Origin of the sequence: Kordiimonas lacus (assembly GCF_001550055.1) — a bacterium.
GTDB lineage: Bacteria > Pseudomonadota > Alphaproteobacteria > Sphingomonadales > Kordiimonadaceae > Kordiimonas > Kordiimonas lacus.
In genome coordinates, this window is record NZ_LRUA01000002.1 from 164,536 (window position 1) to 221,404 (window position 56,869).

Consider the following 56,869-nt stretch of genomic DNA (forward strand, 5'->3'; position numbering starts at 1 on the left):
GAGCGCATTTGCCGCAAGGTCATGCGTGCGCGCAAAACTAACCAGCCAATTCATGCCCTTGGCGATCTCGCTGCGGTTTTCCGCGCGGGACGCCGCCAGACGGTCGCGCCGGTCGGTCGCGGAAAAGGCATAGTCCGTGGCTTTCGAATAGCGCCCCAGCACGGGGTTTACGAGGGCTGTCGCGATAGTCTGTTCACCGGCTGGGTGGCCAAAATGTTGACTCAGTGCGATCAGTGTTTCGGCGGGGTCTTTCAGGTAGCGGTCAAAATCCACACGCAGCATGCGGTCGCCTGCCACGTCGGCTGCCTGCTGCATGTTGGTCATTTCTGCCAGATATGTCATGGCGCCCAGCTCGCCCGGCGAAAGGGATGAAAGCGGCGCAAGATCGGCTCCTGTGGCCTCCATGAGGGAGACCATCCGCGGCTTGGCACCACCCGCGAGATCGGTGATATAAGCCGGCGCGCCCAGTACCGTGGCCAGATACACCTCAGGTGCCATCGACAGGCACACCGCTCGGTCTTTTGGAAAATGCGCCAGCCAAGGCGCAGCCATTAAGCTGCAGAAGCTGGTAGTTTTTACGATGCTGGTGCCTGCGGCCCCGGGTGTGCGGGCCCAAAGCGCGCGCAGGGCCGCCATGTCTTCCAGAAGTGCCGCTTCGGTTTTCTGGGTCCAGGGGGCGGTTCGGTCAGTCCAGGATATGGCCAGATCCCTGAAGGGCAGCGGTTCGCGCAGGCAAAACAGGCCGTTCAGAAGCCCCAGAGCCCGGGAAATGAGCGTTGAGCCGCAGTGACCGATGTGGAAAATCAGACCAAGAGGCGATGCGTGGCTGGACAAGGCTTCTGCCCTTACCTGATCCCAATCCTGCCAGCTGCCCTGCATGCCGGGGCGGATGGCGCGTTGGTCCAGGAAAGCGGCATCCTGGTAAAAGGCCGGGTCAGCGCCAAGCAAATACACCTGATTAGCTCCCCAGTTCACCTGAAATGGGTATTGATTGGTGCTGTCCATCAGGTTTGAAAAATCCTGCATCGCCGTCCTTGGGGTCATCGCTTGTGGCGGGGGTGTGTTCAGGCGGCAGGATAGGTGGGGAGTGGCGAGACCACAATATGCGGATGGTTTATGGAGCTGGGGGAGTGGGAGGCGATGCTGTCGCCTCCCACAATGGTTGTCGTCAGTCCATCAGTTTCTTCAGCACATAAACCGTCTGCAGGGCGTCAGTGAAGGCCTTCTGCTTCAGGTTTGCGGCGGCTGAGTGGCCACCTTCCGTGTTCTCATAGTAGATCACCGGCTTGCCCATGGACAGCATCTTCGCGGCCATCTTGCGGGCGTGTCCTGGGTGCACGCGGTCATCCTTGGTGGAGGTGTAGAAGAACACTTCCGGATAGTCCTTGTTGGCATCCAGGTTCTGGTAAGGCGAATACTTCAGGATATAGTCACGCTCTTCCGGGATGTCGGGGTTGCCATATTCACCCATCCAACTCGCGCCCGCCAGAAGCGTGTGGAAACGCATCATGTCCAGAAGCGGCACCGCACAGATTACCGCGTTCCAGAGGTCAGGGCGCTGGGTGGTCATGACACCCATCAGCAGGCCACCATTCGAGCCGCCGCGAATGCCCAGATGCTCAGGACTGGTGAGGCCCGAGCTGATCAGGTCTTCGCCCACGGCGATAAAGTCATCATAGGCCAACTGGCGGTTTTCCTTTAGCGCTGCCTGGTGCCATCCGGGGCCATACTCTCCACCACCGCGAATATTGGCAACGGCGTAAGCGCCGCCTTCTTCAACCCACAGTTTGCTGAAGCCGGACAAATAGCCAGGCGTCAGTGAAATCTCAAACCCGCCATAACCATAGAGGACCGTCGGCGTCTTGCCGTCCATCTTGGTGTCTTTGTGGCGGATCAGGAAGTAAGGCACGCTGGTGCCGTCTGCGCTTGTTGCGAACTTCTGTTCAGTCACCAGGTTGGAGGTGTCGAAGCGTGTCGGCAGGCTGGTGATTTCTTCAGGGGCCATGCCACGTTCAACAACGTAAAGCGTATCGGGTTGCAGGAAACTCTCGAAGTTGACAAAGGCTGCGTCTGTCCAGTCATCCGCGCTTACCACGCTCAGGCTGCCGTTTTCAGGCATGCCTATGTCAGCTACCTGCCAGCCAGAAGCATCCGGGCGTGCAGCTTTCAGGTTGCCAGTCACGTCGTCAAGGACGGGGATGAAAATCCGGTCACGGCCGATGGTTACATCATCAATCGAACTGCCTTCACCGGTTTCAAGAATCACCTGCAGGCTCAACTCAGGCCTGCCGGCGATGGCATCAACCACTTTGATGGACACGAGTGAGCCGGGTTTGATCTCTTTGGCGCCAAGAGTCCATGCCTTGCGCATCTTCAGGATAATCATATCCGCAAAGAAGCCTTTGAAGGAGATTGATTTCGGCAATGCCAGCTTGCGCATTTCAGCTTCTTCGCCCTCACCATCCATGATGTGGATCACTTCGGTGAAAAAGTCCGGAGCCTGCACAACACCAACATAGGTGCCGTCGGGGCGGTGGCTGGCGAACGGGAAGCTGCCCACGTCCTTGCGGTCGCCTTCGTGCATCAGCTTGGCCATGGAAAGCGGTTCGTTGCGCTTCCAAAGCTTGATCTGGTTGGCATAACCGGAATCGGTCATGGTGCCGTCACCGAAATCAGTGCCGATCAGCACCGTGTTGGCGTCCACCCACACCACTTCCTGCTTGGCTTCGTCGGTTTCAAAGCCGCCATTGACGAAGCGTTTGGTGAAGGCATCAAATTCGCGCACCACAACGGCATCACCGCCGCCGCGGCTCAGTTCAATCAGGCAGCGACCAAAATCGGGTGCCAGGCATTTCCGCCCCTTATAGACCCAGTTTTCGCCTTCTTCTTCGGCCAGCTTGTCGAAATCCAGGACATCGACCCACTTGGGATCACCCGATTTGTAGGATTTCAGGCTGGTGCGGCGCCACAGGCCGCGGACGTTTGTCTCGTCCTGCCAGAAGTTATGCACCGCACCACCCGTGAGGCGTCCATAAGCGATCTTGTCCTTGGCGTTATAGTCCTTGAGGGCGCGATAACGCAGGGCGTCAAAACGCGGGTCTTTTTTCAGCAGCCCGAGCGAATGGTCATTCCGCTCATGCACCCACTCAAGTGCCTTGTCACCTTCAACTTCCTCTAGCCACAGGAACGGATCATCCTCCGCGCCTACGGTGGCCGTGATGGCTGCAGCCATAACCACTCCTACTGTCACTGATTTCATTGTGTCCCCCTTGGACGTTTCTTGTTGTATCTAGAAATTATCTTTCCGCGCCCGCACTTCTGCGAATACTTTCGGCAGCGGTGCGCCAATCATGTCCACCGTTTCCTGGATGTTTTCGCTCATGGGGCGCAGGAACGGGTTCGTGGCTTTCTCCAAGCCAATGGTGGTCGGGATGGTGGGCGTGCCTGCGGCGCGCAGCTTTTCAACCTCAGCCATGCGGGCCTTGAGGTCGGTGTTTTCAGGCTCGACCGTCAGGGCAAACTTGCCGTTGGCCATGGTATATTCGTGCGCGCAGTAAACACGCGTGTCATCAGGCAACTTCAGGAATTTCGACAGCGATTGCCACATCTGGTCGGGCGTGCCTTCGAACAGGCGTCCGCAGCCCATGGCGAACAGTGTGTCACCACAAAAAAGGGCATCATCGTCCTTGAAATGATAGGCAATGTGACCGCTGGTGTGGCCCGGCACGTCATAGACGTCCGCCGCCACGTCGCCCAGGTGGGCTTCGTCGCCTTCCGCCACGGCCACATCAAGGCCGGGTATGCGCTCGCGCTCAGCGGCGGGGCCAATGATTTTCAGCCCATAATAGCGTTCCTTCAGCGCCAGGTTCGCGCCTGTATGATCCCAGTGATGGTGGGTGTTCAGGATATGTGTCAGCGTCCAGCCGCGTTTCTCAAGCTCCGTGACCACCTCGTCTTCGACGGCCGGGTCAACAACCGCCGTATCGCCCGACTTGGGCTCATGGATCAGATAGACATAATTGTCATTCAGGACTGGTATTTGAACGATCTCAAGCATGTGTCACTCCCACTTCGGGCGACACTATAACTGTGTGGCGCGCACCTTGCCACTGAGAAACTGCAGTGTTGCCTTGCGCCCGTCTGCATCCCGGCCATAGAGTGCTATTTGGTCATATCACATCTGGGGGGCACCATGGCTATCACGCGCATCACATTCCTGAAGCTTCTTGCGGCATCGGCTTTTCTTCTGCTTGCCGGGTGTGGCGACACAGAAAAACAGCCTGACCAGTATGATGTCCTGATTAAGGGTGGCACGGTCTATGACGGCACAGGCGCCCGGGGGCGCCTTGCAGATGTTGGCGTGCGGGCGGACCGGATTGTCGCGATCGGTGACCTGTCTGGCGCGGAAGCCGCCACCGTGATTGATGCGTCGGGCAAAGCGGTGGCGCCCGGATTTATCAACATGCTGTCCTGGGCAACAGACAGCCTGATCCTTGACGGGCGCGGGCTGTCGGACACGGTGCAGGGTGTAACGCTTGAAGTGTTTGGCGAAGGTTGGTCCATGGGGCCGCTGGCGGAGCACACGAAAGCAGACTACCAGAAGAAAATCAGTGCCACGCCTCAGCCGTATGAAGTGACCTGGACAGGTTTTGGCGAATATCTGGAGATGCTGGAAAGCAAAGGCATTTCCCCCAACGTGGCGTCCTACGTGGGGGCCACCACCGTGCGCATCAACCATGTGGGCTACGCCAACCGGGCGCCGACGGAGGCAGAGCTTGAAGCCATGAAGGCCGAGGTGGCAACCGCCATGGAGGAAGGCGCCATGGGATTGGGCACGTCGCTGATCTACGCGCCGGCCTTTTACGCTAAAACCGATGAACTGATCGCGCTTGCAAGCGTCGCGGGCCAGTATGGCGGGCGCTACATCTCCCATATGCGCAGTGAGGGCAGCCAGATCATGGCCTCGCTGGAGGAACTGATTACCATTGCCCGCGAAGCGGACCTGCCCGCAGAGATTTATCATCTGAAAGCGGCGGGCAAGGATAACTGGGCCAAGTTGGATGATGTGATTGCGCGCGTCGAAGCCGCGCGGGCTGAGGGCCTGGACATCAGTGCCGATATGTATAGCTACACGGCTGGGGCCACGGGCCTTGACGCTGCCATGCCGCCCTGGGTGCAGGAAGGCACCCATGAAGAGTGGGCCGAGCGGTTGAAGGACCCGGACATCCGCAAGCGGCTACAGGTGGAAATGACAACCCCGTCTGACGACTGGGAGAACCTGATGCTGGCGGCGGGGCCGGAAGGCGTGCTGCTGCCCTATTTCCAGAATCCGGAGCTGAAGAAATATACCGGTATGCGTCTTTCAGAAGTGGCCGAGGCCATGGGGAAAACGCCCGAAGAGGCCGCGATGGACCTGGTGATTGCAGACGGCACGCGCGTAAGCGCCATCTACTTCCTGATGAGTGAAGACAATGTGAAAAAGAAAATCCGTCAGCCCTGGGTGGCTTTCGGGTCTGACGCCGAAGCGGTTGACCCTGCTGTTGCCAAGGAATTTGGCGGCAAGCACCCGCGCACCTACGGCAACGTGGCACGCCTCCTGGGCCATTATGTGCGCGACGAGAAGGTGATCCCGCTCCATGAAGCCATCTTCCGCCTGACCGGACTACCTGCGGCACGGCTGAAGTTGCGCGACAGGGGGCATGTCCTCGAAGGCGCCTATGCGGATATCGTGGTGTTTGATCCGGCGACCATTGCGGATCACTCAACTTTCAATGATCCTCACCAGCTTTCAACGGGCGTCAGCGATGTGTTTGTCAATGGGGTGCAGGTGATCAAGGCCGGCGAGCACACCGGCGCAACCCCAGGACGGGTTGTGCGCGGGCCCGGGTGGACCGGGTGGGATGAGGGCCAGTAGGCAGGCCGTCAGACGTTCAGAAGCCACGCGCCAACCTTCAGGCGCACGTCTAGATCGGCGGCTACCTCGCCAGGCGGGGCAATGGGCCAGTCCCACATCTCAATCGGATCCCCGGGTAGCAGGTGGGGGTCGACTGTCTGGATAACATGCGGCGCGGTGCCCGTGATTTCCACACGCTCATAGTCGGTAATCATGAGGACCGGGCAATCCATGGCCAGAAGCGCTCGTACATGCGCTTTCTGGATTGCAGTTGTAATTTTTTCTTCCTGCTCGCCAACTGGGGGGCTCGCGGCAAAGGCCAGCGGCAGCTGGCTGAGCACGTTACAGCTGACGGCCATGCCGTGGCCCACCAGCGGCAGGGGAGCCATATCGGGCGGGCTGATGGCGGTGTTTTTGTCGCCCAGCCAGAATTCCTGCAGCATGCCGGTGAGGTCGGCGCGCTCAAATTCCACATTGCCAAAGGGCTTGATGGCGCGGCGCGCCTGACGGGTTTCAACCGCATCCATCAGAAGCGCCCCGGCCGGGTGATCATTCAGCGCTGCCAGAGGCACATCAAGACACAGTCCCGCGCCCATCAGCAGGATCGGTTCTTTCGGGTCTGCCTGATAAAGGTGGGCGGTGATGCATTCCTTGGTGTGCTGCAGATGGTCTGCCCAGAAGGCCTTCTGCCGACGGTGACGGCCCAGGATGCCTGCTATTTCGCGCACGAGGCCGCCTTCGCGGGCCCCAGGCACCGCACGGACGGTCAGTACTGTGAAAAATTCCTCGATCATGATCCGTTTTCCATGCCCGGCAGCAATTTGCCCGGGTTCATGATGCCGACCGGGTCCAGCGCGGCCTTGATCTGGCGCATCAGATGGACAGCCGGGCCCTTTTCCTTTTCCAGATATTTCATTTTACCAAGGCCGATGCCGTGCTCGCCGGTGCAGGTGCCGCCCATTTCAATGGCGCGGGTCACCATGCGGTCGTGCAGGTCATCCAGCGCCCGCATTTCACCCAGATTGTTCGGGTCCGCCAGTAGAATGGTGTGGAAATTGCCGTCGCCCACATGCCCCAGCATGGTGCCCACGATGGGACTTTCATCCATGTCGCGGCGGGTCTCGCGCATACAGTCCCCAAGGCGCGAAATGGGCACACACACATCTGTTGTCACCACATGCTTGCCAGGCTCCATGGCGCGGGTGGCATAATATAGCTGATGCCGGGCGTGCCACAGCTTGTTGATGTCTTCCTGTTTTTCCGCGAACTCAATGTCTGACCCGCCCATATCCGCGGCAAGATCGCTGAAAGCTGCGATGTCTGCATCGACGGCGGCGGCGCTACCGTGGAACTCGAGGAACAGGGTGGGAGCTTCCTGGTGTTTCAAGCCCGAATAGGCGTTCACGGCTTTGATCGATAGCTCGTCCAGAAGCTCAATGCGCGCCACCGGCAGGCCCATCTGAATCGTGGTGATAACGGTGTCGATCGCAGCGCCAAGGTCAGGGAAGCGGCACACGCCCGCCATCAGCTTTTCCGGCCTGCCATAAACCTTGAGGCTCATTTCCGTGACCACCCCAAGGGTGCCTTCTGACCCGGTGAACAGGTGCGTCAGGTCATAGCCCGCGGCCGACTTGCGTGCGCGGTTCCCGGTTTCAATGATTTCGCCGGTTGCTGTGACCACCTCGAGCGACAGAAGCTGTTCGCGCATGGTGCCGTACCTGACAGCATTGGTGCCCGACGCGCGCGTGCCCACCATGCCGCCAAGCGTACAGTCCGCGCCCGGATCAACCGGGAAGAACAGGCCCCTGTCACGCAGGTATGCATTCAGTGACTGCCGCGTGACACCGGCCTGCACGCGTACGTCAAGGTCGGCCTCATTGACCGCCAGCACCCGGTTCATCAGGCTCAGGTCAATGGTCAGGCCGCCATGGGGCGCCGTGACATGGCCTTCAAGCGAGGTGCCGGCGCCAAACGGGATCACCGGCATGCGGTGGCGTGCGCAGATGCGCACGGCGTCGGCCACGTCTTCCGTGGTCGCGGCATAGAGGACCGCGTCAGGCATCATCACGGCGTGCGAGCTTTCGTCCGCGCCATGCTGTTCGCGGTCGGCAGTCGAAAGATTGATCTTTGTGCCAAACCGCGCCGTAAGATCCGAAATGGCCAAGTCTTTGTTCATAGGGCTATTTTACAGAAGATTGCAGGATTGGCGAGTGCAGATTGCGGGGAAGCAAAAAACGCTGAAACGCCCCATAGTTAACGCATTTGCAAGGATAGCTGGGCTATGCTGACGGCAAATGAGAGCCCCTTAAATGATCTTTGAAATCTATCAATGTATTGTGATTGAGCATGACTATCGGCTGGTAATTCTGGCTGCGATGATAAGCCTGTTTGCCAGTTATACAACCATGAGCCTCCTGCAGCGCGCGAAAGAGGCAGAAGAATCGGCTCGAAAGCACTGGGGTCTTTTGACAGCGATCAGTGCCGGTAGTGGCGTGTGGGCAACCCATTTTGTTGCGATGATTGCCTATGATCCTGGCATGCCTGTGGCATTTGATGTCATTTTGACGGTGCTGTCGGTACTTGTCGCGATTGTCGTGTGTGGTGCTGGGTTTGCGATATGGGTGCTGTTTCGCGGCATTCTTCCGCTGATCATCGCCGGCACCGTCGTCGGAAGTGGGATTGCATCCATGCACTGGGTGGGGATGGATGCGGTCCGCCTGCAAGGCACGATCCATTATGACCAGCCCTACTTGCTTTTAGCGGTTTTCCTGGGTGTCGGCTTCAGCAGCCTGACGCTCTACGCCATGAAATCCTTCAACCGCCAGCGCTATTTGCTGCGCGGCTCCTTCCTGTTCATGGCAGCAATTTGCACCCTGCATTTTACTGCGATGACAGCGGTAAATGTGACCTATGATCCCACGGTTTCGGTGCCCACCTATGCGGTTCCCAAAGTCTATATTGTGCTGGGCGTTACTCTTGCAGCTGGATTACTGCTGGCCCTGACGTTGGCCAGTGCCTTGATTGACAGGCATATGGCCAAGCGATTTCAGGAAGAAGCCCGCTATTTGCGGGATATCGTGGATGCTGGGACAGAAGGCATTGTTCTGTTGGATGACAAAGGTCGTATTCTTGCCGCCAATGGCCCATTCCTGCGCCTTGTGGGGCGTCGGCACCAGGTCATTCAGGGGCTTATGTTCAAGCATTGTTTCCGAAATCTGGAACTAGATGAGGATTTGCTGGAAGCGGCCGAAGATTCCATTGAAAGGCAAGCCGTGGCGATCCATGCAGATGGAAGCGAGCGGTCGGTGCAGGTGGCCCTGAATCTGCAGCATGGCCTTGCCGCTACCTCTATTGTGGCGCTTGTGACAGCTGCGACTTAGGTGAAATAGCGCACGGGCGTTAATAGAACATCAAGTCTTGGAGCTTACCATTGACGGCTCAACGATGGGCCCGGGATGTTTCCTATGCTGACGCAGGTCATAACAATTATCTTCAACGAGCATGACGTCCGTGTCCTTGGCCTTGCAAGCCTGATTTCCCTGATATGTGCCTTTGCCGCAGTTATGATGGCGCAGCGTGCCCGTGAGTCCGCAGAGAGCGACAGGTGGCGGTGGCTGCTGAAGTCGGCGGTCGTGGTGGGCGGCGGTTTTTGGGCCACCCATTTCATGGCGATGCTGGGGTGGGACCAGGGTTTGGCCATCGGTCATGGCTTCTGGCTGAACCTGATGTCGGGTGCCGTGATGATCGCGTCTGTGGGAATCGGGCTGTATCTTGCGACATATAACCGGACCAAACGGGCCCGACTGCTCGCCGGCCTACTGGTTGGTGCTGGCATGGCGATGATGCATTATATTGAACTGCAGTCTTTGTCGCTTCAGGGGCAGGTGGCAACAAATAGCTGGTACAACTTGGTGGCTGGCCTTGCTGCTCTCTTGTTGGCCGGGGTCGCTCTGGTGGTGATGAACAAAACCTATGACCGGGTGCGGCAGCTGCTGGCTACGGCCCTTCTTGCCAGTGCGCCGCTCGCTTTGCACATGGTTGCTATGGCCGGCACGACAGTGTCGCCCGATGCCTCGTTGCCTCTGCCGGACCGGCTGTTCACGGATGTGGTTCTGGGGTTTGGTGTATCTATTGGGGCGCTGGCTGTGTTGGGCTTCAGTCTGGCGATGGTGGTGATGGATATACACATTACTGAACATCAATCGGTTGAGGTTTCGCGCCTTCAGAGCTTGGCGGATGCCGCGATTGAGGGCATCGTGGTGGTGGACTATGGCGGCCATATTGTGGATGCAAACCCCAGCTTCCTGTCGCTGGTGTGTCACAGTATACGTCAGCTTCGGGGGCAGGATTTCGCCCGATATTTTCACGATTTTCCGCAAGGAGAGACAGTCACCAACTTGGCTGAACGCGCCGAGCATATTGAAGAAACAACCTTGTTGAGTTCCGTGGGCGAGGAAATACCCACAGAACTGTTCTTCAAATGCGCGATTGTCAGCGGCGAACCCCACAATGTGGTGATTGTGCGAGACCTGCGTGAGCGCCGCGCTGCCGAGCAGCGGATCAACTATCTGGCCAATTATGACGTGTTGACGGGGCTGGCCAATCGCCAGCTGATGATGGACCGGTTGGGGCAAAGCATCCCGACTGCGCAGGCTCACGACCAGAAAGTGATTCTGCATTTTATCGATCTGGATTTCTTCAAGGAGATGAACACCACCGTTGGCCAACAGAATGCGGATCAGCTGCTGAAATTCTTTGCCGGGCGCATTTCAAGCGTGATGCGCGGCATGGTAATTGTGTCCCGTATCGGGGCCGATCAGTTTTGCGTGGTACAGGAGGGCGTGGCCAGCGCTGAAAGTGCTGAATTGCTTCTGGAGCGTTTGAGGCGGAAATTAAACCAGCCTTTTTCTGTGGCCGGACTCGAAGTGAAAATCACGGTGTGCGTGGGAACCGCAGTTGCCCCAGATGACGCAGATGACCCCAACATTCTTCTTGCCCGCGCCGAGATCGCCATGAAAAAGGCCAAGGCAATTGGGCGCGGCAACTATTGCTTTTATGAGGAAAGTGTCGACAAGGCACAGGAAGAACGCCGCAGGCTGAAGCTGGATTTGGCGAGTGCACTGGAAAAGGGGGAGCTGTTCCTGCTGTATCAGCCGCAATTTGACTGCGATACAGGCATTGTCACCGGGTTTGAGGCGCTGGTGCGCTGGCGCCATCCGGCGTTGGGGCTTATTTCCCCGGCGGAATTTATTCCGCTCGCCGAAGAATCCGGCGCGATTGTCGACATAGGAGACTGGATTCTGGACGAAGCCTGCAGAGAAGCCGCCCAGTGGGATAATCCTCTCCGGATCGCTGTGAACTTGTCGCCAGTGCAGTTCCTGGAGGATAATCTGGGTAGTCGGATTGCCGAAACGATCCAGCGGCACGGCCTTGCGCCGGAGCGGCTTGAGCTTGAGATCACCGAAGGGGTTTTGATTGAAGACGAGGCGCGCGCGCTTGACATGCTCCGCGCCCTTAGGGCTAAAGGTGTGCTGCTGGCAATGGATGATTTCGGCACGGGATACAGTTCGCTCAGCTATCTCCGGCAGTTTCCGTTCGACAAACTGAAGATCGACCGTAGCTTTATCTTGAACCTGCAAACCGATCCGCAGGCGCTTGGCATTGTCAAAGGCATGATAGGACTTGCCCACGGCCTGGATATTCCCGTGCTGGCAGAGGGGGTGGAAACCGAAAGCCAGCTGGCAATGTTGCGGCTTGAACATGGTGATGAAGTGCAAGGTTATTATACAGGTAAGCCCAAGCCGATCGACGAGTATGCCGCGCTGGTGCAAGCCACCGCTGGTCAGAAGGCCAACAAGTACGTCCCTCACGGGCGTCTGGCCTGATTTCATTCTGATATGTTACCGGACAGGTGGCCTTCCCCTAAGGCACGCTCGTGTGCGTATCCAACGGTAACAGCCTTCAGCGGCTTTCGGACAGGGCTAGATTGAGGCGGTCCCGGAAAGCCAGGGCTGACACACCCATGCTGGCCTGTGTGCGGCCCACCTTGGTAGAAGCGGTCTGGACACCGATAATCACATAGGTATCGCTGCCCTCAATCTTCTGCAATATCGGCCCGCCGCTGTCGCCCTTCAGCGACAGGCAGTCAGTCAACAAAACGCGGTTGCCATAGAGCGCATTGCGGATGCTGCAGCCTTCTTCCAAAGACAGGATATGTGCCCGGTCGCCGGGGTATCCAGCCGCAATAACCTCGGGGGTGGCCAGAAGCGGGCCTTTGTGGGCGGCGCTGCCCCTGAAGTTTTCGTGCAGCTCAAGAAAGCCTTCCTGTTGCCCAATCGGGTCTGCCAGCTTCAGGATCGCCCAGTCATGCGGCAGGTTCCGTTTATCCGCCCCCAGCGTGCCGTCGAAGCCTGAGGGTACAAAATAGCTCAGGACGCGGGAGTGCGCCCGATATTCACCTTTGCTGTAGCCCGATACGAAATGAACGATGCCGGGCACCACCATTGTCTGGCCGGCCTTTGAGTAGAGGCAATGGGCAGCGGTGAGCACCAAACGGTCGCCGACAAGGGCGCCGCTGCAGTGCGCCCGCCCGCCGATGTTTACCCGTCCGATGGCCCGCCAGGGTGGTTCGTTGCTGTCGACAGTGCGGCGGCGGAAGCTGGTGACCACATCTTCGGGTACGCGGCCTTCAACGGCCCGCATCCGATTCAGGCGCTCCTCGGGCGTCATGGTCGAGTCCTGTTGCTGCGCAAAGGCCGGCAGGGCAATAAGCGTCAAGGCAAGGATGAGGAATATTCTAATCATCAGTCTTCAGGCGTGGCGGGGCGCTGGCGCTCACAGGCGTGCCCACGCTGATGCTGCGGTAAAAACAGCTGGGGTGTCCCACGTGGCAGCATTTCCCGCCTTTCTGCTCCACCACCAGCCACAGCGCGTCCTGGTCGCAGTCGGTGCGGAAATCCTTCACCACCTGGAATTCACCAGAGGTCGCGCCCTTGTGCCAAAGCTCGGACCGCGAGCGGCTGTAATAGTGCGCTTCGCCAGTTTCGATTGTGCGCTCGATGGCTTCGGCGTTCATCCAGGCCTGCATCAGGACTGCCCCCGTGCTCGCGCAGGTGGTGACGACGGGAATGAGGCCCCGGTCATCAAACTTGGGGGCGAATGCGTCACCCGTTTCAACGGCCTTGCGGTCGGCCCGCTCTGCAAACTGGATTTTGGTCATGCGTAAGCTCTCAAACAACAAAGCGGCATGATCGCCCGATCACACCGCTTCATCAAGTGATAGATTGTTGATCCAGCTTTTACCCGCGCACCAGGTCCCAGAAGCGGCGCTCTTGGTCGGCTTCGCGGAACACCCCGCGGAACTGGCGGGTGATGGTGTAAACATCACTGTGTTTCACGCCGCGGCAGGACATGCAGCTGTGGGTGGCGTCGATTACCACGGCAACGCCCTTGGGCTTGAGATATGTCTCGATGGCGTCAGCGATCTGGGCTGTCATGGTTTCCTGCGTCTGCAGGCGTTTGCCATACGCTTCAACGATCCGCGCGAGCTTGGAGATGCCAACCACAGACCCGTTCGGCATATAGGCCACGTGGGCTGTTCCCAGCACTGGCACCATATGGTGTTCACAGTGGCTTTCCACCTTGATGCCGCGCAGCACGACCATGTCGTCATAGCCTGCGACTTCCTCGAACGTACGCGACAGGATTTCTGCCGGGTCGTCTTCATAGCCTTTGAAGAATTCCTTGTAGGCCTTGGTGACGCGCTTAGGCGTGTCCAGCAGGCCTTCACGGGTCGGGTCGTCGCCCGCCCAGCGGATCAGCGTGCGCACGGCCTCTTCAGCCTCGGCGCGGCTTGGCTTGATAACACGTGGGGTAGTTCCTGCGCCTGCGTCCCCACGGGCGTCATCAGGGATTACCTTCAGTTCAGAGCCAGTGTCGGCCCTTTCAAGTACGGCATCCATCTAAAATTCCTTTCTGTGGATGATGGCCAACCTCTCGTCTTTCGGGTCGGCTATGGAATCGGTTTCCGGCTTTTTGGCCACGGGAAACACCGATTGATATGGTCAGGATTAACCAGAATTCAAGGCAAACGCAAGATTTCTGCGGCTCAAGCCAAATCCTTCTTGGCAATCCGTGTTTCCCGTCTTACGTAGGGACGGAACTTCTGGATCAGGAAAATGACCGAACTTTACAACACCGATATCCTGCGCTGGACCACGCGTATCCCGCACACCGAGCGGCTTCAGGTGGCGGACGCCACGGTCACCAAGACCAGCCGTATCTGCGGCAGCCGGATCAGCGCGGATGCACGTGTTCAAAATGGCGTGATCACCGAGTTCGGGCAGGAGGTGAAGGCCTGTGCACTTGGCCAGGCCACGGCCGCCATTGTCGGCCAGCATGTGATTGGGCTGAGTGAAGACGAGCTTACGGATATCGCCGCGCGCTTCCGCCATATGGTCAAGACTGGCGAGGCGGATTTCCCGGCCAAATGGGCAGACCTCGCGCTCCTGGCCCCCGTGTGGGAGCACCCAGGCCGCCACGGCAGCGTGATGCTGCCCTTTGAGGTATTAGAGGGCCTGTTCGCGGAAATTGACACGCATCGCTGATGCAATGATGGGGGAATACAGCATGAAATCACCATACCAGGGTTTGCCACGACGTAATTTTTGGCGCACGGGCGTTGCTGATGAAGCGCCAGAGACTATTCAGAATCTATATCGTCACAAGTTTAAAATTGGTCGCAAGGATAAAGTTGCAACTGCAGGAAGTTGTTTTGCTCAGCATATAGCTCGCAACCTGAGGGGGCGTGGCTTTAATGTGTTGGATATGGAACCTGGTCCACCGGGATTGTCGGATGAACAGCTGAAGAAATATGGCTTTTCGCTCTATTCTGCGCGTTTTGGCAACATCTATGCGGTACGTCAGTTGTTGCGGCTGGCCCAAGAGGCCTTTGGTGAATTTAAGCCGCGAAAATGGATATGGGAAAGGAATGGCAGGTTCTTTGATGCCTTGCGGCCCTCTGTGGAACCCGAGGGGCTGAGCACGCCTGAGCAGGTTCGCCTCAGCCGCATGATGCACCTGAGCCATGTCCGTCGCATGTTTGAAGAAATGGATGTATTTGTCTTCACCTTGGGGCTTACCGAAGCATGGGAGAATGAAGAGAGCGGTACAGTGTATCCAACTGCCCTGGGAACCATCGCTGGGTCTTACGATCCGCAATTTATGTCGTTCAAGAACTACACCCATTCACAAATACTGGAAGACTTTCTCGCATTCAGAGCGCTTATTCATAAGCACAATGCTGATGTGCGTTTCTTGCTTACTGTTTCGCCCGTTCCACTTACTGCGACGGCAACAACAGACCATGTATTGACGGCAACCACCTATTCCAAGTCAGCGTTGCGAGGGGTGGCAGGCGAGCTGTATCAGACCTACGATGACATCGACTATTTTCCATCCTATGAGATTATTGCATCTCCTTTCTCCAAAGGAAAATTTTTCGCGCCCAACCTGCGCAGTGTGACAGAGGAAGGCGTGCAGACCGTGATGCGTGTCTTTTTCGACGACCATGACCCCGATGGGCAGCAGAAGACGAAGCAATCTGGCGGCAAGCCGACAGGAACGGCGTCTGAAACGCGGGTGAAGAAGGAAGATCAAGAGGGTAAGGAGATTTGTGAGGACGCGCTGCTGGAGGCATTTTCGTCATGAAGAAATTGTGCGTGATTGGTACCTCTCATGTCGGGGCTTTGAAGACGGGCTGGGATGCGATTAAGGCCGAACAAAGTGATTGGGATATTGTATTCTTTGGCGCTCCCGATTTTGGGGTGACAGAGCGTCTGCGGCATGTGAAGCGCCGTGGGTCTAAATTGGTATCGGTCGAGAAGTATACAAGGGAATATTTCAAAGTTACGTCTGGTGGGCAGGCCGAGATAGACCTTGAAGCTTATGATTGTTTCCTGGTTCAGGGTGCGGGCATCGGCATCAACCTGATTATGCGAACCATCTATTCATTTTTCAGGTCAGAACGCCACGCAATGAGCGGGGGGAACGTGTTGGTGTCTGAAGCCTGTTTTTCCGACGCGGTAAAGGGTTTATTCTTGTCGAGCGTAGCAGCGCGCCTGGCGGATGAAATCGCCGCTGCCGTGGATACGCCAGCATATCTGGTGCCCAGTCCCTGTCCAAGCGAGGGCTTGTTGTCGGCGACAAAGACGAGCAAGAAAGTCTGGATGGAGATAATGCGGAATTGGCAGAAAATTCATGCTGCTGGTGACCATATCGTGCTGGAGGACCAATATAGGGCAGGGCTGGATGCTGTTCGGGCGCAGGGCTACAGATTGATCGACATTCCTGCCGAATTCTATAGCGCGCCATGTTTCACGAAGCATGAATATTGCAAGGGCAGTGAATGGCTTCAGGACGCCAAGTATGAGGCCTCCCCCGATGATGATTATCTACACATGAATGGCCGATATGGGGCCACACTGCTCAAATCTTTTTTTGAGACGGTGTCCCGCGAAACCGGATAAGACGGAAGCAATCTAACTATCGACAAAATCTCGATGTCTACTATGGTTGGCGCCAATCATGGGAGAGCGGATGATGATGCGACAGTTCCTTTCAGGGCTGATAGCGGTGCTGGGGCTTGCAAGTGCGGCCTTGGCAAACAACGGCACGATGGACGAAATGACGGCCACCATCAGCCGAGGCGACTATAAGGACATCACCAGCGTCCTGGTGCTGAAGGACGGCAAGATTGTCTATGAGCGCTATTTCGGGCGGAGCGGCCCGCAGTATCTCAATAACACCCGGTCTGCGACCAAAAGCATCACCAGCATGGCGGTGGGTGCGGCGATCGAGCAGGGCGGTTTCTCCAGCGCAGACGACAAGGTCATGCCGTTCTTCCGGGTTTATGACCCCATCAAACATCTGAACGACACAAAGAAGGATATCAGCCTCAAGGATCTGCTGACCATGTCGTCGGCGCTGGACTGCAACGACAATGACCAGACGACCCCGGGATACGAGGACAAGATGCACCAGGAGCAGGACTGGACCCGCTTCGTGCTGGACCTGCCCACCATGCCAGGCTGGTCGCGCGATGCCTCTGGCCTTGGGCCGTTCCGTTACTGCACCGCGGGGTCCTTCCTGGCCGGACAGGCGATTGAGATGGCCGTGGGCCAGAGCCTGGATGATTTCATAGATGCTGCACTGTTCACCCCGCTCGGGATAACCAGGTACGAATGGCACAGTTCGCCTATCGGTGAGGAACAGGCCGGGGGCGGGCTTGAACTGACAAGCCGGGACCTGATGAAGTTTGGACAGCTTGCGCTGCAGAACGGGGTCTGGAACGGACGCCGCCTGCTGCCCGAAGGCTGGATCACGGAAAGCACAACAGCGCACCGAGTGGTCAGTGAAGTACAAAGCTATGGCTATCACTGGTGGATTGGCGATTTCTTTTCCGCCACCACAGGCCTTGTACACAAAGGCTATTACATGGCGGGCAACGGCGGCAGCAAAGTGGCGGTGTTCGAGGACATGGACATGGTGGTGGTGATCACGGCTGAGCGCTACAATACGCCGGACATGCACCAACAATCGAATGACCTGCTGCAGGGCTATATCCTGCCTGCCTTTGAGTTGGGGGCGGTGCACTAACAGGCCTATTGCGGCTTTACTGGAACACACGCCTGTGCGAGCCTTAAGGACAAGGATCATCTGGTAAAGGGGGCAGGGGATGGACACGATTTTGGCGTATCTTCCCATTATCTTGCAATATCTGGCGCTGATGTTCGTGCTGGCGGTGGGCCTGGGCGTTCTGTGGGTTATTGCCGCCTATTTTCGCGACAAGAGCCAACATGAAAGCGCCCTCAGACGCAACTATCCGGTCATTGCCCGCTTCCGATATCTGTTTGAACATCTGGGTGAATTCTTTCGTCAGTATTGCTTTGCCATGGACCGGGAGGAAATGCCCTTCAACCGGGCCGAGCGGTCCTGGGTTTACCGCGCCGCAAAAGATGTAGATTCAACAGTGGCCTTCGGCAGCACGCGGGACCTCAAGCCCGCAGGCACTGTTTTCTTCGCCAACTGTGCGTTCCCGGCGATGGATGAAGAGGACGCCGAACCCACACCTGTTACCATCGGGCCGGGCGCGAGGGAGCCCTATACCACCAGTTCGATCTTCAATATTTCCGGCATGAGCTTCGGTGCGCTTTCAGTCCCTGCCGTGCGTGCCCTGTCGATGGGCGCCAAGAAGGCGGGCATCTGGCTGAACACCGGTGAAGGGGGCCTGAGCCCCTATCACCTTGAAGGCGGGTGCGACATCATCTTCCAGATCGGTACAGCCAAGTTCGGTGTCAGGAAACCCGAAGGCGGTTTTGATGAGGGCAGGCTGAAGGCCGTTGCTAGGCATGATCAGGTCAAGATGTTCGAGATCAAGCTGAGCCAGGGCGCCAAGCCCGGCAAGGGCGGCATCCTGCCCGGGGTGAAGGTGACCGAAGAAATCGCGGCCATTCGCAGCATTCCGGTGGGCAAAAGCGCCATCAGCCCCAACCGGCACGAAGAGATGCGCGGCGTGGCCGATGTCCTTGATATGGTCGCCTACGTGCGCGAGACAACGGGTAAGCCGACAGGGCTCAAGCTGGTGGTCGGGGACGAGGAATTCTTTGGCGAGCTGTTCGCCGAGGTGAACAAGCGCGGCGCTGAAAGCGCGCCTGATTTCATCACCCTTGATGGCGGTGACGGCGGCACGGGTGCCGCCCCCATGAGCCTGATTGACAATATGGGCATGCCTTTGCGTGAAAGCCTGCCGCTTCTGGTGGACAGCCTGATGCGCACGGGCCTTCGGGACCGCATTCGCGTGATCGCATCCGGCAAGCTCATCAATCCGTCTGAGGTGGCGTGGGCTTTCTGTGCCGGGGCCGATTTTGTGAATTCCGCACGCGGCTTCATGTTTTCGCTCGGGTGTATTCAGGCGCTTCAGTGCAACAAGAACACCTGCCCCACGGGGGTCACCACCCACGACAAGCGGCTGCAGCGCGGTCTGGTGCCGGAAACCAAGGCCGACCGGGTGGCCAATTATGCCGAAAATATGAAGAAGGAAATCCGCATCATCGCCCACAGCTGCGGTGTGGCGGAACCGCGGGCGCTCCGGCGCAAGCACGCGCGCATCATCATGCGGCCCGGCCAGAGCAAATCCATGGCCGACCTGTGGCCGGATGTGACAGAAGGATAGAGGGCAGCTATGGACTATGAACTGATATACAAGATCATCAACATTGGGGTGTTGCCTGCCTGGCTGCTGCTGGCGCTTGCACCCCATGCCCGTGTGACAACCGCCCTTGTGCACAGCGGCATCTACCCGCTGGCCTACGGCATGCTCTACACCGTTCTTCTGGTGTGGGCCATGGTCTTTGGTGCAGGGGCCGAGGGCGGCAACATGAGCACAGCGGCCGGGGTCTCCGTAATATTCAGCCATCCACATGGCGTCTTGCTTGGGTGGACACACTATCTGGTGTTTGACCTATTTATTGGTGTCTGGATTGTGCGCGACGGGGCGCGGCAAGGCATGGCCCACTGGAAGCTGGTGCCAATCCTGTTCTTGTCGCTGATGTTCGGCCCCGTGGGGTTGATGCTCTATTTCCTTTTGCGGAAAATCTCGTCCTCAGCCGGACTGTCTTCTAGCGAGGGTTAAGCGCCTCGCCCATCGCACGGATGGTGTCGATTTTCTGGTTGAGCGGTGCCCAGTCGTCGCGGTCGGCGATGTGGGACCAGATGTCTTCCACTTCATCAATGAGCATGGTGCAGGGGGCATCGCCCTGGAAGTAGGGGTGCTTGAGCGCGTCCGGACGCGCGGGGTCATAGCCCTTGAGGGCGTCCACCAGCTCGCCGAAGCCTTTGTAGCGCTCGGCCTCCGGGCTCGCCATGGCGCGGCTTTCACTGGCGCCGCCGCCGTACCAGTCGAAGAAGAAGCGCTCGTAAGGGAACTGCTCCTTCAGCATGAAATTGTTGATGAGCGTGAGGAGCGCATCGTCCACCTTGTCGCCCTTGGGCTTGATCCCGAGCCGCGCCAGCAGCTTTTCCCTGAGGGCCGCCAGATAGATGCTGGGGAAGGGGGCGAGCGTGTCCTTGAGCGCCTGTTCCTCACAGATGTCCGCCAGCGCGCCGCCCAACTGGTAGATGTTCCAGTGCAGCGCATCGGGCTGGCGCCCAAAGGCATAGAGGCCGGTTTCATCAAAATAGGCGGCGGTGAACTGCAGGTCCATCTTGGGCAGGAAGCGCCAGGGGCCAAAATCGAATATCTCGCCAGTGATGTTGATATTGTCTGTGTTCAGCACCCCATGCACGAAGCCCGCGGCCATCAGGTCGGCGGCCTGCACGGCCACTCGTTCCATCACAAGGCCCAGGAATTTGAGCGCCCGGTCAGCAACACTGCCTTTCATTTCGGTATCGAAATAATATTTCAGGCAATAATCAACCAGCTTTTCCAGCTTTTCCGTATCGGTGAAATAGGCATGGCGCTGGAAGGTGCCAATGCGGATGTTGCCGTGGGTCAGGCGCACCATGACGGCAGACCGGGTGGGGGAAGGCTCGTCCCCGCGCATCAGGCTTTCGCCGGTCTCGATGATGGAGAAGGTCTTGGATGTGTATGCCCCCAGGGCCTCAAGCATCTCGGAGGCCATGATCTCGCGCACGCCGCCCTTCAGCGTCAGCCGCCCGTCGCCGGACCGGCTGTAGGGCGTGGTGCCACTGCCTTTGGTGCCAAAGTCCATCAGGCGGTCTGCATCGTCCCGCATCTGGGCGAACAGAAAGCCGCGACCGTCACCGATATCGGGATTATAGACCTGGAACTGGTGGCCGTGATAGCGCTGGGCCAAAGGCTCCGGCAGGTTATCCGCGAGCGGTTCGAATCGGCCGAAATGCTTTACCCAGTCTTCATCCGACAGATGATCCAGCCCCACGGTTTTTGCGGCCCTGTCGTTCCTGTAACGAAGGATCGTTTTTGGGAAATCGGCGGCCTGGACCGGGTCGGCAAAGCCGTCGCCAAGGGTTTGAAATGCGGGTTCTGGATGGTAGGTCATCAGGCCTCTTTGCTTTCGGGGAAACTCCAGGTGATGTGGTCGTTGATATCTGGGCGCGGCCGTTCGCTTGGGTCGCGATCCTGGTTGCCGAAAAACAGGAAGCCGGCAATTTTCTCATTTTCACCCAGGCCCAGGCCGTTTGAGACCGTCTTGCTATAGGCGGCCCAGCCAGTCAGCCACTGGCTGGCATACCCAAGGGCGGTGGCCGCCACCAGCATATTCTGGCACGCCGCCCCGATCGACAGTTCCTGCTCCATCACCGGGATTTTATGGTCTGGATTGATGCACATGATGGCCACCACCAGCACGGGCCCCTGGCTGGCATAGCCCTTCATTTTTTCGGCAACCTTGGGGTCGCGCTCATCTTCAATCACCAGGCCTTCGGCGATCAGGTCGCCGAGTTTTTCGCGGTCGGCCCCGGTCAGCACCAGAAAGCGCCAGGGGTTGAGCTTGCCGTGGTCGGGCACGCGCATGCCTGCGGCCAGAATTTTCTCCATCGCCGCCCGGTCCGGGCCGGGGCCCACCATATCCTTCGCCTTCACGCTGCGGCGGTTCATCAGAAGGTCATAGGTGGCATCATTGGGCGTGTTGAAGGGCATAAGCTCGCTTTCGGTCTTTCGTTTCTTTGCATCCGGATATCGGGGTTAAGATAGCGTGTGTCAATGGCCGCTAGCCATCTTCCGGGTCAAGGTGCTTATAGAAAATGGTGGTGTCGCCGAAGGTGCCATCTGCTTCCACAGTGTAGTGGGGCACTGTGCCCACCCGGCTATAGCCCATGCGGGCATAGAGGCCTTCTGCGATGTCGCCGGTGGCTGTATCCAGCATCAGCAGGGTGCGGCCTTTCTCAAGCGCCAGCGCTTCAAGGGCAATCATCAGGTTGCGTCCCACGCCAATGCCGCGGGCATCCGGGTGAACCATCAGCTTCTGCACCTCTGCCCTATGCAGGCCGTTCGCTTTCATGCAAGGTTCCAGTTGAACAGCACCGATCACCTTGTTGCCGGCAAGGGCCACCAGCATCCAGAGCTGGCCAGTCTTCAGCGCTGCGTTCACGTCATGCCAGTAGGCTTCAGCCTCAGCCTCGTCAAGCGGTGCATGGAAGCCGATGGACGCCCCATTTGCCACTGTACGTACCAGCATGTCGACAAAGGCGGGCAAATGGTCCGTCAGGTTGGCGATTTGTTCGATCTTCATCTGAAACCCCAGGATTGTCGTAACAAGGTGCGATCACCTTCTTGTTTGTTTTCAACATCATACGCTTGCGCTATAGCTACTTGCAATCAAGGCCGGAGGAAAAAATGAAAAAGATACTTGCCACAGCAACTCTGATCGCAGCGCTCGCGGCACCTGCTTATGCCCAGGTGACTGGCGTGGATGCAGCAGCGCCGTTTGATGCAGAAACCGGTATTCGCGTGCCCGCGGGCTTCAAAAGCACGGTGTTTGCCGACGAAGTAGGCCGCGCCCGCCATATGGCGGTGTCCAAGAGCGGCTGGGTATATGTGGCCCTGCGTCGTGCGGTTGATGGTTTCGGCGCGGTGGCGCTGAAGGACACCGATGGCGACGGCAAGGCTGATGTGCGCGAGCTGTTCGCCGAGGGTGTGACAGGCACCGGCATGGGTATCGACGGCGGCAAGCTCTATTATGGCACCAATACCTCAATCCTGCGCTGGGACCTGCCAGCAGAAGGCGCGCCGGCAGGTGAAGCCGAGGTCGTGGTTTCCGGTATGGAAGACCGCAGCCAGCATTCCGACAAGCCGTTCACTTTCGACGGCAGTGGCCACATCTATGTGAATGTCGGGGCGCCTTCGAATGCCTGCATGGAAAAGATGCGTACCAAAGGCTCGCCGGGCATGGACCCGTGCCCGATCCTTGAGGATTTCGGTGGTGTCTGGCGCTTTGATCTGTCGAAAACCGGCCAAAACCAGGCGGACGGTGTGCGCTATGCCACTGGCATTCGGAACGCCATGGCGCTGGATTGGAACATGGCTGCAGGCAGCCTTTATCTGGCGCAGCACGGCCGCGACCAGCTGCAAAGCTTCTTTCCGGACCTTTATGACGCAGAGGCCAGCGCAGAACTACCTGCCGAGGAATTTCACCGAGTGACGGAAGGCGCCAATATGGGCTGGCCATACGGCTATGTTGACCCGAGCGTCGAGGGCCGTGTGCTGATGCCCGAATATGGCGGTGACGGCAAGCAGACGACTGACCGCGGCCAGATGCCGCTAATTGCCTTCCCCGGCCACTGGGCGCCAAACGACTTGATTTTTGTTAAGGGCGATGGCTTGCCAATGGGCTATAAGAATGGGGCGCTGATTGCCTTCCACGGCAGCTGGAACCGCGCGCCCATGCCGCAGGCGGGCTACCGCGTGGTGTTCGTGCCGATGGACGAGGCAGGCAATGTGGCGGGTGACTGGGTCACCTTCGCGGACGGCTTCCCCGGCATTGAAGTTGTCAAAAGCCCACGCGACGCCAAGCACCGGCCAACGGGTCTGGCCGAAGGGCCGGACGGCGCTATCTATATCTCCAGCCTGATGTCAGGCGGACGCATTTATCGGGTGACATATGAAGGCAAGTAACATTGGACTGATCGCGGCGGTACTGGTATCCGGTGCCGCCTTCGGGGCAGATGCTCGTGAAGCCAAAGGCAAGGCGCTTTATGAAGAACACTGTGCCGCATGCCACCAGTTTGACGGCGGCGGCGTGCCCATGATGCAGCCGGAACTGATTGACAAGCCGCGCGCCAATGGCCCTATTGGCGGCGTGATTGACATGATCCTGTTCGGCAGCGCCGCGATGAAGCCGACAGACGAAGACTATTCCAACGAGATGCCGGCTTTCGGGCATCTCTCAGACAAAGAAATTGCCCTGATTGCCACTTATGTACGCACGCACTTTAACAATAATGGCGGCTACGTCACTTCTGACGATGTCCGCGACCGCCGCCCGAGCAACTGAAGCGCAAACCGTCGAGGGCTATGATAAGTGCTATATCCCCGAGGATTGCACAAATATTACCGATGTGACCCTGATCCCCGTGGTGCAGGCGCGACTGCAGCGATTGGGGCAGCAAGGCTCTGAGCAGGTGTTGCAGACAGGCGCAGGTGCGCCTGTGCGGTTGGATCAGCAGCTGGCGATGGTTCCAGGTGTTGGGCTTTTTCGTAGGGCCGATAGCCGCACGGCACACCCCACAACGCAAGGCCTTTCCATGCGTGGTATTGGCGCGAATGGTGCCGGTCGCGTGCTGGTGACGCTTGATGGGGTCCCGCTCAATGACCCCTTTGGAGGCTGGGTCAACTGGAGCACTTTTAGCTCCCTTGATGTCGCGGAGATGGAAGTTCTGCGCGGAGGACGGTCGGGCTCCTTTGGCTCGCAGGCGCTTTCCGGTCGAGTGAATTTGCGCAGCGCGGCTTTTCACAAAAGCCACAACGGGATTCATGCCTGGGCCGGCAGCAATGAAAGCATCAGTGCCGCAGGGCGCTACGCGACAGATTTTCGCGGCGGGGAATTGGCGGTCTCGGCTGGTTTCTTTGATGGTGACGGCGACTATTTGCTGGCCGAAGAAGATCGTGGGCCGGTCGACCGGCGCGCCGCTAATGACGCCGCGTATTTGGCCATCACATCCCAGTTAAGCATTGATGAGGTTGAACTAATCGCATCGTTGCGCTTTTTCGAAGAGAACCGCCTGAACGGGTTGTCACTTGCAGCAAACGGCACAAGCGGCATGGATGCTTCTGTTACCCTCCAGGGAGGGCATTATCGTACCGCACAGTGGGAAATCATCGCCCACTACAGGGAACGTGACTTTACCAACATATTTGCCTCCGCCCGCGATGACCGCACCACAGAACGCGCTGTATTGGACCAGTTCGATGTGCCTGCCTGGGGCGCCGGCGTTTTGGCGCGCGTCCAGTTTGACGGGGTTGAATTGGGCATGGACGGCCGGCGCATGAGCGGCGAGACCAACGAACGCTTCCGCAACCTGGGCGCAGGCTTCACCCGCCAGCGCCGCGCCGGCGGCGACCAATGGACGCTGGGTTTCTACGGCGAATACAGCCATGACGCTGACTGGGGCGCGCTCTCCGCCACGCTCCGGTATGATCGCTGGCGGACCTATAATGGAGTGCGCGATGAGTTTAACATCGAAGACGGCTTCCCGGGCTTCGCCTCGCCTGACCGGTCTGACCTTGTGCCCAACCGAAAGGGCGGCGAATGGACCGGGCGCGTGGGCTTTGAGCGCTCACTCACTGGGGCCATAGACCTGCGCGCGGCAGCCTACAAAACCTGGCGCCTGCCGACGCTGAATGAATATTACCGCCCGTTCCGGGTGGTCAATGACATCACCGAGGCCAACCCGAACCTGACCCCGGAAACGCTCTATGGCCTTGAGGTCGGCTTTGACTATGAACCGCTGAACACCGTGAAGCTCAGCGCCACCTATTACCGCAACTGGCTGCGTGACGGCGTCGGTAACGTGACCATCGGTTTTGGCCCGGGCTTTTTCCCACTGGGTGGCTTTGTGCCCGAAGGTGGGGTCCTGAGGCAGCGGGCGAATGTGGACGAAAGCATCACGGACGGCATTGAGCTGGACGCCCGGCTTGACTGGAACACGCACTGGACGTTGAGTGCCAGTTACCTTTATGCCCGCGCGCGCATCACCAAATTCGACGCCATGTCTGACCTTGTCGGCAAGCGTCCGGTTCAGACACCGCGGCACAGCGCCACCGTACGCGCGGCCTATGACGGCGACGATTGGGACATGAATATCGAAGGCCGCTATGCGGGTGGCCAGTATGATGACGACCTCAATAGCCGCCGTCTGGATGCCATATTCACCATCAATGTTGGCGCACGCTATCAGCTCTCTGACCGGTTCACCCTGACGGCGCAAGCGGAAAATCTGTTTGACGCCAAGGTGGTGTCGGCAGTAACTGCTGATGGGCTTGAGACGCTGGCGCAAAGGCGCTTCTGGCGAGTCGGGCTTGACGCCAGTTTTTAGGGGGGCACAGTGGCAGCACCGGTTTTTCATCTTCTCTTGTGCCGCAAGGGCGACAAGCTGCCGCCCTATGTGATCCAGCTTGCCAAAGGCTATAACGCAAAGCTTTATATCGCCAACAATGAAAAGCACGTGCGCCAGATGCTGCGGGAGCATCCCATCAGTATGGTGCTGATTGGCAGCGGCCTGTCCGCAGAAATGCGCGGTGCCATGGTGCAGGCGATTGCCTCGATCCGCAGTGACCTGTCGATCCATATCAATGGCGATGTAACGGGTGGGCTTTCTTTCCCGCAGTTCATGGAAAAGACCCTGTCGGCCTACCTGCCAAAGCATTGATTTCTTGCTTTCGCCTGAACTTCTGCTACTAGAAAAAACATAAAGAAAAGCGGGTCAACGAGCCCGCATGTTTACGACAACGACAGTTTGAGGAAAAAATCATGAAACCAATCAACGCTATTATTATGTCTGCCGCCTGCCTGACGCTGGGCGCCTGCGCCATCTCCATTGAGGGGGAAAAGGGCTATCACGACTATGACGGCCATGACAGCGTGACCGTAACGCTGCCGAACGGGGACCGTGACCGTTTCTCCTGCCCGGATGGGACATCGAGCTTTGTCATCAACAAGAAAGACGAAGGCAAGGGCATGGTTTATGGCTGCCGCACGAACGGCACGCCGATGCCGACCGTCGAAGACTGATCATCGACCGTAATAAAAAGTGTTGAAAAGCCGGGCAATGCTCGGCTTTTTTGTGGGCTAGAGCCAGCGGCGCACGCGTGCCTTGTAGGCGTCGAACGCCTCACCGAATTCCCTGGCCAGGAAGTCTTCCTCGGCGCGGATGATCAGGCTTATGAAAATCCAGCTCAGCACAAGGCTGGCGATGGTTACAGGGCCCGGGGCGACAACCACGCTGCCCAGCAAAAACAGCATGATGCCCACATAAATCGGGTTGCGGGAGAATTGGTAAAGCCCGCCGGTGATCAGGGGTTGGTCCTCCTCCAGCTCTTCAGGCAGGCCGATGCGCCAGCTGCGGCCCATGTCCATCTGGCTGATCATGGCAATCAGGATTCCGATCGCCATCAGCAAAACACCCCAATGGGCATAAGCAAAAGGCTGCACCATCAGCCTGTCGTCCAGAGACGGCCAGAAGGGTCGGGCAATCATATAAAGGTTCAGCACCAGGGCAACGACGCCTGCACCGGCTTCAACCGGGTTGCGTTTGCGGCCCAGCACCGCCAGCACACTGACACCCGCCGTGCGCCGCAGGTACAGAATGCGGCCAAAGCCCCAGATAAGCGCCAGCGCTATCAGGACCGGTGGGCCATAAAGGGTGATGGGGGTAATGCTTGGCATGATCTCTCTCCGCCGCCGGATTTCCTTGATTCGTGCCAAGCATAAAGGTTGGAGCCACTACAAGCTCAAGCGATTATTCGCCCGTTTCCGCCGCTGCCTCTTCCGCAGGCATTTCCCGTGCGCCGATGTCAGCCGAAATTGCCTGGAAAGCCGTGAGAATCATGTCTTTCTGCAGCTTGTTGGCCGGATCGTTATAGCCTTTGTTTGCGCTGGTTTTGGCAATCACCACCCCGGTTGTCGGGTCCACATAGATGAACTGGTGATAGATGCCCGATGCCGTGAAATCGCCGTGGGGGTTCGACGGTGTCCACCACTGGTAGCCGTAACCATACGGTGTTTCTGAACCTGGGTTGTCAAAGCCGGCCTCCAGGTGCGGGGCTTCGGGGGTGACTGATGCCTTCACCCAGTCGGCGGGCACGATCTGTTTGTCGCCCCAGCGTCCTTCATGAAGATACAGCCTGCCCATGCGTGCCATGTCGCGCAAGCTTGCCTGCAGGCCACCCATGGCCACCTCCATGCCTTCGCCGTCGATCAGGAAATAGGCATCGTGCTCCATGCCGATGGGTTTCCAGATTTTCTCTTCCAGAAGCTGGGTGATGGTCTGGCCGGTGACGCGCTTGAGCACCATGCCCAGCACGTGCGTATTGACGCTGACATAGTCATTGTATGTGCCGGGCTCGCGGTCGCGCGGCAGGCTGGCGGCAAATTCGTCGAGGCTGCCACCGGTGCCGATGGCCATGGACATCCTGTTCACGTCGGATGTCAGGTCGCCATAGTCCTCCGTGAAACGGATACCGGTGGACATGGTGAGTACGTGCCTGAGCGTGGTGCCGTCATAGCCCGTGTCTTTGAGTTCTGGCAGATATTTGGTGACCGGGTCATCGATGCTGTCGATCAGGCCATCATTGATGGCGATACCGAACAGGGCAGAGATGAAGCTTTTGGTGACAGAAAACTGGATGTGCCGGTCGTCTTCCTTTTCGCCCTGGTAATATTCCTCGAACAGGATGGTATCGTCTTTTGCAATCAGAAGCCCGGTGGTGCCGGTTTCCACCATCAGGTCCTTGATCGACCGTTCTTCGCCATCATAGACATAAGTGTCGGTGATGGGCTGTGTGTCGTATGCGAAGGCTGACGGCGTGCCTGAGGCATGCACCGTGGTAGTGTTGAAGAACTCTTTGGTATTGCGGTAATTCTCTGTGATGTGTTCGACATCATAATAGCTGGCCATGCGGTAGAAGGCCTGGCCCTTGTTGACCGCATAATAGCCAAGCGGCAACAGAATGATGATAACCACGGCCCAGAAACCGCGCTTTTTGAAAACGGACATTTTCCCTCCCCAGGAAACATTATGAATAAATACTGATATTTTTATCAGTTATACCCGAGGCGCACTCAAAAAACCGCCTCGAAAATATTTAGGCGGTGTGACATCGGGTGCGGATCAGGCCGAGGCGTTCAGCTTGATGATATCCCAGTAGCCGGTGCGGATTTCCATCTCATTGCCGAAACCGCGTTTGAGCATCAGTCTGTGGACGTCCCGGAGGCGCCAGCAGGGCACGAACGGCAGCATATGATGCTCGATATGATAATTGACGAAATAGGGCGCGAAGGTCAGGCGCTCCCATGGCCGCGCGATGGTGGTGCGGCTGTTCTTCAGCGGGTTCTCAAGGTCTTCCATGGTGGCGTGTTCGGCAATATTTCGCACACGCAGGAACAATTGCTGGGTGGTGGCCATTGGCAACAGCCAGCACAGCAGGAACAGGTCCATCCGGCCTGCAAGCGCAAAGCCGGTAATGGCGACCGCATAGAAGACAATCGGCCCGGTATAGAAAGCTTTCAGTCTTTCCAGGCGCCCCGCGCGGTCACCCCAGATGTAGCGGAAGATGCCGATCTGGGTGCGCAGGAATACGATGCCTGTGAGGTCCCGTAATATCTTGCGGGCCATGCTGCCTTTCGATACCGGGAAGGGCGTGTAGAGGTAATTTTCCGGGTCGGCGTCCGTGCGGGTGAAGCGGTGGTGCGCCATATGGCGCTTCCGGTAGGTGTTCATGTTGAGAACCATGGGCCATGCGGCCAGCGCCTGCGTCAGGCGTTCATTCAGCCAGCGCGTCTTGAACAGCATGCCGTGGCTGCCTTCATGCATCAGGATGGCCAACCCCAGCTGGCGGCTGCCGACAATGATCAGGCACAGAAGGAAGGTAGCGGGGTTCGGAAACAGAGCGAACAGCGTGATGCTGCCGATGATCAGCCCCCAGCAGTGGGCCAGAAGATAGAATCCCATCAGGTCAGACCGCTGTCTGAGCTGGTGCGATTCTTCCTTCGTCAGGATATCTGACGGTTTGATGCTGTTCCACTGTGTCGACATGCTGTCCCCCCGAACGGCCATACTTAAATTTAATGGCTATCATTATACATTATGGCGGTCTGGTTCGCGAGTCATAAAAGCTATGGCCGGATCGGATCTCATATCAAGAGGATTCCTGCCTGCTTGTGATTTGAACGGAAGACCTATTTGAGCGTTAAGATTTGCATGCTAGCCTGTATCTATGTACGACCGTGTTAGCCGTTTGATATCGTTGCTCCTTCTTGCCCTGATGCTGCCTTTGCCCGCGGCATTGGCAGTGGGAGAGGCCACGCTGCTCAAGCAGTTGTCACAGCCGCCTTTCCTGGCGGCGGTTTCCATGTCGCGAGATGGGCATTTTCTGTCCGGCCTTCGCCGTAATGAGGATGTGTCTGAACTGGTTGTCTGGTACGCAGACGCCGGCCTGAATGAAGCCGAGGTGCTGCCTTATGCGTTCGAAGATCTCAGCTGGATGGCCTGGGTTGGCGGCGGGCGGTTGCTTCTTTCCCTGAATGAACACGGGCTGGTGCTTTATGACGCGCACCTCAGGCGGCTGCGCCCTCTGATTGACGGTGAAGGACCGCGTCCGGGTGATCTGCCTCCGGTGCTATTGAGTTCCCTGCCGGAAGACCCGCGCCGCATCCTGCTGCAGTGGGAGGACCCGGGTGTGCCGGGGTATCCGGCTGTGTTTAGGGTGGATGCAGTCTCAGGCGCGAGCGAGAAGATCATTGGTGGCTGGAAGCCGGTGATCCGCTGGTGGGCGTCGCCGCAGGGAGAGATTATCCTGGGGGAAGGCTTTGTGGCGCGGCGGCACCGCCTGTTTGCGCCGCGCGCTGACGGCAGCTGGGACATGATCCGCGACCGGGACTATTTCGATGATGATGCATTGGCTGTGCTGGCGGTGGAAACCGGCGGGGCAACAGCACTGGTGCTGTCCTCGCACGACAGCGATACCCGCGCCTTGTGGCGAATGGATGCGAGAAGCGGCGATTTCATGAAGAGGCTGGCCGGCCATGACCGGTATGACATTGTGGCCGCCATTCTGGACCCGGAGACCAACCTGGCGGTGGGCGCCACATACGAAGAGGACGGGATTGAGGACATGGTGTGGGCGGCCACGCATCAGGGCCGCATAAAGGATATGGCGGCGCGTGCCGGTATTGCCAACCTGTCGCTGGTTGCAGCCAGCGTGGATGGCAGGCGGCAGCTTTATCGGGCGCGGCTCAAGCATGCGCCGTCCCGCTATTTCCTCTATGACGCGGAAGTCGATTTGCTGAACCCGCTGCCGTATGACCCTGCGGAAGATGCCTTGCCGACACCTGAGACCAAAGGCGTGTGGATCGACCTGCCCAGAGGCAAGGGCCAGATGCACGCGCTCTTGAGCCGTGCGCACACGGGCCGCGCGGTGGTGCTGGTGCATGGCGGGCCGGTCAAGCGGGTGACTGACAGCTATAACCCCTTTGTCAGCTGGCTGACGGCAAACGGATACAGTGTGTTGCAGCCAAACTTCCGTGGCTCCAGTGGCTTCGGCGAACGGTGGCGCCGCGCGGGCTATGCCGAATGGGGCCACGACATGCAGGATGACGTGCGCACAGCAACGGAATGGTTGGTTGACCAGAACATCGCGCGTAAGGGTGAGATTTGTGTGGTGGGCGGGTCCTATGGCGGCTACGCGGCGCTGATGTCATCGATCAAGGATGACGACCTGATCGGCTGCGCGGTCAGTCTGAACGGTGTGACATCGATCGAGCTTCTGATCCGCCACCTTGAGGAAGGTCGTTTCCATATGCTGACGACTCCGCGTATTCAGGGCCGTCTGTCGAAATGGGCACTCAGGCGGCGGTCGCCGGTCAACCGGGCCGACCTGGTCCGGGTGCCGGTGTTGCTGCTGCATTCAACCAACGATATGAATGTTCGTTTCGAGCACGGGCAATTGATGCACACGGTGCTGACCCGGCTTGAGAAAGTGCATAAATTCATTGTTCTGGAGGGCGCGGAACATCAGTTGAAGCGGGCGGCAGACAAGCGTATCTATTACCAGAGCACACTGAATTTCCTCGATGCCCATATTGGGCCGGGCAGCCAGCGATAACGATATGGCAAGCTTGCCGCTTGGTGCGGTTGGCGGCTAGAGTAGGGACGGTTTTCAGAAATGGGGCATTGCCCCTCAAGTTTGGATTACAGAAGGCGTGACAAGGTTGGCGAAACAAGTGGGTCGGTTGAAGCAGTATTTGACGCTGCTGTGTCTTGCTTTCCTGCTTTCCCCGGGCGCCTTGGCCAGCGATGCCAATGACGCAAAGGACGGTGGTGAGAATCGCCCCATGAAGGTGATCATGCCACTTTGGGGTCCCAGCATTCAGGCTGACGGCACCGGCATGTTCGTGGACCTTTTCCGGTTTGTGCTGAAGGGCTATGAGCACAGGTATGAGATCGAATATGTCAGCTATGACAAAGCTTTGCGTCTTTTGCTCTATAGCGATGTCGACTGTGCCTACCCGGTCAGCAAACCGACCATTCTGGTTTCCATGAAGCATGTTGACGCGACGCAGCTCATCCAGTCGCAATCGGTGCTGGTGTCGAAAACCTACGTTTTTTCCCGGCCGGGCGAACCGGTTTTCAGTACCATGGAAGCGCTTAAGGGCAAGCTTCTGATCCAGATCAGGGGTGAGAATTATAATCATAATTTCACCACCGCCCGTGCCCGTTTCTGGAATGTAGATTCGGAGCCTGAAAAGGTGCGCGTCCTTCTTGGGGGGCGGGGCGACGCCATGCTGGGCAGCATGCCGGACATTCTGATTACCTTTGCGGAAATGGGTGTGGAAATCCCGCCTTACGACCCGGATTTTTCAGTGCTGGACTATGACAACGCCATGACCTGCCGCAATTCCGCCGAAGCCGCCGCGCTGGTGGATCTGTTCAATCGGCGGATTCGTGAGACCGTCGAGGATGGCAGCCTCAGGGCTCACGCTGTCGACAACGGCGTACCCGAATTGGTGGTGGATGCATTCCTGCCAACGCTGTCACGCTGACATTCCCATTCGCCGGCCAGACACATCCATAGAAAAATGGCTTATTTGAGCCGATTTTGCTTCCCGCCTACCCCGATTTGTGGTTTGTAATGTCGATGCTTTCCAGCAAGAGAAAGCCCAGAACCTAACAATGGGGAGCGGCCGCATGAGCAACAATCAGCGGCCCAAGAGAATATAAAAGGGGTAGAAATGTCCGACACAGTTGTATCGACCGAAGGGTCGCAGCAGAGGGAGTTTATGGGCCATCCAGTTGGCCTGACTGTCTGCTTCCTGACCGAAATGTGGGAGCGCTTTTCCTATTATGGCATGCGCACCATTTTGGTCCTTTATCTAATCAAATACCATCTATTCACCAACGAAAAAGCCAGCATGATCTACGGCGCGTACGCGGGCCTCGTGTACATGATGCCGATTATCGGTGGCTATATGGCTGACCGTTACCTCGGAAGTCGAAAAGCGGTTACGTACGGTGCAATTCTTTTGGTGCTTGGGCACGGGCTGATGGGTTTCCACGGGCCGCAGGCATACATGGAAGGCGAAACCATTGTTCGGGATGAGTTCTACCTCAGCCTGTTCTTCCTGTCGCTTGCGCTGATCATTACGGGTGTTGGCTTCCTGAAGGCCAATATCTCCACCATTGTGGGCGCTCTGTATGGCCCGAACGATCCTCGCCGGGACGGTGGTTTCACCATTTTCTACATGGGTATTAACGTTGGTTCCGTTCTTTCAACCATCATCGTAGGCTATGTAGGCGAAACCTATGGCTGGAGCTATGGCTTCATGCTGGCGGGTATTGGTATGCTCTTTGGCCTTCTGGTGTTCCTGTGGGGGCAGAAGCTGCTGGATGGTCGTGCTGATCCGCCAAACGCGCCAGAACTGAAAGAGTCTGCCGTTGGCCCGATCAACAAGGAAAATGCCATTTACCTGTTTGGTATTGCGCTGGTTGGCGTGTCTTGGTTCATGATGCAATACCAGGATCTGGTGGGTCAGTTGCTTGGTGTTTCCGGCCTCGTTATGTTGGCGGTGATACTGGTTTACGGCTTTACCAAATGTACCAAGGTTGAAGGTCAGCGTCTGGCCGTGGCCTGCTTCCTGATCGCAGTACAAAGCGTGTTCTGGGCGCTGTTTGAACAGCAGGCGGCAAGCCTAACCGTTCTGGCAGACGAGCAGTTTAACCGCGACATCCTGGGTATTTTTGAAGTCAAGGCATCACAGGTTCAGTCCATGAACCCACTCTTTATTGTGATCTTTGCGCCAGTTTTTGCCTGGATGTGGGTGAAGCTGGCCAATAAAGGCTGGGAGCCATCCACGCCCGCCAAGTTTGCGATTGCAATGCTGCTGATTGGTCTTGGCTATATTGTCTTCTCTTGGGGCATGAGCCTCGATGACGGTAACAGCAAGAGCTTTATCTGGCTGGTGCTGATTTACCTCTCACTGACTCTTGCAGAGTTGTGCCTGAGCCCCGTTGGCTTGTCGATGGTGACCAAGCTTAGCGTCAGTCGCATCGTGGGCATGGTGATGGGAACCTGGTTCCTGTTTACTGCCTTGGGCAACTATGTTGCTGGCTGGATCAGCTCCCTGACAGGTAGCGGAGCCCACGGTGGCAGTGATGGTGCCGTGCTAGACGTTATTGCGACCATGGAGGTATATACCAACATTGGTTTGATCAGCATGGGTGTGGGTGTCTTCATCCTGCTGCTGACGCCGATCCTGCGCAAAGGCATGCACGGCGTACACTAGACGCCTGTATGAGCGAATACCTGACGGGGCCTGCGGGCCCCGTTTGCGTTTTTATGAAACCCGGTGTATCTGATCTGCCATGACAGACTTTCACAGCCAGAAATTTGTAATCGTGACCATGGCGCGGACGGGGTCGAATGCGCTTGTGAATGCGCTGACCCGACATCCAGGCATCCACTGCGATTATGAAATTTTCCATCCAGACCAGATTTTTACGGATGGCGTTTTCCCTGGTCCCACCGAAGTGCGGGACAATGACATCCCGGGCTTCCTGCCAAAGGTAATGGCCTGGAATGCTGAGCGGTACCCGGAAAAGAAGGTCTATGGGTTCAAGCTGTTCACCGACCATTCGCCAGTGATCATGGACCAGATACTTGATGACCCGTCCTGGAAGAAAATCATCCTGCGCCGCAGCAACACGCTGGATCAGTATCTGTCCCTTGAAATTGCAAAACAGTCCGGCGCCTGGAGTTCTGACTATGCCAAAAAAGGTCACGTCAAAATAGATCTGGACCGAGACGCTTTCCTGACTTTCCATGATGACGTTACGGGCGTGTTTGACAGTATCATTAGGAAGCTTGAGCAGTCCGGTCAGGATTTCCTGACGCTTGACTATAGCGATGTGGCCCATGAGAATTTCAAACCGGTTTTCGATTTTCTCGGGCTTGCGGACGCGTCATCAGCCACCCCGCACCTCAGCAAGCAGAATCCGAAGCGGACAGCAAGCAAGGTAAACCACCCCCTGTCGCTGTGGTGGTGGCTGCTACGCCAGGGCCTTGGCAGGTTCTGGGTCTATTAGGCCGTTACTGCATTGGCATGAATGTCAGCTGTTCCGGCGGCACGTATTTGTGCAGGATCGCCGTATATTCCTCCGTCCCTTGAAAGGCTGCAATGGCCTCGTCAATCGCTTCCAGTGTTGTCCGCGGCACCGTCAGCTTTGAAAAGATGAAATGGATATAGTCATCATTCAGCGTCACGGGATGCACCGCGACCTGATCCAGCGCATTCATGCCTTTCAGGATGTGCAGGCCGTTGAACAGGTCATTGAACACGACATCCACCCGGTCCTTGACAAGCCAGGTGAACAGCACTTCATATTCGGGCGTCTGAAGCATATGTTTGCGCAGTTTTGGGTCAGCTTTATAGAGGGCGGCAAATTCGTCGCCGTACCAGCTGCCCAGCAACACGCCAATCCTGTGCTTGCCTGAAACCACGTCGGCAACAGACATCACTTTGCTTTTTTCCAACTCGTCGCGGCGCATGAACATCACCATGGTTTCGCGCCGATAGGGCCGGCTGAACCAGGCATATTGCTCGCGCTCACTCAGGCGGGAGGCGCCCAGCGATCCGTCGATAGTCCCGAATTTGATGGCCAGCAAGGTGCGCTTCCACGGCATTACCTTCAGCTCGAATTCACAACCGGCAGCGCCAAAGGTGGCGCGCATCAGCTCAATATCCAGGCCGGTGGGCGTGCCGTTCTCATCCCGATAGTGGTAGGGCTGCCAGTCAAAGAAGGCGATAGTCAGTTTCTTGGTGCATCCCGCACCTTCGGCAGATGCAGGAAGAGAGAGGCTAAGAAGAATACTCACAACAAGGAACAGTGCAGCATGTTTGGTCATGGCTTTTCCCCGAAGTAAGGGAAAATCATAACATATTCCGCATGAATTAGCGAAGAAAGTTGGATGGCCTAAGGGGTAGGGGCCGTAAACTTTTGCAGCAGCCCTACAGGCAGGTAGCGTTCGGTAATCCTGTCGATTGTGCCGTCTTTCTTTAAGGTGGTAATCGCCTGGCTGATGGCATTGATTTCCGCCTCGGTCCGCGTCTTGCGGCTGAGCAGGATGTGCACGTCATTGACATGCACGGCGAAGGGCAGCAGCTGGACACTGCCGCTGCCGATGGTACGCTCGGCCACATAGCGGCCGCCGGCAATGTCGTTGACGGCGACATCAATCAGCCCGGCTTCAAGTGCCCTGAACAGGATTTCGAAATCTTCAAAGGTTTTTACTCTGGCTTTGAAGGCGGCATTGGAGGCGCGGGCCTCCTCAAACGCCGGTCCGTACCAACCGCCCAATACCACACCGATCCTGAGCGGGGAGGACGCGAGATGTTCAAACGTCTGGGGGCGCCTATCCTCAGCCAATGAAGCGCTGACGAATGCGGCAATGACCTCATTGCGAATGGGCACTGAATAATAGCCGAAAATGGCCCTTTCTTCTGTGTAGGATACGGTGGGCATACCGTCGAGCACCCCAAGTTCCACATCCCTCAAGGCTCGCTTGAAGGGCATCCTGAGGATGTGAAGGTTGCATCCGGCCTTGCTGAAAATTGCAGCCATCAGCTCAATGTCCAGGCCAGATGCGAACCTGTCGCCTTCCCAGATGGTGTATGGGGGCCACTCGATTGCGCCAAGGGTAATGGTATTGTCGCAAACTTCAGCATGTGCCGGGCGACCAAAAGCGGTCAGCCACACCATCATCACAGCGGTGATTAAAGCGCGACAGGTCAATCCTGATCTCCTCTCGTCACGCAGTGTGACCCTGAGGGGCTTAAAGATGTGTGAACGACCTGATCATAAACCGACCTACTCGGGCATCAAGGCAAGGATGTCGGCCGGACCGTATCTGATGCCAGTCAGGGACGTCCAGGCTAGTGCCGGGCACGCTCTGCGATGGCGGCCCATTTTTTCTGGCTTTTCCGATAATAGCTGGTGCCGCGGCGCAGGCGGGCTGCCACCTCGTCAAATATTTGACTGGCGGCGTCGGGCTGTCCTGACGCCTTCAGCAGCAGGCCATAGCGCACACGCGCTTCCTCGCCGGTGGCATAGCCGATGAGATTTTCATATGACCCAAGCGCCGCTTCGACCTGGCCTGATTCCGCGAGCCCGCGTGAATACAGCAGATGCCCGTCCTGGCTGTTGAAACCCGGGTTCTTTTCCTGCAGCAGGTCCAGAATGGCGACAGTCTCGTCGGGATGGCCCTGCTCAAACCTGATCTTTGCCTGCCGGATCAGGATATGGGGGTCATGCTTGTGGGCGCCCATGAGGCATGTGTCCACATGGGGGGCGGCCTCGTCCCACTTTTCCATGGCCATCAGGGCATCCGCAAGGCGTAAGCGGTTTTCTGTGCTCTCCACCATATCGAATGCATGATGGGCTTCTCGAAGTTCCCTTTGCGGATCGAGGATTTTCACGGCGCCCTTTTTCAGGGTGCCGGCGGTGCGTGTGTTGCCGGCGTCCGGCAGTACCTGGGTGATCAGATAGATGGCACAGCCGATGCCCGGCGCGATAATGATCAGCCAGATCCAATATTTATCCCGTCCGGTTTTGACCACATGATAGGCGCAGATCAGTTGCGCGAGAACTGTCAGAACAATGATTGGCACATGAACCCCCTGCATGCTCACCTGTTTGGCCAAAAGGTACCGGCCTCGGTGATGGCAGGCAAGGATTTAGTGTGATGTTTACCGCATGGGTCAGGGCAGCATCAGGATTCGGTCGAACCGGTAAACATAAATCTTGCCGCGGTCGTTGATGTCCACCCGCCAGAACAGGCTTTCGCCCGCCGACGTGCGCCAGTCTTTCAAGGTGAAATCCATCGGGTGTGGCCCGGTTTCTTCGTCGACGACAAGATGAAAGCCGATCATCCGCTTGCTGCGCTGGCTGAAGAAATAGCGCAGCCGGGCGCCTGCAGGTGTGGTGCCGCTGACGGTAAAGGCAAGTTCGTCAGCGAATTCTTCAAGGGTTACTTCGGGGTCGATGGTTTTGAATTCAGCTGCCGGGAACAGGGCCCGCCTGTGAAACTGGTGGCCGTGCACGAAAGCGGCCATCGCCGGCGAGAGGGTGCGGCGCTCGCTGCCCTCGCTTTCGAACCAGATGGTGCCGTCTGTATCGCCGTATGTAACCGTACCGTCCTCGCCCACCATGGTGAAGCGGGCATCCCCGTCCGCGGGCGTGCTGACGCGGCTGTTGACAACAGTGTCATAGGTGCGGCCCTCCACGCTGACACGGGCGTGGGCTTCAATGCGCCCGACATCCTTGGTGTCGCCCTTCCAGCCGATGGCCTGGGCCGCTTCCTGGAACAAGGCCTCCGGGGTTGGCAGGTCGGCGGGCTGGGCCCATGCGTGTGCCGGGATCAAGGCCAGGAAAAAGCAGATCAAAAGGGGGCGAATGGGCATGCCAAATTTCCTCAGTGTCAGAGAATCGCAACCTACCACAGCGCGTGTTGGTAAAACAGCGCCGGGTTGCAGCTTCGGTTCATCTCACCTATGGCACGGCTCGTCGATCTCAACGAAAGTTGAAGCGCTTTTTGATGACTCGGATTATTCGCCTTGATACGCTCCCGCGACACGCCGCCAGGGGATAGGGCGGTAACAGGGAGAAACAATCATGAAAAAAGCAATGACGCGGCCCGCATGGCTGCGATCAGGGCTCGCCATCACTGCCATGGGGCTTGCGCTTGCAGCCTGCCAGCCAGGCGAAGAACAGGGCGAGTTTGTCGAGATCAACAAAGACCCATTTCCAAGCAGCTACACCCCGCTGGCCAGCAAACCCACGTTGATCACCAACGTGACCATCCTGGATGGTAAAGGCGGCCGAATTGACGGCGGTTCGATCCTGATGGAAGGCGGCGATATCAAGGCGGTTGGCCAGAACCTTGAGGCGCCTGAAGGCGCTGAAGTGATCGACGGCACAGGCCGCTGGGTCACGCCTGGTATCATCGACACCCATAGCCACCTGGGCGTATACCCAAGCCCCGGCGTGCGGTCGCATTCTGACGGCAACGAAGTGGGTGAGCCGGTCACCGCTGACGCATGGGTTGAGCATTCCAATTGGCCGCAGGACCCCGGCTATATCCGGGCTGCCGCTGGCGGCATCACCGCGCTTCAACTGCTGCCCGGCTCCGCGAACCTTGTGGGCGGCCGGTCGGTGACGCTCAAGAACGTGCCGGGCCGCGTGGCACAGGACATGAAATTCCCGGGCGCTCCTTACGGCATGAAAATGGCGTGTGGCGAAAACCCGAAACGCGTTTACGGCGAAGGCAAGAACAGCCCTGAATTCCGCCCACACACCCGCATGGGTAACGTGGCCGGTTACCGCGCGGCATGGGCAGAGGCACAGGATTACCAGCGTGCGTGGGACAAATACGAGCGCGACTATAAAGCGGGCAAGGATGTCCTGCCGCCCAAGCGCGATCTGAACCTTGAAACGCTCGCAGGCGTATTGAACGGTGAAATTCTTGTGCACATGCACTGCTACCGCGCCGACGACATGGGCACCATGCTCGACGTGATGAAGGAATTTAACTACAAGATCTCAAGCTTCCACCACGCGGTGGAAAGCTACAAGATCGCTGACAAGCTTGCGGAAGACGGCGTGTGTTCCAGCATGTGGGCCGACTGGTGGGGCTTCAAGATGGAAGCCTATGACGGTATCCGTGAAAATATTCCGTTCGTTCACAAGGCCGGTGCCTGTGCCATCGTTCATTCCGATAGTGACAGCGGCATTCAGCGCCTGAACCAGGAAGCTGCGAAGGCCTTGGCTGACGGCCGCCGTGTGGGTGTTGACATCTCCAAGGCGGAAGCATGGCAGTGGCTGTCGCTGAACCCGGCGAAATCGCTGGGCATCGACGACAAGACAGGCACGCTTGAAGTTGGCAAGGACGCAGACGTGGTTCTGTGGTCCGGTGACCCGTTCAGTGTCTACACCAAAGCTGACATGACGTTCGTTGACGGTGCTGTCACCTTTGACCGTCATGATCCTTCCCGCCAGCCGGTGATGGATTTCGAGCTTGGCCAACCTGGTGAAGGAGACGTGAAATGAGCATGATCAAATCGCTTATGGGCGCCTCCCTGGTGGCCCTGATGACAGCTGGCGTGAATGCTGAAGACATCGCCATCACGGGCGGTACAGCCTTCACAGACGGCGGCAGCGGCAAGGTGGAAAACGCCACGGTGCTGATCCATGACGGCAAGATCCAGTCCGTGACGTCTGGCGGCGACGTGCCGGCGGGCTACCGCGCGGTGGATGCTTCGGGCAAGTGGGTCACGGTCGGCTTCATGGTTTCCGGCAGCAACCTGGGCCTTCAGGATGTGCCGCTTTCCGGTAACCTTAACGATGCGCGTGCGTCAGACCATAAGAACGGCATGGGCCTTGAGGTCAAATATGCCTTCAATCCGGCTTCCACCCTGATCCCGATCACTCGCATCGAAGGCGTGACCCGCGCGGTGACGGGATTCTCAGCGTCCAAGGACATGTGGCGGGGCCAAAGCGCCGTGGTGGCGCTGGCGGGCGAGGATATGATCGTTGCCGACCATGTCGCACTTTCCATCGATATGGATGAAAGCGCGGCCCGGTCGAACGGCGGCAGCCGCGCAGCACTGTGGGACAGCGTGATCACCACCCTTGAAGGCGCGCGCCCGAACGGCGATGACGACAAGGACGACGACGACAAGAAGGACAAGAAGCCGAAGTATGACAGCGGCAAGATTGCCCTTGAGCGCGTTATGACCGGCGAGGTGCCGCTTCTGGTGGAAGTTGAGCGCAAGGCCGACATCCTGAATGTTATCGAGCTGAAGAAGCGGTTCGGCATCAATGTGGTGATCACCGCAGGCGCCGAAGCCTGGATGGTGGCGGATGAGCTGGCCGCAGCCGGCATTCCAGTGGTGATGGACCCAAGCCGCAACCTGCCGGAAGACTTCGACACGCTGGGGAATACCAGCGCGGCAGCGGGCCGTTTGCATGCGGCGGGCGTGAAGGTGGCCTTTATGGCGCCGGACACGCACAACAGCCGCCTCGTGGTCCAGAACGCAGGCATCGCGGTTGCCATGGGTATGCCGTGGGAGGCAGCCGTGGATGCCATCAGCAAGAACCCGGCCGAGATTTTCGGCGTGGCTTCAAGCTACGGCACTATGGAAGCCGGCAAGGACGCTGACGTGGTTGTCTGGAACGGTGACCCGCTGGAGCTGATGACCAGCGCCGACGCGGTGTTCATTCGCGGTGAACAGGTCGCCCTTGAAAGCCGGCAGACCAAGCTGCGGGATCGCTACAAGGACCTCACGCGGTCGCCTGCCTACAACAAGTAGGCAGATGATAGAATTTGAAAGCCGGGGTCTTGCCCCGGCTTTTTCATAAGAACATCAGGAGGCGAGGATGCGAGGATTGTTCGTTGGTGCCCTGCTGGCGGCTGTTGCTGCCACCACGGTCGGGGCGGGAGATTTGGCTGACCAGTTTACTGCCACGGCAGGTGACGGCGTGAGCGCTTCCTTCTTTGTTTTGGACAATAATGGCGGCACGATAGACCTTGCCGGCGACAAGCTTGACCACACCACCCCAGTGCGGATTGCCAGTGTCACCAAAACCTTCGTGGCAGCCACGGCGCTCAGGCTTGTGGAAGAAGGCAAGCTGGATATCACCCAGCCAATCAACCACTATATTGATGCGCGCTTCGATGAGCTTTTGACGTCTGATGGCTATGACACTTCAGCCATCAGGGTGAAGCATCTCCTGAGCCACACCGGCGGCCTGGTGGATCATACCCACGGCAAGCCCTTCTTCGATACGCTCCTGGCGGTTCCCGCGCACCACTGGACGAGGGAAGAGCAGGTGAAAGGCGCCGTTGACTGGCTTGATCCGCTCGGGGAACCGGGCGAGAAATTCAGCTATTCAGATACCGGCTATGTGCTCCTTGGTCATATTATCGAGAAGCAATCCGGCCTGTCGCTGGCCGCAGCTGTGCGCAGCTATCTGGCGCTCGACAGCTTTGATCTCAAGAACACCTATTGGGAACTGGTTGAGGTGAACACGGGCGCCGAAGCGCGCCGGGCGCACCAGTATTTCCAGGGCATGGACACGCACGGCTGGAGTGCGACGCTCGACCATTATGGCGGCGGTGGCTTGGTGTCCACCACCGAGGATATGGCGATCTTCTTCTCTGCGCTGTTCGGCGGTGACGTGTTCAAGAAGGAAGGCACTCTGGACCTGATGCTCTCACAAGAGGGCCTGCCAGATGCGAGCCCTTACCGGCTTGGCATCTTTGTGTATGAAGTTGACGGTGTGACCTTCTATGAGCATTCAGGCTTCTGGGGCACGCTGGCGATCTATGTGCCGTCCCAGAAACGTGCGATTGCTGGCGCGGTCCTACACCAGAAACATTTCAAAGCCATGCGCGATGCCATGGTCGGACTTGTGACCGAAGGCATGTAGCCCTGAAATAAAAGGCCGGGTCTCCCCGGCCTTTTTTGTTGGCTTATTTGTATTTTTCGAACCAGGCGAGGATGTTTTCCACCTTGGCGACAAGCCGGGACGGCCTGCCCGCGATGCCGTGTGGGCTGTCGGGCACGCGTACCATCAGGGTATCAACCCGCCTGAGCTTCAGCGCCTGATAAAACTGCTCTGTTTCTGAAATTGGCGTTCGGCGGTCCGCTTCGCCGGTGATCAGCAGCGTGGGCGTGGTCACGTTGCCGACAAGACTGAGCGGCGAGCGTTTCCAGTAGTGCTCCACATTGTCCCACGGCATACCGGGGAACTGGTAGGGGATCTGCCCCAGGTAGCTATCGGCCGTCAGTACCTTCGATATCCAGTTGATCACCGGTTTGGCCACAGCCGCCGCCCGGAAGCGGTCCGTGAGGCCGATTGCATAGGCGCTGGCGATGCCGCCGGCGGACCCGCCGGTGATATAAAGCTGGTCTGGGTCAACGAAGCCGAGGCCGATCATGGCATCGACGCCAGAGTTATGGTCGGCAAAGTCGAACTCGCTCGAATATTTATTCTGCAGAAGAAGTGCGAAGCGCTCGCCATAGCTGGTGCTGCCCCGGTGGTTATCATAGAAAACCACATATCCTTCAGCGGCATAGCGCTGCATTTCTGCAGAAAAATTGGGCCCGTACGAGAGGTGCGGCCCGCCGTGAATCTCGAGGATCAGCGGGTATTTTTTGCTGGTCGGGTCGAAGCCCGGTGGGGTGATATACCAGCCCTGGATTTCCTCCCCGTCGATCGATGACTTGTAGATGATCTCATGGGTTTCGCCCAGTGTCTTGTGCCCCAGCGCATCTTCATTCAGGGCCGTCAATTGCGTGGTCTTGCCGCCGCGCACAGCAAAGATATCAGCGGGGCGGGTGCCGCTGCCGCGCGTGAAAGCAACCGTGCCGCCCGCAGCATCAAAGTCACCGCTGGTGTAGGGGCGGCCGATAGAGGTGCCGCCCAGCGCATCTGCCACCATCCGGCGCTTGCCGCGGGTGTCGGTATAGTGCACTTCCGCAAGGCCCCGGTTTTCGGTCATGAAATAGAGGCCACGCCCACGCGCGTCCCAGATGGCTTTGTCCACCGACCGGTCAAGGTCTGGTGTCAGGCTTGTGGCGTCGCCGCCCTCGAGCGGCATCAGCATCAGTTCGCGGTTGCGGTAGGCCAGTTTTTCTCCGTCACGGGCCAGGAAAGCAACGGTCTTGCCGTCGGGCGACACGGTGGGCGCTTCCTCTGACCCAGGCGTGCTGGTGATCTGGCGGATTGTGCCGTCCAGCTTTACAGCGAACAGGTCGCTGTCGCGCTGTTCATATTCCCAGTCGTCATTGCGGTTGGCGGAAAACAGGATTTCACTGCCATCAGGGGTGAAGGCCAGTGGCCCACGATGGTTGAACTCGCCGCTCGTCAGCTGGCGGGCACTGCCACCATCAGCCGGGATGATGAAGACATGACTGAAGGCAGGCTCCAGAATGCCCTGACCGTCACGTTGATACCGCGCTTTCGAGACATATTTCACCTTGTCGGCCCACTTGGCGCCTTCCGGCTTCTTGGGCATTTCAACCTTCAGCGGGGTATGGTCTGCCGGAACCATCATGGTGAAGGCCAAATGCTTGCCGTCAGGCGACCAGCTGATATTGCGTGGGCTTTCCTGCAGGTTGGAAACCAGGGCAGAGCGGCCGCTTTTGACCCACAGGACATACAGCTGGGTGCTGCCTTCCTCGTTTGAAAGGTATGCGATGCGGTCGCCGCCTGGTGACCACACAGGGCTGGAGAAATTCTTGCGGCCCGACATCAGCGGCATATGGCCCGTACCGTCCGCATCCACAATCCACACGTTGGTACGCGTGCGGTCCGTCATGATGTCGTTGCTGCGACGCTCATAGATGACACGGCTGCCATCCGGCGACAGGGCTGGGCCAGTGGCATATTCCAGATTGAAAATATCTTCGGCCTTGAACAGCTTGCTGTCGGCGTTTTCGGCCCAAGCCGGCTGTGTCGCTGCCAGCGCAGCAATCAGAATGATTGCGGGTTTCAACATAAGTTCCTCCTTGACCGCTGGCATTGCCAGCCAATGTTATTTTTGTGTCGCCCGTTTGCGTTTGCCCTGCCTGTGGGCCGCGATCCTCAGCCCCAGCGCCAAAAGGCACATCAGCGGCAGCCAGGTTCGCGGGCCAGGATCAAGAAGCTGATTGAGCGACGTCACCAAGAAAATAGCCCAGATATAGTAGCTGCCAACCTTATGCAGTTGTTTCCATCGTTTTGCGCCCAACCGCCGCACTGCCGCGCCGGATGATGTCAGCGTCATGGCGATCAGGAACAGGTAGGCCGTGCCGCCAACGGCCAGCACGGGCAGCGTCCTGCTGGCATCCGTCAGCGCCAGGTTCGACAGCACAATGGCACCATGCGTGCCGTGGATGATGGCGAACGACAAGCCGATATAGCGCCGGTTTCGCATCAGGAAGCGGGGCCCCGCGCCCGGCGCCAGCCGCGCAAGGCTTGACGCGGTGAAGGCGAAAAAGAAAAAGATGAAGCCGAAGTGCGCTGTTGGGAACATCAGTGCCGGTAGCGCGTCAACATAGCTTCCGGCAGCGGTAATTTGGCTGCTGGTGTAGGCTACCAGCAACAGCACCACAGGAATGAAAATTCTTTTGCCTTCAATCAGTGCCACCATGGCGGAAATCCTTCCCGGTTTCTTTATCGCGCGATGGCGCGTGCATTCAACTGGTTGACAGAAACGCATAGCCTAATGAAAGTCTGGCATAGTTACCAAGAAAACAAACACACAAGACAGCGAGTAAAACTATGCTTGAGATGAAGCCGCTGACGGACGCGGACCTTGAAGCTTATTTCGATCTTTTCAACGACCCCGGCCTGGCGCGCAATGCGGGAACGGTGCCGCATCCGATCGACCTTGCCTGGGCGCGGGAGCGCATGGCGTCGCGCCTTGAGGGCGAAGCCAAAGGCGAGATGAAAGACCGGGGCTTTTTTGACGACGGCCAGTATGTCGGAAATGGTGGCTATTTCTTCCGTGATGGCGAGTTGGAGATCGGCTATTCCGTGCACCGAAACGCGCGCGGGCGCGGTCTGGCAACCAGGATGGCACGGATGATCGTGGCCATGGCCCGCGAAGACCGGCTCGCGGGGCCAATCGTCGCCAACTATTTTACCGACAATCCCGCGTCCGGCAGGGTGCTCGAAAAACTGGGCTTTGTAAAAGTGGGCCTTGAAACGGGTACGTCGATGGCGCGCGAGGGCGACATTGAAAGCCAGCGCACCGAACTCAGGGGCGATGTGCATCTGGCAGATCCGGCGGCCAGCGACTATCCGATCCTGTTTGAGCAGCATCAGGACAAGGAAGCCCAGTGGCAGGCGGCGGGTGGCCGCGTTTTTGACAGCGTGGAAGCCTATCAGCTGTTTCATGAAAATTCTTTGGCTGCCGGTGCCACGATTAAGACCATTCTTTGGGAAGGCAATGTCGCGGGTTATCTGGCGATGTTCAAACGGGACGGTGTGCCGGAGGTCAGCTATTGGCTGGGAAGGGCACACTGGGGGGGCGGTATTGCCACTAAAGCATTGGCGGAACTCCTTGACCAAATGGGCACACGAAACTGTGCCCTGTGTGCCCGTGTGGCCAAGGATCACCCCGCTTCAGGCCGGGTTCTGGAGAAGTGTGGCTTCAAACGTGTGGGCGAAGACAGCTATCATTCCGATATCCGCGGCGTGGCCGTTGAGGAATATCTGTACCGGCTGGATTGATCGCTTTTCACGATTACTAAATCCATTTCTATTCGTTGGATCAAATGAACGGCTTCCCCCATATTCAAGGGTAAGCAGCAGCCCGGCTTGACCCCTTCCTCCCCCCTAGCAGTCGGGATGCTGACTTCCCTGTTCCTCGCACGCTTCGGCTACTAGCCCCCAGTTTTTGGTCGAAGCATGTCGTCCTGCCGCTCCTGGTACTCCCGGGAGCGGCTTTTTTATTCTTAATTGCGGAGGGTCAAGGGCGCGTGAGTTGTCCCATAAAGCAAACAACAACAATGCTGTAGGGAGCAACCATGTCAGACGGCTGGGCAGAACCGGCGCTGCGTCAACAGATTGAAGATCTGATTGCGATGTTGAACCGCGGCCAGGTGCTGGAAGCGCTTGAGCAGTTCTATGCGCCGGATGCGCGTGTCTTTGAAAATGACTATCTGTTTGCTGAAGATCGCTTTGAAGCCCTGGCGCGCCAGAAACCTTTCATTGAGCCGTGTCTGTCAATCGACGGCGATGTTCGACTGGTGTACCTGGACGTAGGGCGGGGTATCTCCGTTTTGAACAACCAGACACGGTACGATCACCCGGAATATGGTCAGGGCCAGATTGACGGCGTGCATGTGCTTTACTGGCAGAATGGCGATGTGGTTCGGGAAAATTATTTTTCGGGCACCAAAGCTGGTGAAGCCCTTTCATTCTGGCAGTTGTTGGCTAGCGCCAAGACAAGCTGACAGGGCACCGCCAGTTTACATTTCAGCTTCAGGGCTGGGTCCGGTAAGCGAGTGCAAGGCCGTCGTCCAGCGGCAATCCGACACCGGTACAAGCGACTTTGCCGTCTTTCTTCCATGTCAGGCTGAAGGTATGGTCTGTGCGTTTGATATCGAGGTCGAAGCATGCGGCTTCAGCGCCGTCAGGCCCAAAATAGGTTACCTGATAAGACCCGGCAAGGCCCTCAGACGGCCCACCAACAGCCAAGCCGCGACAGGGTTTGTCCTGTGGCAGGCCAGCTTCGAACCACGTGGCTTCCAGCGTCCCGGGCTCCGAGCTTGGCCGATAGATACAGATGCCGTAATCGCTACTCATACAGTCCTGCTCACGATAGGTGGTGGTCCGCGCCAACTTCCTTGATCACCCGCCCCAGTGCTTCAAAGGTGGAGGCGCGTGGGTTGGTTTTGCGCCAGATCAGGCCGATGGTGCGGGTGGGGACAATGTCAGCAAATGGCAGTACTTCAACGCCTGTGCCTTCGGTCAGACCGGCTTCCACTGCCATTCCTGGCAGCAGGGTAATGCCGTGGCCCGCCGCCACCATTTGCAGGATGGTATTGAGGCTGGTGCCCGCCATCTCGCGGCGCGCGCCGCGGCCCAGCAGTTGGCAGGCCTCGAGTGCATGATCGCGCAGGCAGTGGCCTTCCTCCAGAAGCATCAGGCGTTTTTCGTCCAGCTCGGTTGATTTGATGCCGCCCTTGGGTGCCTCACCTTCCGGGAAGGCCACAAGGAATGGGTCGTGGAACAGTGGCAGTTCGGCGACATCACCGCAGGCGTAGGGCAAGGCATACAGGACCAAATCCAGCTCGCCTGAACGCACCAGCTCACACAGCTCGGCGGACTTGTCCTCCCGCAGGTGCAATTCGAGGTCCGGCAGCTTCCGGCTGATCGCGGGCATGATTTTGGGCAAAAGAAACGGTGCGATGGTGGGGATAACGCCCATTCGGACGATGCCCTTGAGCGGGTCCTTGGCTGAAGTGGCCAGGTCTGTCAGGTCATCCACATCATTCAGGATGCCTTGGGCACGCCGCACGATCTCTTCCCCAAGGGCCGTGAACATCACCGAGCGCTTGGTGCGTTCCACAAGCTGGGTCCCCAAAAGGTTTTCCAGCTCCTGCAAGCCCGCAGACAGGGTGGACTGGGTCACGTGGCAGGCATCCGCCGCCTTACCGAAATGGTTCGTACGGTGCAGGGCCACAAGGTACCGCAGCTGTTTCAGGGTGGGGGGGAAGCTCATCGATTTGTCCGATTATAATACCATTAATAAATTCATGCTTTCACTATAGGCTTGGTAAGGGCCAAGACCAACCACTTTCGCGAAGCTGGATGGGGGCGCGGTAATCAACCCCGAAAAAGGCAAGCTGCCTGATTATGGTCACAATTCGACTTTCTACTATCGTTGCCCTGCGTGTGGGGGCTCCGTATCTAGTCTGTATTAGTGGATGTTTTTGACCAGGCTGTTGTCTGGCCAACAGGCATTTGGCCAAAAAAATGGCCGGGTAAAAACCCGGCCCGAGTCACGACAGCGAGGATAGTACGGCTGCAGTCACGCAACCGTAATAGGAGTGGGCGCAGTCGAGACGCGCCCTCTCGCACCTCCTAAGAAACCAAATATCGGCCTTCGGGTCAATGCTTGTCTGCTCGAAATCGTTCAAATCCTTGGTTTACAGGTGTTTTTTTGGGGTGCAGCGCAGCATTTTGATACACTTTGGTGCAGCCAAACCAGCAATAGTGGAGCAACGCAAAAATGCGTCGGGTCTTCCTGTAAAGTGATTCGCGGGTAGCCTTTAGCTGCGGTTGATGAAACCGTCGGTAACCTTGCAGGCTGCGGGCCCCAGGAGGACCACAAACAACGTCGGCAAGATGAACAGGATTAGCGGCACAGTAAGGGTGGCCGGCAGCCGGGCGGCTTTTTCTTCCGCCAGCATCAGCCGCTCGTTCCGGAACTCTGCCGACAGCACACGCAGGCTTGTTGCCAGCGGTGTCCCGTAGCGCTCGCTCTGCACCAAAGTGGTTACCACGCCTCTGAGGGCGGGCAGGTCAACCCGTTCCGAGAGGTTCAGAAGGGCCTGGCGCCGTTCGGGCAGGAAACCCAGCTCGATGGCCGTCAAGGAGAACTCATCGGATAGTTCTGGTGCCGCGCGGCCAAGCTCTTTGGCCACCCGGTTAAGGGCACTATCAAGCGTCAGCCCCGCCTCCGCACACACCACAAGAAGGTCGAGTGCGTCTGGTAGTGACTTCCGCAAAGCCTCGGTGCGCTTGGATTTGACGTTGGAAACATACATATCCGGGAGCTTGAAGCCCAACAGCACGGCACAGACGGAAAAGATCGGGTACATGCTGGCTTTGCTGGCCCAGACACCCATGCCGTAGAACAAGGTAACGGCCACCAGGCCCATGATCAGCGGCATGGTAAGGCGCGCGACCTGGAATATCACCAGCGCGTCTTTTGAGCGGAACCCGGCCTGGGTCAGTTGGGCAGAAACTTTCTGGGTCTGTTCCTTTTGCAGCAGCTGCAGTTTGTCGGCCAGCTTGCGCATGGCACCAACACCGTCCACCTTTTTTACTGGTGATCGGCGCTTGGATGTGGTCATGAGGCCGGCTTTCAGGGAATCCCGGCGGTCCTGCAGGGACTTCACGCGCCCCTTCATCGGGTCACGCACCAGTGCGGTCTGATAGATGGTATACATCACCAGAAGCGCGACAAGGCCTGCGACAACCGAAAGGATGTCAATGATCTGGATGCCAAGAATGTCTTCAATTTGCTGCATCTGTTCCTAGACCTCGAACTTGATCATTCTGGACATGATGAAGATGCCCAGGCTCATCCACAAAAGCCCGCCCAACCCAGCCATGATGGCTTTCGGATGGGTAAAGAGAATGATGCCATAATCATAGTTGATGGCGAGGATTGCCCCCAACATGATGAACGGTAGCGCTCCTACGATCCAGGCGCTTGCTTTGGCCTCGGACGACAGTGCACGTACCTTCAGTTTCATCGCCTGCCGGCTTCTCAGGATGTTGGCCAAATTCCCAAGTGTTTCACCAAGGTTACCGCCCGTTTCGCGCTGTACGACAAGCGATATGACGAAGAATTTGAAATCTGGTGTATCCAGCCGGTCCGCGGTTTCCCAAAGGGCCTCTTCAAGTTGTTTGCCGAGGCGCATGGCATCGGTGATCTTCTGGAATTCGACCCCGGTAGGCGCACTCATTTCCTTGGCAACGTTGGCAATGCATTCGTTCACCGGTAGACCAGATTTGAGGCCACGTACCATCAGGTCCATCGCCTCCGGGAACTGTTTGGTGAAACGTTCCTTGCGTTTGTTGATACGGCCGGATACCCACATGTGGGGCAGGCCGAAGCCCAGGATGATCCCGAGCGCCGCGCCGAGTACCCATCCAAATCCCATCACCATGAAGACGCCAGCAGAAATGACAGCGATGCCAAAGGATACAGCTGCATACTTTGAAAGCTGTATCTCAAGCCCTGCCTGGGCAAGGCGCTTCTGGATCTGGTCCTGGCGCGGCAGCATTTCCGCGATCATGCCGGCGAAACCAGCCTCGCTCTGGCGTACGCGGATGGAACGGGATTGCTCGCCTTTCAGGGTGGTTTTGTTCTCAAACCGGGCCTTGAATTGCTCCAGCCGTGCACGGGTTTCCTTGCGGCCTTTGCTGAGCATGCCTGCAACGAAGAACCCGAGCACAATCAGAATGATCGTGGTCAGCCCGCCGGCCAGTAGGATGATATTCAGATTGGCGCCCTGCATGGTCTATCCGTTCATTGCCTCCATCAGCGCACGGTCGAGGCCGAAATATTCGGCTTTTGTCAAGAAATGTGGCCGTACGCCTGTTGAGTGGAAATGGCCCACCAGACGACCACTTTCGTCCTCGCCCGTGAACTCATATTTGAAAAGATCCTGGGTGGTGATCACATCGCCTTCCATACCCACCACTTCGGTGACGTGGGTTGTCCTGCGGCCACCATCGCGCATCCGCTGTACCTGTACGATCATGTCCAGGGACCCAGCGATCTGTTCGCGGATAGCTTTTGCGGGTAGGTGCAGGCCGGCCATATTCACCATGTTCTCAAGCCGGGTCAGTGCCTCGCGCGGGCGGTTGGCGTGGATGGTGCCCATGGAACCGTCGTGGCCAGTGTTCATGGCCTGTAGCATGTCGATGGCTTCACCGCCGCGAATCTCGCCAAGGATGATCCGGTCCGGGCGCATACGCAGGGCGTTTTTCACCAGATCCCGCATGGTCACTTCGCCCTGGCCTTCAAGGTTTGGTGGGCGTGTTTCAAGACGCACCACATGCGGCTGCTGGAGCTGAAGCTCGGCCGCATCCTCAATGGTGACAACGCGCTCGCCTTTGTCGATCATACGGCTGAGCGCGTTCAGCATGGTGGTTTTACCAGAGCCCGTACCGCCAGAGATCATGATGTTGAGGCGGCAGGCGCCTGCGATCTTGAGAAGCTTGGCTAGCGGCGCAGTGATTGAGCCAAAATCCAGCATCTTATCCAGCGTGATCTTGTCTTTAGTAAATTTCCGGATGGAAATGGATGCTCCGTCGATGGCAAGTGGTGGCGCAATCACGTTTACCCGGCTGCCATCCGCCAGACGGGCGTCACAGATGGGTGAGGTTTCGTCCACCCGGCGGCCCACAGCGGTCACAATCCGCTGGGCGATATTCATCAGGTGCTGGTTGTTACGGAAATGGACATCCGTGAGTGTCAGACGACCCTTCTGTTCCACGTAAACCTGGTTCGGGCCATTGACCATGATATCAGAGATGCTGTCGTCGGCCAGCAGGGGCTCAAGCGGGCCAAGGCCCAGCATGTCATCGAGCAGCAATGTGACAAGGTCGCGCTGCTCGGACAGGTTCAGGTTGATCTTTTCCTGAACCAGTAGTTCACCGACAACTTCACCAACCTGTTCGGCCAGTTCCGGACGGGGCAGCTCTGCCGCCGCTGCCGGATCGATATGTTCCATCAGCAGGGTCTGGACACGGGTTTTGGCTTCAAACAAGGTTTGTTTGTTGGCGTCTTTGGCTTTTGGGGCGTCAGGGGCCGCGTCGCCGATGGGGCCAATATTGGCCTCGGCTTCGTTCAACAGGTAGGTAACAAGATCTTTCTGTTCCTGTTCGGACAGATTGGCCTCTTCGCTATGCATGACGCGTTCGACCAACCCCTGCAACTTTTTGGTCACTTCGGCTTTCTGCGACATCCGTAGTTCGTCTGGCGTGAAATTGTCCTTGAGTTGGGCTTCGGCCAGCGACGCCAGCATTTCCACAGCGCTTACTGTTCCTGGATCAGTGATCGGCGCGGCCAGATTGCTGGTGCCGGGCGTCTCCTGAACGTCAACAATGGAAGGCGTGACCGACGGTGCGGCGGAAGTGGCGCTTCTGCCAAAGCCGCTGCCGCGTTTCAGTCCTTGCCGTTTTTTGCCAAATGCCTGCGACTTCATACCGCTAAACTAGTCCTGACTTACCAAGTTGGTTCGTTGTGCTCGATCTCTATAAAACCGCTATTTCTTTAATAATTTGTCTAACCAGGACCCCGATTTTTGCGTTTCTTCGTCATCGGCGTCGATCAGCTGCAGGAGTTCCTTATAGGCGGCAGCTGTTTTGCTGTTCGGAAGCGCATCCACGACGACCTTGCCTTGCTGCGATGCAGCCATGGATGTCTTCGGATCAAACGGGATTTTGACTTTGACCGAATGCTCGATCGAATTTTCGAAGTCCTTTTCGTCAACCTCGTTCGGCACCATACCCACCTTGTCGGCCACCACATGGATTTCCGCGTTTGGGGCGGCTTGCTTGATATGAGCCATCAGGCGGATACAGTCGCGCGCTGCCGGAAGGGAGAAATCCGTCACCATTATGATATCGGTGGCTGCCTTGAGGATATCAGCATGGTCACCCAGCATCTGGCGTGGGATATCTACGATCACATTGGAGTAGTTTTCGCCAAGTGCTGTAACCAGTTGTTCCAGTGCTCCTTCAGCAGGCTCTCGGAAGGCGCCAACAGGCGCCTCAGCAGCCAGTATCGCCAGCTTTTCGTGGGGTTTGACCACGGCGCGCTCCAGAAACAGGCCATCTACACGGTGCGGGTTATCAAGCGCATCAGGCAGCCCACGACCGGGTTCCAGATCAAACTGCATGGCTGAGGTACCGAAATAGAGGTCCAAATCCAGGATTGCAGTGTTCTTGTCTTTCTCGGCCATTAGCCAGGCAAGGTTGGTCACGATGGAACTGGTGCCAAGGCCGCCGCGAACACCCACACACACAATCTGTCGGTTGTCGGTTTTTACATGCTGGTCGGGCGCTTCATCCACGGCGACAAGGGCTTCCTGTGCCGCGAGCAGGGCATTCTGTAGCAGCTCGCCGGTGACGGGCTTTACCAGGTAATCAAAGACGCCTGCGTGGATCAGGTCTCGGTACAGGGTCACGTCATTGACATCGCCTATCGCCAGCACAAGGGTGCCTTCCTCGGCCACGTCGGCCAGCGCCTGCATATCGGCGCGCGGGTCAGCGCTACCGGAAATGTCGACGACCAGGAATTCGGGGCAGGGCATGGCGCCGAGGGCCCGCACGGCCTGGCCGATACCACCAGGGTATACCATTTCCGGGTTCCAGCCGATTTTGGCTGCGACGCCAGACAGCGTCTGAAGCGTGTCATTGTCAGCCATGAAGGCTGCAAAGGGCTCGCGGGCGGTTGTTTCAACTTTTGCCGTCATGTTCATCTTGCCCTCTTACTTCTTGTCGCCAGGAAGGCCGCCAGCGCCAGTGACTGGTTCTTCGCCCGATAGAGGTGCGATGAGCTGGTCAACTGCGGTGGAGGTAAAGCCGGCGCCGCTTTGACCCGCGATCAAGTCCCGGGGGTTGGCGACCATCAGGCCAAGGTTGGCTGTATTGGAGCATCCCAGGAAACTGCTTGGGTTGTTGCGCTGATTGTTCGAAGTTTCAGCCGCCCATTCACCACAGTTTGGTGTGGTCACCACATACCGCTCGAGGTAGAGCATCACACTGCCGCCAGATGGCATGCCGCCCAGGGTGGCTGTGCCGCCATAAGTGTAGCCCTGGCTTTTGAAATAGTCCTCAAGTGCCATCAACCGGTCGTCGGAGGCATTGCCCCCGTCCAGCATCAGAACATCGCCATAGGAGACGTTGGCGGCTTTCAGGAAAGTCTGGATACCGCTATATGTTGCGCCCGAAGGCGTGCTTGTGCCGTCTTCCTCTGCCTTGATTTCATAGGGCAGGCGGATCATCTGTACGCTGTTGCGCATGGTGGTTTCCAGGTGCGACGGGGCCGCCACATCTGTGTGCTGGCATGCCGTCAGGCCAAGAAGCCCAAGGCCAAGGAATGCCGATTTCAGTATTTTTGCCTGATTGGTCATGGTCCTGTTCCTTTCCGTGCTTCTTTGCCTAGTCCAGCTGGAAGCCGGCCCGCTTCTTCAGCGAGGCACCGCTTTGCTTGTCTTTGTTAGCCGCTTCATTTGCAGGTTGCGGTACCCACGACCGGCCGTTCAGGAAACGATCCATATCATTGGGCGCAACATAGCGATCGGTTGGCAGCACAAGCTGGCGGTCCGATACCGGGCGAACAACATAAGGTGTCACGACAATCAGAAGCTCGGTTTCGTCGCGGCGGAAGGATTCTGAGCGGAAGAGCGCCCCCAGGATCGGGATGTCACCCAGGCCGGGAATCTTGTCTGCGTCCTGCACCACATCATTTTGCAGGAGGCCAGCAATTGCGAAGGATTGGCCGCTGCCAAGCTCAACCGTGGTCTCTGCCCGGCGCGTACTGATGGAAGGGATGCTGATGCCTTCGACCCTGATGGAACCCGCGCTTGACAGGTCACTCACTTCAGGGCGTACCCGCATCGAAATGCGGCCCGAGTTCAGGACTGTCGGAGTGAAGTCAAGCTTCACACCAAACTCGCGATACTCAATGGCAATGCCTTCGCGGGTCGGCACGGGGATCGGGAATTCGCCACCTGCCAGGAAGTTGGCGGCTTGGCCGGTCAGCGCCGTCAGGTTCGGCTCCGCCAGAACGGTCAGGAAACCCTGCTGGTCAAGCGCATCGATGGCATAGTTGAGGTCCAACGTGTTGCTGATAAAGTCGCCATAGATGGATTTTACGCCTTGTTCCGGGAACTGGAACAGTTTCAAAGGCCCTTGGGTAACGGGGTCCACAACAATGTCGGCAACATTGCGGCCCGTAATCATGCCGATGCCAAAGCTGGATCCGAAATATCCACCTTCCCAATTGAAGCCAAGCTGTTTGACCACGCTGCGCGACACTTCAGCGATGCGCACACGCAGATTTACCTGCGTAGGCTGTGTAATCTGCAGTTCGTTCAATACGCGATCAGTGCCGAGTACGTCAGTTGCAAGAACTTCTGCCTTCGCAGCCTGGTCAGGGCTGTTGACCCGACCGTGCAGTACGATGATGTTCCCGTATGTACTTATGGAAATCGCTGTGCCCGGAAGCATATCTTCATAGGCACGCAGCAGGGCATCAAGGTTTCTGGTAACCGCCACATTTGCGGAATAGATCGTCTGGTCCTTGTCATCAATGGCATAGAAACTGGTTTCGCCCTGTGCCTTGCCATAGATATAGATGACGCGCGGTGACTTGACCTGAACGTCCGCCACTTCCGGATCAACGATGAAGACCTCGCTTGCTGGTCGGTCCAGCCGCACCAGGGTACCCTTGCCAACCTGCAGGGGCAGGGATGTCTCGCCCGCATTGACAATGCTTGCACCCGACATCGTTTTAAGGGACTCCGCGCTTACCGGTGTACCCGACAGCAGCGCGGTCAGCGACAGACCAATCAAGGCCGTTCGCGCAATGCTATTCATCTGCCTGATCATTTGCCTGGCTCCTTGCTTTCTCCGGCCCCGTCCACTTCCTTCGCGTCCGAGCCACGGCGAACGATAACGGTATCGCGCTTTTCGTCTTTGGTAGCATCAGGGCGGAACTGGCTCACTTCAGGGCTGCCGGTGAAGGTGAGCGTGGTGCCCACAGGGGGGCTGTCTGGGTCAGAAGGGAGGCCGTCATTACCGCCTGCAAGGCTGCGCAGGCTAAGCGACAAGCTGCCAAGCCGTTCCAGCATGGCGACTTTTTCGGCCATTTTGGGGGTTACCTCTAGGGTCGCCGTTTTAGCAACCTTTACTTCGTCCGTATCCGCGGGGCTGCGTTGGTCAACGCCCAGCACGCGAACATTCTGGAACACGGTTTCTGAGGTAACGTAAGGGATTTTTGTGCCTTTCATTTCGAAAGACTGGGTCAGGATTACGTCGACCCGGTCGCCAGGGAAGACAAAGCCCCCCACACTTGATGTCGGCGACAGCTTAACTGTTACGGCGCGCATGCCAGGGGACAGCACTGCTGCCATGAAGCCTTTTTCGCCCTGGGAGACAACAGCTGTCTTGGTAACCGGTTCGCCACCGGACACCGGGGTCCGGACCACCTTGCCAACAAGATCCTCGATCTTGCTTTTAGGCTGGCTGAAATAGTCATCCGCTACGCCGTCCTCGGGCCATGGACGCCAGGACACATGATCTTTGGTCAGGATCGTGCCGACGGACAAGGGCTTGGACGCAACAAGAATACGCGCGGCAGGAAGCTGCTGCGCAGTTGTCTGCACTTGCTGGCTTTGCTGCTCGAGGCCGCTCAGGAAGCTGCGGGTC

General features: G+C 57.8%; 52 protein-coding genes (2 of these 52 running past the window's edge). 23 read left to right on the top strand and 29 right to left on the bottom strand.

Translation table 11 applies throughout. The annotated features are described in order from the left end of the window. The 3 genes from KORLAC_RS01935 to gloB all read right to left on the bottom strand — a co-directional run. Nucleotides 1-1,026 carry the 5' portion of a hypothetical protein gene (locus tag KORLAC_RS01935; RefSeq protein WP_068302051.1) on the bottom strand. The gene continues 24 nt to the left of window position 1, outside the view, so only the first 1,026 of its 1,050 coding nucleotides appear in the window; its start codon is at nt 1,024-1,026; its stop codon lies beyond the left edge, outside the window. A gap of 142 nt (nt 1,027-1,168) precedes the next feature. Beyond that, nucleotides 1,169-3,259, bottom strand: a complete 2,091-nt coding sequence (locus KORLAC_RS01940; protein WP_074519352.1) for a prolyl oligopeptidase family serine peptidase — start codon at nt 3,257-3,259, stop codon at nt 1,169-1,171. Nucleotides 3,260-3,289: 30 nt separating this feature from the next. Further along, entirely contained in the window at nt 3,290-4,057 is a 768-nt protein-coding gene (gene gloB / locus KORLAC_RS01945; protein WP_068302062.1) for a hydroxyacylglutathione hydrolase, read from the bottom strand. Nucleotides 4,058-4,192: 135 nt separating this feature from the next. Here gloB and KORLAC_RS01950 point away from each other — a divergent pair, with 135 nt between their 5' ends. After that, a complete protein-coding gene (locus tag KORLAC_RS01950; RefSeq protein ID WP_068302066.1) occupies nt 4,193-5,914 on the top strand; it encodes an N-acyl-D-amino-acid deacylase family protein in 1,722 nt (573 codons plus the stop codon). Nucleotides 5,915-5,922: 8 nt separating this feature from the next. On the opposite strand, the gene KORLAC_RS01955 is transcribed toward KORLAC_RS01950, so the two are convergent. Both KORLAC_RS01955 and KORLAC_RS01960 read right to left on the bottom strand, forming a co-directional pair. Then, complete coding sequence (locus KORLAC_RS01955; RefSeq protein ID WP_068302068.1) at nt 5,923-6,687, bottom strand: hypothetical protein; 765 nt, start codon at nt 6,685-6,687, stop codon at nt 5,923-5,925. Continuing rightward, nucleotides 6,684-8,069, bottom strand: a complete 1,386-nt coding sequence (locus tag KORLAC_RS01960; RefSeq protein WP_068302070.1) for an FAD-binding oxidoreductase — start codon at nt 8,067-8,069, stop codon at nt 6,684-6,686. The genes KORLAC_RS01955 and KORLAC_RS01960 overlap by 4 nt, the downstream gene beginning before the upstream one ends. A 133-nt stretch (nt 8,070-8,202) precedes the next feature. Between KORLAC_RS01960 and KORLAC_RS01965 the strand changes: the two genes are divergently transcribed. Together KORLAC_RS01965 and KORLAC_RS01970 are read left to right on the top strand one after the other, a co-directional pair. After that, the gene (locus tag KORLAC_RS01965) at nt 8,203-9,273 is read left to right on the top strand and encodes an MHYT domain-containing protein (protein ID WP_068302075.1); all 1,071 of its coding nucleotides are present in this window, start codon (nt 8,203-8,205) and stop codon (nt 9,271-9,273) included. 84 nt (nt 9,274-9,357) lie between these two features. Continuing rightward, the gene (locus tag KORLAC_RS01970) at nt 9,358-11,778 is read left to right on the top strand and encodes a bifunctional diguanylate cyclase/phosphodiesterase (protein WP_068302078.1); all 2,421 of its coding nucleotides are present in this window, start codon (nt 9,358-9,360) and stop codon (nt 11,776-11,778) included. 76 nt (nt 11,779-11,854) lie between these two features. Here the strand turns inward: KORLAC_RS01970 and KORLAC_RS01975 are convergent, their stop codons facing one another. The 3 genes from KORLAC_RS01975 to folE form a co-directional block, all read right to left on the bottom strand. Then, complete coding sequence (locus KORLAC_RS01975; RefSeq protein WP_068302081.1) at nt 11,855-12,697, bottom strand: trypsin-like serine peptidase; 843 nt, start codon at nt 12,695-12,697, stop codon at nt 11,855-11,857. Next, nucleotides 12,690-13,112 (bottom strand): phosphoribosyl-AMP cyclohydrolase, encoded by a 423-nt coding sequence (gene hisI / locus KORLAC_RS01980; protein ID WP_068302085.1) that lies wholly within the window; start codon nt 13,110-13,112, stop codon nt 12,690-12,692. The genes KORLAC_RS01975 and hisI overlap by 8 nt, the downstream gene beginning before the upstream one ends. A gap of 79 nt (nt 13,113-13,191) precedes the next feature. Further along, nucleotides 13,192-13,854, bottom strand: coding sequence for a GTP cyclohydrolase I FolE (gene folE, locus KORLAC_RS01985; protein WP_068302089.1), 663 nt, complete (start codon nt 13,852-13,854; stop codon nt 13,192-13,194). A 216-nt stretch (nt 13,855-14,070) separates the two neighbouring features. Between folE and KORLAC_RS01990 the strand changes: the two genes are divergently transcribed. The 6 genes from KORLAC_RS01990 to KORLAC_RS02015 all read left to right on the top strand — a co-directional run bounded on the left by KORLAC_RS01990 (nt 14,071) and on the right by KORLAC_RS02015 (nt 19,583). Further along, nucleotides 14,071-14,499, top strand: coding sequence for an iron-sulfur cluster assembly scaffold protein (locus KORLAC_RS01990; protein ID WP_068302092.1), 429 nt, complete (start codon nt 14,071-14,073; stop codon nt 14,497-14,499). A 22-nt stretch (nt 14,500-14,521) separates the two neighbouring features. Next, on the top strand, nt 14,522-15,601 hold the full coding sequence (locus tag KORLAC_RS01995) for a GSCFA domain-containing protein (RefSeq protein ID WP_068302096.1): 1,080 nt from the start codon (nt 14,522-14,524) through the stop codon (nt 15,599-15,601). Continuing rightward, complete coding sequence (locus KORLAC_RS02000; RefSeq protein WP_068302099.1) at nt 15,598-16,419, top strand: hypothetical protein; 822 nt, start codon at nt 15,598-15,600, stop codon at nt 16,417-16,419. Before KORLAC_RS01995 ends, KORLAC_RS02000 begins: the two co-directional genes overlap by 4 nt. A 73-nt stretch (nt 16,420-16,492) precedes the next feature. After that, nucleotides 16,493-17,548, top strand: coding sequence for a serine hydrolase domain-containing protein (locus tag KORLAC_RS02005; protein WP_206594835.1), 1,056 nt, complete (start codon nt 16,493-16,495; stop codon nt 17,546-17,548). A gap of 79 nt (nt 17,549-17,627) precedes the next feature. Beyond that, the gene (locus KORLAC_RS02010; RefSeq protein WP_068302107.1) at nt 17,628-19,124 is read left to right on the top strand and encodes an FMN-binding glutamate synthase family protein; all 1,497 of its coding nucleotides are present in this window, start codon (nt 17,628-17,630) and stop codon (nt 19,122-19,124) included. A gap of 9 nt (nt 19,125-19,133) precedes the next feature. Beyond that, a complete protein-coding gene (locus KORLAC_RS02015; RefSeq protein WP_068302109.1) occupies nt 19,134-19,583 on the top strand; it encodes an ABA4-like family protein in 450 nt (149 codons plus the stop codon). Here the strand turns inward: KORLAC_RS02015 and KORLAC_RS02020 are convergent. From KORLAC_RS02020 to KORLAC_RS02030, 3 genes are all read right to left on the bottom strand, one after another. Further along, nucleotides 19,570-20,970, bottom strand: a complete 1,401-nt coding sequence (locus KORLAC_RS02020; protein WP_068302118.1) for a protein adenylyltransferase SelO family protein — start codon at nt 20,968-20,970, stop codon at nt 19,570-19,572. The two genes, KORLAC_RS02015 and KORLAC_RS02020, sit on opposite strands and share 14 nt — an antisense overlap. After that, complete coding sequence (locus tag KORLAC_RS02025; RefSeq protein ID WP_068302122.1) at nt 20,970-21,569, bottom strand: nitroreductase family protein; 600 nt, start codon at nt 21,567-21,569, stop codon at nt 20,970-20,972. The genes KORLAC_RS02020 and KORLAC_RS02025 overlap by 1 nt, the downstream gene beginning before the upstream one ends. Before the next feature lie 70 nt (nt 21,570-21,639). After that, complete coding sequence (locus KORLAC_RS02030) at nt 21,640-22,161, bottom strand: GNAT family N-acetyltransferase (protein WP_068302124.1); 522 nt, start codon at nt 22,159-22,161, stop codon at nt 21,640-21,642. A gap of 104 nt (nt 22,162-22,265) precedes the next feature. Between KORLAC_RS02030 and KORLAC_RS02035 the strand changes: the two genes are divergently transcribed. From KORLAC_RS02035 to KORLAC_RS02055, 5 genes are all read left to right on the top strand, one after another. Further along, a complete protein-coding gene (locus KORLAC_RS02035; RefSeq protein ID WP_068302126.1) occupies nt 22,266-23,543 on the top strand; it encodes a PQQ-dependent sugar dehydrogenase in 1,278 nt (425 codons plus the stop codon). Then, nucleotides 23,530-23,922 carry a c-type cytochrome gene (locus KORLAC_RS02040; RefSeq protein ID WP_068302130.1) on the top strand — a complete coding sequence of 131 codons (393 nt, stop codon included), beginning with the start codon at nt 23,530-23,532 and terminating at the stop codon, nt 23,920-23,922. The genes KORLAC_RS02035 and KORLAC_RS02040 overlap by 14 nt, the downstream gene beginning before the upstream one ends. Further along, nucleotides 23,870-25,963: a TonB-dependent receptor gene (locus KORLAC_RS02045; RefSeq protein ID WP_160328575.1), complete on the top strand. Its 2,094-nt coding sequence runs from the start codon at nt 23,870-23,872 to the stop codon at nt 25,961-25,963. Before KORLAC_RS02040 ends, KORLAC_RS02045 begins: the two co-directional genes overlap by 53 nt. A gap of 9 nt (nt 25,964-25,972) precedes the next feature. Next, nucleotides 25,973-26,296, top strand: a complete 324-nt coding sequence (locus tag KORLAC_RS02050) for a hypothetical protein (RefSeq protein ID WP_068302135.1) — start codon at nt 25,973-25,975, stop codon at nt 26,294-26,296. A 101-nt stretch (nt 26,297-26,397) separates the two neighbouring features. Continuing rightward, nucleotides 26,398-26,658, top strand: a complete 261-nt coding sequence (locus tag KORLAC_RS02055) for a hypothetical protein (protein ID WP_068302138.1) — start codon at nt 26,398-26,400, stop codon at nt 26,656-26,658. Between the two features lie 57 nt (nt 26,659-26,715). Here KORLAC_RS02055 and KORLAC_RS02060 read toward each other — a convergent pair whose 3' ends face one another. From KORLAC_RS02060 to KORLAC_RS02070, 3 genes are all read right to left on the bottom strand, one after another. Next, nucleotides 26,716-27,312, bottom strand: coding sequence for a methyltransferase family protein (locus KORLAC_RS02060; RefSeq protein ID WP_068302141.1), 597 nt, complete (start codon nt 27,310-27,312; stop codon nt 26,716-26,718). 73 nt (nt 27,313-27,385) lie between these two features. Continuing rightward, nucleotides 27,386-28,642 carry a serine hydrolase domain-containing protein gene (locus tag KORLAC_RS02065; RefSeq protein ID WP_068302143.1) on the bottom strand — a complete coding sequence of 419 codons (1,257 nt, stop codon included), beginning with the start codon at nt 28,640-28,642 and terminating at the stop codon, nt 27,386-27,388. 114 nt (nt 28,643-28,756) lie between these two features. Further along, a complete protein-coding gene (locus KORLAC_RS02070; RefSeq protein WP_068302147.1) occupies nt 28,757-29,680 on the bottom strand; it encodes a fatty acid desaturase family protein in 924 nt (307 codons plus the stop codon). 316 nt (nt 29,681-29,996) lie between these two features. Here KORLAC_RS02070 and KORLAC_RS02075 point away from each other — a divergent pair, with 316 nt between their 5' ends. The 4 genes from KORLAC_RS02075 to KORLAC_RS02090 all read left to right on the top strand — a co-directional run bounded on the left by KORLAC_RS02075 (nt 29,997) and on the right by KORLAC_RS02090 (nt 35,224). Beyond that, the gene (locus tag KORLAC_RS02075) at nt 29,997-31,748 is read left to right on the top strand and encodes an alpha/beta hydrolase family protein (protein WP_160328576.1); all 1,752 of its coding nucleotides are present in this window, start codon (nt 29,997-29,999) and stop codon (nt 31,746-31,748) included. A gap of 118 nt (nt 31,749-31,866) precedes the next feature. Next, complete coding sequence (locus KORLAC_RS02080) at nt 31,867-32,685, top strand: type 2 periplasmic-binding domain-containing protein (RefSeq protein WP_139167495.1); 819 nt, start codon at nt 31,867-31,869, stop codon at nt 32,683-32,685. Between the two features lie 189 nt (nt 32,686-32,874). Further along, entirely contained in the window at nt 32,875-34,425 is a 1,551-nt protein-coding gene (locus KORLAC_RS02085; protein WP_068302155.1) for a peptide MFS transporter, read from the top strand. A gap of 79 nt (nt 34,426-34,504) precedes the next feature. Then, the gene (locus KORLAC_RS02090; protein ID WP_068302158.1) at nt 34,505-35,224 is read left to right on the top strand and encodes a hypothetical protein; all 720 of its coding nucleotides are present in this window, start codon (nt 34,505-34,507) and stop codon (nt 35,222-35,224) included. Between the two features lie 4 nt (nt 35,225-35,228). Here the strand turns inward: KORLAC_RS02090 and KORLAC_RS02095 are convergent, their stop codons facing one another. From KORLAC_RS02095 to KORLAC_RS02110, 4 genes are all read right to left on the bottom strand, one after another. Beyond that, nucleotides 35,229-36,044 (bottom strand): substrate-binding periplasmic protein, encoded by an 816-nt coding sequence (locus KORLAC_RS02095; protein WP_068302160.1) that lies wholly within the window; start codon nt 36,042-36,044, stop codon nt 35,229-35,231. 68 nt (nt 36,045-36,112) lie between these two features. Beyond that, nucleotides 36,113-36,931: a substrate-binding periplasmic protein gene (locus KORLAC_RS02100; RefSeq protein ID WP_139167497.1), complete on the bottom strand. Its 819-nt coding sequence runs from the start codon at nt 36,929-36,931 to the stop codon at nt 36,113-36,115. Between the two features lie 140 nt (nt 36,932-37,071). Next, complete coding sequence (locus KORLAC_RS02105) at nt 37,072-37,806, bottom strand: hypothetical protein (protein ID WP_074519377.1); 735 nt, start codon at nt 37,804-37,806, stop codon at nt 37,072-37,074. A gap of 90 nt (nt 37,807-37,896) precedes the next feature. Continuing rightward, on the bottom strand, nt 37,897-38,598 hold the full coding sequence (locus KORLAC_RS02110) for a hypothetical protein (RefSeq protein ID WP_068302166.1): 702 nt from the start codon (nt 38,596-38,598) through the stop codon (nt 37,897-37,899). Between the two features lie 211 nt (nt 38,599-38,809). Here KORLAC_RS02110 and KORLAC_RS02115 point away from each other — a divergent pair, with 211 nt between their 5' ends. From KORLAC_RS02115 to KORLAC_RS02125, 3 genes are all read left to right on the top strand, one after another. Beyond that, a complete protein-coding gene (locus KORLAC_RS02115; RefSeq protein ID WP_175445645.1) occupies nt 38,810-40,243 on the top strand; it encodes an amidohydrolase in 1,434 nt (477 codons plus the stop codon). Beyond that, nucleotides 40,240-41,505: an amidohydrolase family protein gene (locus KORLAC_RS02120; RefSeq protein ID WP_068302168.1), complete on the top strand. Its 1,266-nt coding sequence runs from the start codon at nt 40,240-40,242 to the stop codon at nt 41,503-41,505. Before KORLAC_RS02115 ends, KORLAC_RS02120 begins: the two co-directional genes overlap by 4 nt. A gap of 67 nt (nt 41,506-41,572) precedes the next feature. Next, nucleotides 41,573-42,625: a serine hydrolase domain-containing protein gene (locus KORLAC_RS02125; RefSeq protein WP_082714450.1), complete on the top strand. Its 1,053-nt coding sequence runs from the start codon at nt 41,573-41,575 to the stop codon at nt 42,623-42,625. 43 nt (nt 42,626-42,668) lie between these two features. On the opposite strand, the gene KORLAC_RS02130 is transcribed toward KORLAC_RS02125, so the two are convergent. After that, on the bottom strand, nt 42,669-44,699 hold the full coding sequence (locus KORLAC_RS02130; RefSeq protein ID WP_241493357.1) for an alpha/beta hydrolase family protein: 2,031 nt from the start codon (nt 44,697-44,699) through the stop codon (nt 42,669-42,671). 36 nt (nt 44,700-44,735) lie between these two features. Beyond that, on the bottom strand, nt 44,736-45,332 hold the full coding sequence (locus KORLAC_RS02135) for a cytochrome b family protein (RefSeq protein ID WP_068302182.1): 597 nt from the start codon (nt 45,330-45,332) through the stop codon (nt 44,736-44,738). A gap of 131 nt (nt 45,333-45,463) precedes the next feature. On the opposite strand from KORLAC_RS02135, the gene KORLAC_RS02140 reads away from it, so the two are divergent. Together KORLAC_RS02140 and KORLAC_RS02145 are read left to right on the top strand one after the other, a co-directional pair. Beyond that, the gene (locus KORLAC_RS02140) at nt 45,464-46,417 is read left to right on the top strand and encodes a GNAT family N-acetyltransferase (RefSeq protein WP_068302184.1); all 954 of its coding nucleotides are present in this window, start codon (nt 45,464-45,466) and stop codon (nt 46,415-46,417) included. 296 nt (nt 46,418-46,713) lie between these two features. Beyond that, nucleotides 46,714-47,142 carry a hypothetical protein gene (locus KORLAC_RS02145; RefSeq protein ID WP_068302186.1) on the top strand — a complete coding sequence of 143 codons (429 nt, stop codon included), beginning with the start codon at nt 46,714-46,716 and terminating at the stop codon, nt 47,140-47,142. 28 nt (nt 47,143-47,170) lie between these two features. Here the strand turns inward: KORLAC_RS02145 and KORLAC_RS02150 are convergent, their stop codons facing one another. From KORLAC_RS02150 to cpaB, 9 genes are all read right to left on the bottom strand, one after another. Next, on the bottom strand, nt 47,171-47,494 hold the full coding sequence (locus KORLAC_RS02150; protein ID WP_068302192.1) for a hypothetical protein: 324 nt from the start codon (nt 47,492-47,494) through the stop codon (nt 47,171-47,173). 10 nt (nt 47,495-47,504) lie between these two features. Further along, entirely contained in the window at nt 47,505-48,413 is a 909-nt protein-coding gene (locus tag KORLAC_RS02155; RefSeq protein WP_068302197.1) for a hydrogen peroxide-inducible genes activator, read from the bottom strand. 550 nt (nt 48,414-48,963) lie between these two features. Then, a complete protein-coding gene (locus KORLAC_RS02160; RefSeq protein ID WP_068302200.1) occupies nt 48,964-49,947 on the bottom strand; it encodes a type II secretion system F family protein in 984 nt (327 codons plus the stop codon). 6 nt (nt 49,948-49,953) lie between these two features. Then, the gene (locus tag KORLAC_RS02165; protein ID WP_068302203.1) at nt 49,954-50,943 is read right to left on the bottom strand and encodes a type II secretion system F family protein; all 990 of its coding nucleotides are present in this window, start codon (nt 50,941-50,943) and stop codon (nt 49,954-49,956) included. Between the two features lie 3 nt (nt 50,944-50,946). Further along, nucleotides 50,947-52,638 (bottom strand): TadA family conjugal transfer-associated ATPase, encoded by a 1,692-nt coding sequence (locus tag KORLAC_RS02170; protein WP_068302207.1) that lies wholly within the window; start codon nt 52,636-52,638, stop codon nt 50,947-50,949. Between the two features lie 60 nt (nt 52,639-52,698). Continuing rightward, complete coding sequence (locus KORLAC_RS02175; protein WP_068302210.1) at nt 52,699-53,916, bottom strand: CpaE/TadZ family protein; 1,218 nt, start codon at nt 53,914-53,916, stop codon at nt 52,699-52,701. Between the two features lie 9 nt (nt 53,917-53,925). Beyond that, nucleotides 53,926-54,570 carry a CpaD family pilus assembly lipoprotein gene (locus KORLAC_RS02180; protein WP_068302212.1) on the bottom strand — a complete coding sequence of 215 codons (645 nt, stop codon included), beginning with the start codon at nt 54,568-54,570 and terminating at the stop codon, nt 53,926-53,928. Nucleotides 54,571-54,598: 28 nt separating this feature from the next. After that, nucleotides 54,599-56,050, bottom strand: a complete 1,452-nt coding sequence (locus tag KORLAC_RS02185) for a type II and III secretion system protein family protein (protein ID WP_068302215.1) — start codon at nt 56,048-56,050, stop codon at nt 54,599-54,601. Beyond that, on the bottom strand, nt 56,047-56,869 hold the 3' portion of the coding sequence (gene cpaB / locus KORLAC_RS02190) for a Flp pilus assembly protein CpaB (protein WP_068302218.1). It continues 65 nt past the right edge of the window; the window shows 823 of its 888 coding nt (coding positions 66-888); the start codon falls outside the window, past its right edge; the stop codon is at nt 56,047-56,049. The genes KORLAC_RS02185 and cpaB overlap by 4 nt, the downstream gene beginning before the upstream one ends.

Coding starts and splice junctions, on each gene's coding strand:
- KORLAC_RS02005 (WP_206594835.1), top strand. CDS start 16,493: ATGATGCGACAGTTCCTTTCAGGGCTGATAGCGGTGCTGGGGCTTGCA.
- KORLAC_RS01970 (WP_068302078.1), top strand. CDS start 9,358: ATGCTGACGCAGGTCATAACAATTATCTTCAACGAGCATGACGTCCGT.
- KORLAC_RS02145 (WP_068302186.1), top strand. CDS start 46,714: ATGTCAGACGGCTGGGCAGAACCGGCGCTGCGTCAACAGATTGAAGAT.
- KORLAC_RS02040 (WP_068302130.1), top strand. CDS start 23,530: ATGAAGGCAAGTAACATTGGACTGATCGCGGCGGTACTGGTATCCGGT.
- KORLAC_RS02135 (WP_068302182.1), bottom strand. CDS start 45,332: ATGGTGGCACTGATTGAAGGCAAAAGAATTTTCATTCCTGTGGTGCTG.
- KORLAC_RS01975 (WP_068302081.1), bottom strand. CDS start 12,697: ATGATTAGAATATTCCTCATCCTTGCCTTGACGCTTATTGCCCTGCCG.
- KORLAC_RS02010 (WP_068302107.1), top strand. CDS start 17,628: ATGGACACGATTTTGGCGTATCTTCCCATTATCTTGCAATATCTGGCG.
- KORLAC_RS02110 (WP_068302166.1), bottom strand. CDS start 38,598: ATGCCCATTCGCCCCCTTTTGATCTGCTTTTTCCTGGCCTTGATCCCG.
- KORLAC_RS02160 (WP_068302200.1), bottom strand. CDS start 49,947: ATGCAGCAAATTGAAGACATTCTTGGCATCCAGATCATTGACATCCTT.
- KORLAC_RS02085 (WP_068302155.1), top strand. CDS start 32,875: ATGTCCGACACAGTTGTATCGACCGAAGGGTCGCAGCAGAGGGAGTTT.
- folE (WP_068302089.1), bottom strand. CDS start 13,854: ATGGATGCCGTACTTGAAAGGGCCGACACTGGCTCTGAACTGAAGGTA.
- KORLAC_RS01940 (WP_074519352.1), bottom strand. CDS start 3,259: ATGAAATCAGTGACAGTAGGAGTGGTTATGGCTGCAGCCATCACGGCC.
- KORLAC_RS02030 (WP_068302124.1), bottom strand. CDS start 22,161: ATGAAGATCGAACAAATCGCCAACCTGACGGACCATTTGCCCGCCTTT.
- KORLAC_RS02185 (WP_068302215.1), bottom strand. CDS start 56,050: ATGATCAGGCAGATGAATAGCATTGCGCGAACGGCCTTGATTGGTCTG.
- KORLAC_RS01990 (WP_068302092.1), top strand. CDS start 14,071: ATGACCGAACTTTACAACACCGATATCCTGCGCTGGACCACGCGTATC.
- KORLAC_RS02090 (WP_068302158.1), top strand. CDS start 34,505: ATGACAGACTTTCACAGCCAGAAATTTGTAATCGTGACCATGGCGCGG.
- KORLAC_RS02125 (WP_082714450.1), top strand. CDS start 41,573: ATGCGAGGATTGTTCGTTGGTGCCCTGCTGGCGGCTGTTGCTGCCACC.
- KORLAC_RS02000 (WP_068302099.1), top strand. CDS start 15,598: ATGAAGAAATTGTGCGTGATTGGTACCTCTCATGTCGGGGCTTTGAAG.
- KORLAC_RS02115 (WP_175445645.1), top strand. CDS start 38,810: ATGAAAAAAGCAATGACGCGGCCCGCATGGCTGCGATCAGGGCTCGCC.
- KORLAC_RS02095 (WP_068302160.1), bottom strand. CDS start 36,044: ATGACCAAACATGCTGCACTGTTCCTTGTTGTGAGTATTCTTCTTAGC.
- KORLAC_RS02035 (WP_068302126.1), top strand. CDS start 22,266: ATGAAAAAGATACTTGCCACAGCAACTCTGATCGCAGCGCTCGCGGCA.
- KORLAC_RS01955 (WP_068302068.1), bottom strand. CDS start 6,687: ATGATCGAGGAATTTTTCACAGTACTGACCGTCCGTGCGGTGCCTGGG.
- KORLAC_RS02075 (WP_160328576.1), top strand. CDS start 29,997: ATGTCGCGAGATGGGCATTTTCTGTCCGGCCTTCGCCGTAATGAGGAT.
- KORLAC_RS02175 (WP_068302210.1), bottom strand. CDS start 53,916: ATGAACATGACGGCAAAAGTTGAAACAACCGCCCGCGAGCCCTTTGCA.
- KORLAC_RS02060 (WP_068302141.1), bottom strand. CDS start 27,312: ATGCCAAGCATTACCCCCATCACCCTTTATGGCCCACCGGTCCTGATA.
- KORLAC_RS01965 (WP_068302075.1), top strand. CDS start 8,203: ATGATCTTTGAAATCTATCAATGTATTGTGATTGAGCATGACTATCGG.
- KORLAC_RS02170 (WP_068302207.1), bottom strand. CDS start 52,638: ATGAAGTCGCAGGCATTTGGCAAAAAACGGCAAGGACTGAAACGCGGC.
- KORLAC_RS02140 (WP_068302184.1), top strand. CDS start 45,464: ATGCTTGAGATGAAGCCGCTGACGGACGCGGACCTTGAAGCTTATTTC.
- KORLAC_RS02055 (WP_068302138.1), top strand. CDS start 26,398: ATGAAACCAATCAACGCTATTATTATGTCTGCCGCCTGCCTGACGCTG.
- KORLAC_RS01960 (WP_068302070.1), bottom strand. CDS start 8,069: ATGAACAAAGACTTGGCCATTTCGGATCTTACGGCGCGGTTTGGCACA.
- KORLAC_RS02155 (WP_068302197.1), bottom strand. CDS start 48,413: ATGAGCTTCCCCCCCACCCTGAAACAGCTGCGGTACCTTGTGGCCCTG.
- KORLAC_RS02045 (WP_160328575.1), top strand. CDS start 23,870: ATGGCGGCTACGTCACTTCTGACGATGTCCGCGACCGCCGCCCGAGCA.
- KORLAC_RS02015 (WP_068302109.1), top strand. CDS start 19,134: ATGGACTATGAACTGATATACAAGATCATCAACATTGGGGTGTTGCCT.
- KORLAC_RS02025 (WP_068302122.1), bottom strand. CDS start 21,569: ATGCCCTTCAACACGCCCAATGATGCCACCTATGACCTTCTGATGAAC.
- KORLAC_RS02120 (WP_068302168.1), top strand. CDS start 40,240: ATGAGCATGATCAAATCGCTTATGGGCGCCTCCCTGGTGGCCCTGATG.
- KORLAC_RS02165 (WP_068302203.1), bottom strand. CDS start 50,943: ATGCAGGGCGCCAATCTGAATATCATCCTACTGGCCGGCGGGCTGACC.
- hisI (WP_068302085.1), bottom strand. CDS start 13,112: ATGACCAAAATCCAGTTTGCAGAGCGGGCCGACCGCAAGGCCGTTGAA.
- KORLAC_RS01995 (WP_068302096.1), top strand. CDS start 14,522: ATGAAATCACCATACCAGGGTTTGCCACGACGTAATTTTTGGCGCACG.
- KORLAC_RS02130 (WP_241493357.1), bottom strand. CDS start 44,699: ATGTTGAAACCCGCAATCATTCTGATTGCTGCGCTGGCAGCGACACAG.
- KORLAC_RS02150 (WP_068302192.1), bottom strand. CDS start 47,494: ATGAGTAGCGATTACGGCATCTGTATCTATCGGCCAAGCTCGGAGCCC.
- KORLAC_RS02020 (WP_068302118.1), bottom strand. CDS start 20,970: ATGACCTACCATCCAGAACCCGCATTTCAAACCCTTGGCGACGGCTTT.
- gloB (WP_068302062.1), bottom strand. CDS start 4,057: ATGCTTGAGATCGTTCAAATACCAGTCCTGAATGACAATTATGTCTAT.
- KORLAC_RS02065 (WP_068302143.1), bottom strand. CDS start 28,642: ATGTCCGTTTTCAAAAAGCGCGGTTTCTGGGCCGTGGTTATCATCATT.
- KORLAC_RS01950 (WP_068302066.1), top strand. CDS start 4,193: ATGGCTATCACGCGCATCACATTCCTGAAGCTTCTTGCGGCATCGGCT.
- KORLAC_RS02180 (WP_068302212.1), bottom strand. CDS start 54,570: ATGACCAATCAGGCAAAAATACTGAAATCGGCATTCCTTGGCCTTGGG.
- KORLAC_RS02070 (WP_068302147.1), bottom strand. CDS start 29,680: ATGTCGACACAGTGGAACAGCATCAAACCGTCAGATATCCTGACGAAG.